Annotated in this window: 61 protein-coding genes (3 of these 61 cut by a window edge); 38 read left to right on the top strand and 23 right to left on the bottom strand. The window is 61.6% G+C overall.

The genetic code is table 11. The features are described 5' to 3' along the window. Positions 1–2: a 2-nt sliver of a dUTP diphosphatase gene (gene dut / locus ABIE40_RS01445; RefSeq protein WP_130279250.1), read on the top strand. Its footprint begins 469 nt before the window's first position; a 2-nt sliver of its 471-nt coding sequence is all that appears in the window; its start codon lies off the left edge, out of view; the stop codon is cut by the window's left edge — 2 of its three bases fall inside, at positions 1–2. Beyond that, positions 1–886 carry the 3' portion of a GNAT family N-acetyltransferase gene (locus tag ABIE40_RS01440; protein WP_199626011.1) on the top strand. It extends 2 nt beyond the left edge of the window, so the window shows 886 of its 888 coding nt (coding positions 3–888); the start codon is cut by the window's left edge — 1 of its three bases falls inside, at position 1; the stop codon is at positions 884–886. The genes dut and ABIE40_RS01440 overlap by 4 nt, the downstream gene beginning before the upstream one ends. Here the strand turns inward: ABIE40_RS01440 and ABIE40_RS01435 are convergent, their stop codons facing one another. Continuing rightward, positions 887–1,336, bottom strand: coding sequence for an Lrp/AsnC family transcriptional regulator (locus ABIE40_RS01435; protein WP_112713840.1), 450 nt, complete (start codon positions 1,334–1,336; stop codon positions 887–889). It lies immediately after the preceding gene. A gap of 112 nt (positions 1,337–1,448) precedes the next feature. Between ABIE40_RS01435 and ABIE40_RS01430 the strand changes: the two genes are divergently transcribed. Further along, entirely contained in the window at positions 1,449–2,345 is an 897-nt protein-coding gene (locus tag ABIE40_RS01430; RefSeq protein ID WP_199626010.1) for a DMT family transporter, read from the top strand. Here ABIE40_RS01430 and ABIE40_RS01425 read toward each other — a convergent pair. Continuing rightward, on the bottom strand, positions 2,335–2,892 hold the full coding sequence (locus tag ABIE40_RS01425) for a cysteine hydrolase family protein (RefSeq protein WP_199626009.1): 558 nt from the start codon (positions 2,890–2,892) through the stop codon (positions 2,335–2,337). The genes ABIE40_RS01430 and ABIE40_RS01425 overlap by 11 nt on opposite strands. An 83-nt stretch (positions 2,893–2,975) precedes the next feature. Here ABIE40_RS01425 and ABIE40_RS01420 point away from each other — a divergent pair, with 83 nt between their 5' ends. Together ABIE40_RS01420 and cysK are read left to right on the top strand one after the other, a co-directional pair. Then, positions 2,976–3,593 carry a LysE family translocator gene (locus tag ABIE40_RS01420; RefSeq protein WP_199626008.1) on the top strand — a complete coding sequence of 206 codons (618 nt, stop codon included), beginning with the start codon at positions 2,976–2,978 and terminating at the stop codon, positions 3,591–3,593. Between the two features lie 132 nt (positions 3,594–3,725). Beyond that, positions 3,726–4,688: a cysteine synthase A gene (gene cysK / locus ABIE40_RS01415; RefSeq protein WP_199626007.1), complete on the top strand. Its 963-nt coding sequence runs from the start codon at positions 3,726–3,728 to the stop codon at positions 4,686–4,688. 100 nt (positions 4,689–4,788) lie between these two features. Here cysK and ABIE40_RS01410 read toward each other — a convergent pair whose 3' ends face one another. The 10 genes from ABIE40_RS01410 to ABIE40_RS01365 all read right to left on the bottom strand — a co-directional run bounded on the left by ABIE40_RS01410 (position 4,789) and on the right by ABIE40_RS01365 (position 13,933). Next, complete coding sequence (locus ABIE40_RS01410) at positions 4,789–6,321, bottom strand: YifB family Mg chelatase-like AAA ATPase (RefSeq protein ID WP_199626006.1); 1,533 nt, start codon at positions 6,319–6,321, stop codon at positions 4,789–4,791. Between the two features lie 179 nt (positions 6,322–6,500). Beyond that, on the bottom strand, positions 6,501–7,448 hold the full coding sequence (gshB, locus tag ABIE40_RS01405; RefSeq protein ID WP_112713850.1) for a glutathione synthase: 948 nt from the start codon (positions 7,446–7,448) through the stop codon (positions 6,501–6,503). Positions 7,449–7,544: 96 nt separating this feature from the next. Continuing rightward, on the bottom strand, positions 7,545–8,048 hold the full coding sequence (locus ABIE40_RS01400; protein ID WP_130279257.1) for a cupin domain-containing protein: 504 nt from the start codon (positions 8,046–8,048) through the stop codon (positions 7,545–7,547). Positions 8,049–8,148: 100 nt separating this feature from the next. After that, on the bottom strand, positions 8,149–9,252 hold the full coding sequence (locus ABIE40_RS01395) for a sn-glycerol-3-phosphate import ATP-binding protein UgpC (protein ID WP_199626005.1): 1,104 nt from the start codon (positions 9,250–9,252) through the stop codon (positions 8,149–8,151). 2 nt (positions 9,253–9,254) lie between these two features. Next, complete coding sequence (ugpE, locus tag ABIE40_RS01390) at positions 9,255–10,103, bottom strand: sn-glycerol-3-phosphate ABC transporter permease UgpE (protein WP_199626004.1); 849 nt, start codon at positions 10,101–10,103, stop codon at positions 9,255–9,257. 10 nt (positions 10,104–10,113) lie between these two features. After that, positions 10,114–10,998 (bottom strand): sn-glycerol-3-phosphate ABC transporter permease UgpA, encoded by an 885-nt coding sequence (gene ugpA / locus ABIE40_RS01385; protein ID WP_112713858.1) that lies wholly within the window; start codon positions 10,996–10,998, stop codon positions 10,114–10,116. Between the two features lie 64 nt (positions 10,999–11,062). Then, positions 11,063–12,388 (bottom strand): sn-glycerol-3-phosphate ABC transporter substrate-binding protein UgpB, encoded by a 1,326-nt coding sequence (ugpB, locus tag ABIE40_RS01380; RefSeq protein ID WP_199626003.1) that lies wholly within the window; start codon positions 12,386–12,388, stop codon positions 11,063–11,065. A gap of 114 nt (positions 12,389–12,502) precedes the next feature. Then, a complete protein-coding gene (locus ABIE40_RS01375; RefSeq protein ID WP_199626002.1) occupies positions 12,503–12,871 on the bottom strand; it encodes a YraN family protein in 369 nt (122 codons plus the stop codon). Next, positions 12,871–13,782 carry a 16S rRNA (cytidine(1402)-2'-O)-methyltransferase gene (gene rsmI, locus ABIE40_RS01370; RefSeq protein WP_199626758.1) on the bottom strand — a complete coding sequence of 304 codons (912 nt, stop codon included), beginning with the start codon at positions 13,780–13,782 and terminating at the stop codon, positions 12,871–12,873. Before rsmI ends, ABIE40_RS01375 begins: the two co-directional genes overlap by 1 nt. After that, positions 13,772–13,933 carry a hypothetical protein gene (locus ABIE40_RS01365; RefSeq protein ID WP_199626001.1) on the bottom strand — a complete coding sequence of 54 codons (162 nt, stop codon included), beginning with the start codon at positions 13,931–13,933 and terminating at the stop codon, positions 13,772–13,774. Before ABIE40_RS01365 ends, rsmI begins: the two co-directional genes overlap by 11 nt. 94 nt (positions 13,934–14,027) lie before the next feature. On the opposite strand from ABIE40_RS01365, the gene dnaN reads away from it, so the two are divergent. The 4 genes from dnaN to pyrF all read left to right on the top strand — a co-directional run bounded on the left by dnaN (position 14,028) and on the right by pyrF (position 17,139). After that, a complete protein-coding gene (gene dnaN / locus ABIE40_RS01360) occupies positions 14,028–15,146 on the top strand; it encodes a DNA polymerase III subunit beta (RefSeq protein ID WP_112713866.1) in 1,119 nt (372 codons plus the stop codon). A 114-nt stretch (positions 15,147–15,260) separates the two neighbouring features. Next, the gene (gene pmtA / locus ABIE40_RS01355; RefSeq protein ID WP_112713868.1) at positions 15,261–15,854 is read left to right on the top strand and encodes a phospholipid N-methyltransferase PmtA; all 594 of its coding nucleotides are present in this window, start codon (positions 15,261–15,263) and stop codon (positions 15,852–15,854) included. Next, positions 15,854–16,444 carry a histidine phosphatase family protein gene (locus tag ABIE40_RS01350; RefSeq protein ID WP_199626000.1) on the top strand — a complete coding sequence of 197 codons (591 nt, stop codon included), beginning with the start codon at positions 15,854–15,856 and terminating at the stop codon, positions 16,442–16,444. The genes pmtA and ABIE40_RS01350 overlap by 1 nt, the downstream gene beginning before the upstream one ends. Beyond that, on the top strand, positions 16,441–17,139 hold the full coding sequence (pyrF, locus tag ABIE40_RS01345; protein WP_199625999.1) for an orotidine-5'-phosphate decarboxylase: 699 nt from the start codon (positions 16,441–16,443) through the stop codon (positions 17,137–17,139). The genes ABIE40_RS01350 and pyrF overlap by 4 nt, the downstream gene beginning before the upstream one ends. Here pyrF and ABIE40_RS01340 read toward each other — a convergent pair. Next, positions 17,136–18,185 carry a NosD domain-containing protein gene (locus ABIE40_RS01340; RefSeq protein WP_199625998.1) on the bottom strand — a complete coding sequence of 350 codons (1,050 nt, stop codon included), beginning with the start codon at positions 18,183–18,185 and terminating at the stop codon, positions 17,136–17,138. The genes pyrF and ABIE40_RS01340 overlap by 4 nt on opposite strands. Positions 18,186–18,276: 91 nt before the next feature. Here ABIE40_RS01340 and ABIE40_RS01335 point away from each other — a divergent pair, with 91 nt between their 5' ends. From ABIE40_RS01335 to ABIE40_RS01325, 3 genes are all read left to right on the top strand, one after another. Continuing rightward, positions 18,277–18,564: a DUF1330 domain-containing protein gene (locus tag ABIE40_RS01335; protein WP_112514160.1), complete on the top strand. Its 288-nt coding sequence runs from the start codon at positions 18,277–18,279 to the stop codon at positions 18,562–18,564. Positions 18,565–18,677: 113 nt separating this feature from the next. Further along, positions 18,678–19,658, top strand: a complete 981-nt coding sequence (locus ABIE40_RS01330; RefSeq protein ID WP_199625997.1) for a complex I NDUFA9 subunit family protein — start codon at positions 18,678–18,680, stop codon at positions 19,656–19,658. Positions 19,659–19,798: 140 nt separating this feature from the next. Further along, positions 19,799–20,095 carry a hypothetical protein gene (locus ABIE40_RS01325; RefSeq protein ID WP_130279267.1) on the top strand — a complete coding sequence of 99 codons (297 nt, stop codon included), beginning with the start codon at positions 19,799–19,801 and terminating at the stop codon, positions 20,093–20,095. A gap of 117 nt (positions 20,096–20,212) precedes the next feature. Here the strand turns inward: ABIE40_RS01325 and ABIE40_RS01320 are convergent, their stop codons facing one another. After that, a complete protein-coding gene (locus ABIE40_RS01320) occupies positions 20,213–21,010 on the bottom strand; it encodes an undecaprenyl-diphosphate phosphatase (RefSeq protein ID WP_112713881.1) in 798 nt (265 codons plus the stop codon). A 267-nt stretch (positions 21,011–21,277) separates the two neighbouring features. On the opposite strand from ABIE40_RS01320, the gene ABIE40_RS01315 reads away from it, so the two are divergent. From ABIE40_RS01315 to guaA, 13 genes are all read left to right on the top strand, one after another. Next, a complete protein-coding gene (locus tag ABIE40_RS01315; RefSeq protein WP_130279268.1) occupies positions 21,278–21,970 on the top strand; it encodes a glutathione S-transferase family protein in 693 nt (230 codons plus the stop codon). 12 nt (positions 21,971–21,982) lie between these two features. Then, positions 21,983–23,143: a tRNA epoxyqueuosine(34) reductase QueG gene (gene queG, locus ABIE40_RS01310; RefSeq protein WP_199625996.1), complete on the top strand. Its 1,161-nt coding sequence runs from the start codon at positions 21,983–21,985 to the stop codon at positions 23,141–23,143. Continuing rightward, a complete protein-coding gene (locus ABIE40_RS01305) occupies positions 23,140–24,033 on the top strand; it encodes an SDR family oxidoreductase (RefSeq protein ID WP_199625995.1) in 894 nt (297 codons plus the stop codon). Before queG ends, ABIE40_RS01305 begins: the two co-directional genes overlap by 4 nt. Before the next feature lie 377 nt (positions 24,034–24,410). Then, on the top strand, positions 24,411–24,779 hold the full coding sequence (locus tag ABIE40_RS01300; RefSeq protein WP_162708644.1) for a septal ring lytic transglycosylase RlpA family protein: 369 nt from the start codon (positions 24,411–24,413) through the stop codon (positions 24,777–24,779). Between the two features lie 144 nt (positions 24,780–24,923). Then, positions 24,924–26,213: an RsmB/NOP family class I SAM-dependent RNA methyltransferase gene (locus ABIE40_RS01295; protein WP_199625994.1), complete on the top strand. Its 1,290-nt coding sequence runs from the start codon at positions 24,924–24,926 to the stop codon at positions 26,211–26,213. A 166-nt stretch (positions 26,214–26,379) separates the two neighbouring features. Further along, positions 26,380–27,657: an imelysin family protein gene (locus tag ABIE40_RS01290; RefSeq protein ID WP_199625993.1), complete on the top strand. Its 1,278-nt coding sequence runs from the start codon at positions 26,380–26,382 to the stop codon at positions 27,655–27,657. 46 nt (positions 27,658–27,703) lie between these two features. Continuing rightward, positions 27,704–29,242 (top strand): di-heme oxidoreductase family protein, encoded by a 1,539-nt coding sequence (locus tag ABIE40_RS01285; RefSeq protein ID WP_199625992.1) that lies wholly within the window; start codon positions 27,704–27,706, stop codon positions 29,240–29,242. Next, the gene (locus ABIE40_RS01280; protein ID WP_199625991.1) at positions 29,242–30,336 is read left to right on the top strand and encodes an imelysin family protein; all 1,095 of its coding nucleotides are present in this window, start codon (positions 29,242–29,244) and stop codon (positions 30,334–30,336) included. Before ABIE40_RS01285 ends, ABIE40_RS01280 begins: the two co-directional genes overlap by 1 nt. A gap of 5 nt (positions 30,337–30,341) precedes the next feature. Next, positions 30,342–31,433 carry a DUF1513 domain-containing protein gene (locus ABIE40_RS01275; RefSeq protein WP_199625990.1) on the top strand — a complete coding sequence of 364 codons (1,092 nt, stop codon included), beginning with the start codon at positions 30,342–30,344 and terminating at the stop codon, positions 31,431–31,433. A gap of 40 nt (positions 31,434–31,473) precedes the next feature. Further along, positions 31,474–31,926, top strand: coding sequence for a TspO/MBR family protein (locus ABIE40_RS01270; RefSeq protein ID WP_199625989.1), 453 nt, complete (start codon positions 31,474–31,476; stop codon positions 31,924–31,926). Between the two features lie 68 nt (positions 31,927–31,994). Continuing rightward, a complete protein-coding gene (locus tag ABIE40_RS01265) occupies positions 31,995–32,444 on the top strand; it encodes a PaaI family thioesterase (RefSeq protein WP_112713905.1) in 450 nt (149 codons plus the stop codon). Beyond that, positions 32,441–33,079: a 5'-methylthioadenosine/S-adenosylhomocysteine nucleosidase gene (locus tag ABIE40_RS01260; protein WP_130279276.1), complete on the top strand. Its 639-nt coding sequence runs from the start codon at positions 32,441–32,443 to the stop codon at positions 33,077–33,079. Before ABIE40_RS01265 ends, ABIE40_RS01260 begins: the two co-directional genes overlap by 4 nt. Positions 33,080–33,173: 94 nt before the next feature. After that, positions 33,174–34,736 carry a glutamine-hydrolyzing GMP synthase gene (guaA, locus tag ABIE40_RS01255; protein ID WP_199625988.1) on the top strand — a complete coding sequence of 521 codons (1,563 nt, stop codon included), beginning with the start codon at positions 33,174–33,176 and terminating at the stop codon, positions 34,734–34,736. A 16-nt stretch (positions 34,737–34,752) separates the two neighbouring features. On the opposite strand, the gene ABIE40_RS01250 is transcribed toward guaA, so the two are convergent. Next, positions 34,753–35,316 (bottom strand): methylated-DNA--[protein]-cysteine S-methyltransferase, encoded by a 564-nt coding sequence (locus ABIE40_RS01250; protein ID WP_199625987.1) that lies wholly within the window; start codon positions 35,314–35,316, stop codon positions 34,753–34,755. Between the two features lie 236 nt (positions 35,317–35,552). Here ABIE40_RS01250 and ABIE40_RS01245 point away from each other — a divergent pair, with 236 nt between their 5' ends. From ABIE40_RS01245 to ybaK, 4 genes are all read left to right on the top strand, one after another. Continuing rightward, a complete protein-coding gene (locus tag ABIE40_RS01245; protein ID WP_199625986.1) occupies positions 35,553–36,122 on the top strand; it encodes a 2'-5' RNA ligase family protein in 570 nt (189 codons plus the stop codon). A gap of 74 nt (positions 36,123–36,196) precedes the next feature. Further along, the gene (locus tag ABIE40_RS01240) at positions 36,197–37,258 is read left to right on the top strand and encodes a M14 family metallopeptidase (RefSeq protein WP_199625985.1); all 1,062 of its coding nucleotides are present in this window, start codon (positions 36,197–36,199) and stop codon (positions 37,256–37,258) included. A gap of 2 nt (positions 37,259–37,260) precedes the next feature. Then, positions 37,261–37,611: an ArsC family reductase gene (locus tag ABIE40_RS01235; RefSeq protein WP_199625984.1), complete on the top strand. Its 351-nt coding sequence runs from the start codon at positions 37,261–37,263 to the stop codon at positions 37,609–37,611. Positions 37,612–37,613: 2 nt separating this feature from the next. Next, on the top strand, positions 37,614–38,087 hold the full coding sequence (gene ybaK, locus ABIE40_RS01230) for a Cys-tRNA(Pro) deacylase (protein WP_199625983.1): 474 nt from the start codon (positions 37,614–37,616) through the stop codon (positions 38,085–38,087). On the opposite strand, the gene ABIE40_RS01225 is transcribed toward ybaK, so the two are convergent. Then, on the bottom strand, positions 38,084–38,524 hold the full coding sequence (locus tag ABIE40_RS01225) for a MarR family winged helix-turn-helix transcriptional regulator (protein WP_354540949.1): 441 nt from the start codon (positions 38,522–38,524) through the stop codon (positions 38,084–38,086). The genes ybaK and ABIE40_RS01225 overlap by 4 nt on opposite strands. 74 nt (positions 38,525–38,598) lie before the next feature. Here ABIE40_RS01225 and ABIE40_RS01220 point away from each other — a divergent pair, with 74 nt between their 5' ends. Together ABIE40_RS01220 and ABIE40_RS01215 are read left to right on the top strand one after the other, a co-directional pair. After that, positions 38,599–39,276 carry a glutathione S-transferase family protein gene (locus tag ABIE40_RS01220; RefSeq protein WP_199625981.1) on the top strand — a complete coding sequence of 226 codons (678 nt, stop codon included), beginning with the start codon at positions 38,599–38,601 and terminating at the stop codon, positions 39,274–39,276. Between the two features lie 99 nt (positions 39,277–39,375). Beyond that, positions 39,376–40,626, top strand: coding sequence for an aminopeptidase (locus ABIE40_RS01215; protein ID WP_130279285.1), 1,251 nt, complete (start codon positions 39,376–39,378; stop codon positions 40,624–40,626). A gap of 10 nt (positions 40,627–40,636) precedes the next feature. Here ABIE40_RS01215 and ABIE40_RS01210 read toward each other — a convergent pair whose 3' ends face one another. From ABIE40_RS01210 to ABIE40_RS01200, 3 genes are all read right to left on the bottom strand, one after another. Beyond that, positions 40,637–41,227: an NAD(P)H-dependent oxidoreductase gene (locus tag ABIE40_RS01210; RefSeq protein WP_199625980.1), complete on the bottom strand. Its 591-nt coding sequence runs from the start codon at positions 41,225–41,227 to the stop codon at positions 40,637–40,639. Positions 41,228–41,236: 9 nt separating this feature from the next. Beyond that, a complete protein-coding gene (gene xseA, locus ABIE40_RS01205) occupies positions 41,237–42,823 on the bottom strand; it encodes an exodeoxyribonuclease VII large subunit (RefSeq protein ID WP_199625979.1) in 1,587 nt (528 codons plus the stop codon). Positions 42,824–42,891: 68 nt separating this feature from the next. Beyond that, positions 42,892–44,712: a hypothetical protein gene (locus ABIE40_RS01200; RefSeq protein ID WP_354541060.1), complete on the bottom strand. Its 1,821-nt coding sequence runs from the start codon at positions 44,710–44,712 to the stop codon at positions 42,892–42,894. A gap of 171 nt (positions 44,713–44,883) precedes the next feature. Here ABIE40_RS01200 and ABIE40_RS01195 point away from each other — a divergent pair, with 171 nt between their 5' ends. The 4 genes from ABIE40_RS01195 to ABIE40_RS01180 are packed head-to-tail and all read left to right on the top strand — an operon-like array spanning position 44,884 to position 47,376. After that, complete coding sequence (locus tag ABIE40_RS01195; protein WP_199625977.1) at positions 44,884–45,885, top strand: glycosyltransferase; 1,002 nt, start codon at positions 44,884–44,886, stop codon at positions 45,883–45,885. A gap of 27 nt (positions 45,886–45,912) precedes the next feature. Then, positions 45,913–46,617: a class I SAM-dependent methyltransferase gene (locus tag ABIE40_RS01190; RefSeq protein WP_199625976.1), complete on the top strand. Its 705-nt coding sequence runs from the start codon at positions 45,913–45,915 to the stop codon at positions 46,615–46,617. Continuing rightward, entirely contained in the window at positions 46,614–46,991 is a 378-nt protein-coding gene (locus tag ABIE40_RS01185) for a DMT family transporter (RefSeq protein ID WP_354540948.1), read from the top strand. Before ABIE40_RS01190 ends, ABIE40_RS01185 begins: the two co-directional genes overlap by 4 nt. After that, entirely contained in the window at positions 46,984–47,376 is a 393-nt protein-coding gene (locus ABIE40_RS01180) for a GtrA family protein (RefSeq protein ID WP_354540947.1), read from the top strand. The genes ABIE40_RS01185 and ABIE40_RS01180 overlap by 8 nt, the downstream gene beginning before the upstream one ends. Here the strand turns inward: ABIE40_RS01180 and ABIE40_RS01175 are convergent, their stop codons facing one another. Further along, positions 47,377–48,363 (bottom strand): Gfo/Idh/MocA family protein, encoded by a 987-nt coding sequence (locus ABIE40_RS01175; RefSeq protein ID WP_199625975.1) that lies wholly within the window; start codon positions 48,361–48,363, stop codon positions 47,377–47,379. A 181-nt stretch (positions 48,364–48,544) separates the two neighbouring features. Here ABIE40_RS01175 and ABIE40_RS01170 point away from each other — a divergent pair, with 181 nt between their 5' ends. Continuing rightward, positions 48,545–49,492, top strand: coding sequence for an aldo/keto reductase (locus ABIE40_RS01170; protein WP_199625974.1), 948 nt, complete (start codon positions 48,545–48,547; stop codon positions 49,490–49,492). A gap of 11 nt (positions 49,493–49,503) precedes the next feature. Then, positions 49,504–49,947 carry a GNAT family N-acetyltransferase gene (locus ABIE40_RS01165; RefSeq protein WP_199625973.1) on the top strand — a complete coding sequence of 148 codons (444 nt, stop codon included), beginning with the start codon at positions 49,504–49,506 and terminating at the stop codon, positions 49,945–49,947. On the opposite strand, the gene ABIE40_RS01160 is transcribed toward ABIE40_RS01165, so the two are convergent. Continuing rightward, the gene (locus ABIE40_RS01160; RefSeq protein WP_199625972.1) at positions 49,937–50,554 is read right to left on the bottom strand and encodes a hypothetical protein; all 618 of its coding nucleotides are present in this window, start codon (positions 50,552–50,554) and stop codon (positions 49,937–49,939) included. The genes ABIE40_RS01165 and ABIE40_RS01160 overlap by 11 nt on opposite strands. A gap of 266 nt (positions 50,555–50,820) precedes the next feature. Between ABIE40_RS01160 and ABIE40_RS01155 the strand changes: the two genes are divergently transcribed. Continuing rightward, a complete protein-coding gene (locus tag ABIE40_RS01155; protein WP_199625971.1) occupies positions 50,821–51,114 on the top strand; it encodes a hypothetical protein in 294 nt (97 codons plus the stop codon). Positions 51,115–51,161: 47 nt separating this feature from the next. Here the strand turns inward: ABIE40_RS01155 and pheT are convergent, their stop codons facing one another. Then, entirely contained in the window at positions 51,162–53,597 is a 2,436-nt protein-coding gene (gene pheT / locus ABIE40_RS01150; protein WP_199625970.1) for a phenylalanine--tRNA ligase subunit beta, read from the bottom strand. 15 nt (positions 53,598–53,612) lie between these two features. Next, positions 53,613–54,582, bottom strand: the 3' portion of a protein-coding gene (gene pheS / locus ABIE40_RS01145; protein WP_199625969.1) for a phenylalanine--tRNA ligase subunit alpha. The gene runs 113 nt beyond the window's last position; 970 of the gene's 1,083 nt are visible here — the last part of the coding sequence; its start codon lies beyond the right edge, outside the window; it ends in the stop codon at positions 53,613–53,615.

Here is a 54,582-nt window from a genome sequence, read left to right as displayed (position 1 = left end):
GAGCGCGGCAGCGGACACGACGGGCCTCACTTTCCGGCAGGATTATTTTGCCGACCACGCCGCCTGGCGCACACTGGTCTCGCTTCTCCATGACACGTTCGGCATCGACATCGGGCCGCTGATGCAACTCGGCGGACCGGATGCGACAAGTATGCCGTTCGGCTGGTTTGCCGGGGACGGGACGCTGGCCGCCAATCTCTCGGCCTTCGCCATGCCTCTCGTGATCAACGGCCGCCGGATCAATGCGGCCGGTCTGCAATCCGGCGCGGTGCGGCCGCCTTGGCGCGGGCGCGGCCTTTATCGCGATGTGACGACGAAGGCGCTCGACTGGTGCGCAGCGCAAGGCTTCGAGGCCATCGTGCTCTATACCGACAAGCCGGCGCTCTATGAGCCCTATGGTTTCCGGACGTTGCCGATGCACAGCTTCAGCGGCGATGCGGTTTTCGCAACGCAGGGCCGGTCGATCGATCCGCACAACACGGATGATCTCGCTTTGCTGCAGGACTTGCTGGTACGGCGCGAAGCGGTCTCCGATACGCTTGCCGTGGTCTCAAGCCCTGCGATGTTCCTGATCAATACGCAGCTCGACCCCGATGTGAGGCTCACCTTCATAGAGCAGCTTTCGGCCGTTATCGCCTGGAAGCTCGATGGCGGGACATTGATCCTGCTCGACGTGCTCGCCGCCTCGATTCCGCCGCTGGCCGCCATTCTGGGCGGGCTCGGTGTTCGGCCTGACCGGGTGGAGGTACTCTTCCGCCCCGACAAGCTTGGCTGGAATGGCGAGCCTGCACCGGCCTCTGCGCATGGGACGCATTTCATGATCCGCGGCCTGGACGGCCTGACGCTGGATGCGCCGGCCATGCTTTCGCCGATGGCGGATTTCTGATCAGACCGGCGGCAGGCGGCGCTTGACCGGCGATGACTTGATCATCGACGTGTTGGTCTCCGCGCGTTCGGCGATCTTGTCGAGGATGCCGTCCAGCTCCCCCATCGAGCGCACGACCAGCCGGGCGATAAAGCAGTCGTCGCCCGTCACCTTGTCGCATTCGATGAATTCGGGGATCTCCTGGATGAGCTTCTCGACGATGTGCAGCTGGCCTGGAAGCGGGCGGACGCGGACGATCGCCTGCAGGGGATAGCCGAGTGCGGCCGGATCGATGTCGATGGTGAAGGCCCGGATGATGCCGCGCTCCTCCAGGCGGCGCAGGCGCTCGGCCGCGCTCGGCGAGGACATGCCGGCCGCCTGGGCGAGCTCTTTCAGCGACAGGCGGGAATTGACGGCGAGCGCATCCAGCAGCTTCTGGTCCGTTTCGTCTATTCTATCAGAATTAGCCACATCGCCTCCTTCGCCTAAATTTATTAGGCCAGATCCTTCCCTTTTACGTCACACGATATAGAGACGGCTCTGGTTGCGCAATAATCTGCGTTTCCATCAAGGGAGAGTTGCGATGCAGAGCGAGATCAGGCGCGGAAGCGCGGAAATGACGGCGGCAATGCTGATTTCGGGCAGCATCGGCTGGTTCGTCGTGATGTCGGGCCAGCCGGTCGGCAATGTCGTGTTCTGGCGCTGCCTGTTCGGGGCAATCACCCTGCTCGTGATCTGTGCTGTCCTCGGGCTTCTCAACCCGCGGCTTCTGTCGCTGAAAAGCTTCGGTATCGCCGTCTTCGGCGGCGTCGCCATCGTGCTGAACTGGCTGCTGCTGTTTGCCTCCTATTCGCATGCGTCGCTTTCGATCGCCACGACGGTCTACAATACCCAGCCTTTCATGCTGCTGGCGCTAGGCGCGGTCTTTCTCGGCGAGAAGATCACCGGCACCAAGCTTTTCTGGCTGGGGCTTGCCTTCGCGGGCATGATGGCGATCGTCGAGGCGAAGCCGGATAGCGGTGTTGTCACGGGCAGCTACGGCCTGGGGATCGCGCTGGCGCTCGGGGCCGCCTTCTTCTATGCGCTGGCAGCGCTGGCGGCCAAATGGCTGAAGGGCACGCCGCCGCATCTGATCGCGCTTATCCAGGTTTCGACCGGCATTCTGATGCTGGCGCCTTTCGCCGATTTCTCCGCCATGCCGGCGACATCAGCAACATGGTCGCTGCTGGTCACGATGGGCCTCGTTCATACGGGGCTGATGTATGTGCTGCTCTACGGCGCGATCCAGAAGCTGCCGACGCATCTGACGGGGGCGCTGTCCTTCATCTATCCGATCGCGGCGATCGCTGTCGACCGCATTGCCTTCGGCCACGCGCTGCAGCCGCTGCAGATGATCGGTGCCGCGATCATTCTGCTGGCAGCCGCCGGCATGAATCTCGGCTGGATGCCGGGGCGGTTTCTGCGTGCGGTCAGAAGCTGATATCGGCGGCTTTCGACAGCCTGACGCCATGCGGGCCCGCGCCGAAGCCGCCGAGTACGGCATTGTGATGCGCGATGATCTGTTCGAAGCCGAGCACGCCGTTATCGCCGCTCATGTGGCCGTCGGATATCAGCGTGACATCGAAGCCGAGCGAGACGGCGCGGCGCACCGATGTATCGATGCAGAAGGGCGTGACGCAGCCGCCGATGACGAGATGGGTGATGCCACGGCTGCGCAGTTCCGCCTCAAGCGGCGTTTCGAAGAAGGCGTCGCAGGCCTCCTTGTTGATCAGCAATTCTCCCGGCAAGGGCGCCACTTCCGCCCTGATTTCCCAGCCCTTGCTGCCCCTGGCGATCGGGTCACCCTCAGCCTCGTCATGCTGGACGATAATGACGGGGGCGGCTTCCGACCGGGCTTGGCTGAGCACCGCTGCCAGCAGCTTGGTCACGCCGTCATAGGCCTCCTGGATCACCGGCACGCGGTCGTCGGCACCCATACCCTCGAGCACGGCATTCTGCACATCGATCAGCAGCAAGGCCTTGGTCATGTCATCCCCCATGAGTTCATTTTCGAAGTTGCTTGAAAGCGATTTCGCACAGTCGTAAATAGGCGGCAACGAGGGAGAGACAAATGACGATCGCAGCGCTCATTGCCTATAGCGGCGCATTGTTCATCGCAGCCGCCATTCCGGGGCCGGGTATCACGGCGATCGTCGCGCGGGCACTCGGCTCGAATTTTCGCGAGACCTTCTTCATGGGTCTCGGCCTGGTGCTGGGCGACATGACCTATCTGACGGCGGTCATTCTCGGCCTCGCATTCGTGGCGCAGACCTTCACCGAGATCTTTCTCGTCATCAAGTTCGCGGGCGTGATCTATCTCTGCTACATCGCCTACAAGCTTTGGACATCGGGGCTGCTGCCGCAGGATATCGCGGCGCGCAAATCGAGCAGCGTCGGCATGTCGTTTCTTTCGGGCCTGCTGGTAACGCTCGGGAATCCGAAGACAATGCTGTTCTACGTGGCGCTGGTGCCGACGCTGATCGACATCCATGCGATCGGCCTGCGCGAATATGGATTGCTGCTAACCTCCACCTTTGTCGTGCTCCTGAGTGTGCTGATCCCCTATATGCTGCTTGCAACCCGCGCCCGCAGCATGCTGAAGCAGCCGCGCGCATTGCAGGCGCTGAACCGGACGGCGGCCGGCATCCTGGCGGGCACGGCAGCCTTTATTGCCACTCGCGCAGCCTGAAAAATTCGTTCGTCAAACGGCGGTTTTAAAAGGATTTTTTCTCCTTGATGCCGCCGTGGCGGAGGGCTCAGTCTGGCGTCCATCCGCCTTTGACCCTATTCTCTCGGCAACACACTTAAAGGGAGAGCACGCATGTCGAAGAAACCGGGCCGCGGCCGCATCTATTCGTCCATCACCGAGACCATCGGCGATACGCCGATCGTGCGCCTCGACAAGCTCGCCAAGGAAAAGGGCGTCAAGGCCAACCTGCTGGCCAAGCTTGAGTTCTTCAACCCGATCGCCTCCGTCAAGGACCGTATCGGCGTGGCGATGATCGAGACCCTGGAAGCGCAGGGCAAGATTTCGCCCGGCAAGACGACGCTGGTTGAGCCGACCTCCGGCAATACCGGTATCGCGCTTGCCTTCGCGGCAGCCGCCAAGGGCTACAAGCTGATCCTGACCATGCCGGAAACCATGTCGGTCGAACGCCGCAAAATGCTGGCGCTGCTCGGCGCCGAGCTGGTGCTGACCGAGGGGCCGAAGGGCATGAAGGGCGCGATCGCCAAGGCCGAAGAACTGGCCGCGACGCTGCCTGACGCGATCATTCCGCAGCAGTTCGAAAATCCTGCCAACCCCGAGATCCATCGCAAGACGACAGCCGAGGAAATCTGGAACGATACCGACGGCAGCGTCGACATTCTCGTTTCCGGCATCGGCACCGGTGGCACGATCACCGGCGCAGGCCAGGTGCTGAAGTCGAAGAAGGCCAGCATCAAGGTGATCGCCGTCGAGCCGGAGGAATCCCCGGTTCTCTCCGGCGGCCAGCCCGGCCCGCACAAGATCCAGGGCATCGGCGCGGGCTTTGCGCCCGCCATCCTCGACACCAAGATCTACGACGAGGTCGTCACCATCAACAGCGGAACGGCGATGGAAACCGCCCGTCTGGTTGCCAAGCTCGAAGGCGTGCCGGTCGGCATCTCCTCGGGTGCAGCACTTGCCGCAGCCATCAAGGTGGGCAGCCGCGAAGAAAATGCCGGCAAGAACATCGTGGTGATCATCCCGTCCTTTGCCGAGCGCTATCTCTCGACGGCGCTGTTCGATGGGCTTGGGGGCTGAATAGCGAATAGCGAATAGCGAATAGCGAAGCTTGCTCGGCGTCACCGTCTGGCAAGCTTTTCTTTTTCTATTCGCTATTCGCTACAAACTATTCGCTCTTTCACGCTGCCGCGGTCAGCCGTTCTCCTGCGATGCGATAGGAAATCGCTTCGGCGAGATGGATGCGGCCGACAGTTGCCTTGCCGTCGAGATCGGCGAGTGTGCGCGCGACTTTCAGGACCCGATGATAGCCGCGGGCGGAGAAGCGCATCTTCTCGGCGGCATCGCGCAACAGCTGAAGACCTCCGGCATCCGGCTCGGCATATTTCTCGATCAGCGCTGTCGAGCAGCGGGCGTTGGTGGTGATGGTATTGAGACCTGCAGCGATGAAACGGTCGGCCTGCAGTTCGCGGGCGCGGGCGACGCGGGCGGCGATCGTGCTGCTTGCCTCGGCCGGCATCGGGCGGATCAGGTCCGCTGCAGAAACGGCCGGGACGTCGATGCGGATATCGATGCGGTCCATCAGCGGGCCCGAGATGCGCGCCTGATAGTCGGCCTGGCAACGGGGACCACGGGCGCAGCTATGGCCGGGTTCGCCCGCCATGCCACAGCGGCAGGGGTTCATGGCGGCGACCAGCTGGATATTGGCAGGATAAGAGACCCGGTGATTGGCGCGGGCGATGATGCATTCGCCGGTTTCCAGCGGCTGGCGCAGGGCATCGAGTGCCTGCGGCGAGAATTCCGGAAATTCGTCGAGAAAGAGAATGCCGTGATGGGCGAGCGACGCCTCGCCGGGACGGGCGCGGAGCCCGCCGCCGACCATGGCGGCCATCGTTGCCGAATGGTGCGGGGTGCGGAACGGGCGCCGGTCGGAAAGCTTGCCGCCTGAGAGCTGACCGGCGATCGAATGAATCATCGACACTTCGAGCAGCTCAGCGGCCGACAGCGGCGGCAGGATGGACGGCAGACGGGCGGCGAGCATCGACTTTCCGGACCCGGGCGGGCCAACCATCAGCAGGTTATGGCCGCCGGCAGCCGCCACCTCCAGCGCGCGCTTGGCGCTTTCCTGTCCCTTGATGTCGGCGAGATCGGGAAGGTTTGCGGCATTGGCGCGGATCGATGGCTCCGGCCGCGACAGAACCTGCGTGCCGCGGAAATGGTTGGCGAGTGCAATGAGGCTCCGCGGCGCGAGGATATCGAGCTGCGTTCCGGCCCAGGCGGCTTCCGGGCCGCCTTCGGCCGGGCAGATAAGCCCCTTGCCGAGGGCATTGGCGCCGATCGCCGCAGGCAGCGCACCGGCAACGGGTGCGATCGTGCCATCGAGATTGAGCTCACCCAGGACGACATAATCCGAGAGCGCATCCGCCGGGATGGCGCCGAGAGCAGCCATCAGGCCGAGCGCGATCGGAAGGTCGAAATGCGAGCCTTCCTTTGGAAGATCGGCGGGCGCGAGATTGACGGTGACCCTTTTTGCCGGAAGCGCCAGCCCCGACGCGTGGAGCGCTGCCTGCACCCGCTCGCGGCTTTCCGCAACCGCCTTGTCGGGAAGCCCGACGATCTGCATGCCGATCTTGCCGGGAGCGACCATCACCTGCACCTCGACCGGAACGCCTTCAATGCCGTGGAATGCAACCGTACTGACCCGTGCGACCATGCCCCTGCCCCCGCAACCAACTACATCGCGTATTGCGACCCTTCATGGCCGCGGATTGCAATCTGGCATAGCAAGTAGAATAAAACAAGAACAATAAATGAACAGATTCACGTCCCCGCTGCACTCAGGTTGCAGCGGGTTGTATCAGACCCTCAAATGAGAACAAAGGTCCTGAAAAATCAGGCGCGCTTGCGCTCGATCGCATCCCAGAGAAGGCTGGCGATATCGGCGCCGCCGAACTTCTTGACCTCTCGGATGCCGGTCGGAGACGTGACATTGATCTCGGTCATGTAATCGCCGATGACATCGATGCCGACGAGCAGGAAGCCGCGCTCGCGCAGGGCCGGGCCGATGCGCTTGCAGATTTCCTGCTCGCGTGCGGTCAGTTCGGTCGCCTCGGCGCGGCCGCCGACATGCATGTTGGAGCGGCTGTCGTGCTCGGCCGGAACACGGTTGATGGCGCCAACGGGTTCGCCATCGACGAGGATAATGCGCTTGTCGCCCTTGCGCACGTCAGGCAGGTACTGCTGGGCGATGAAGGGCTCGCGGAAGAGCTGGCCGAACATTTCGAGCAGCGAGGAAAGGTTGCGGTCGTCCTTGGTCGAATGGAAGACGCCGGCGCCGCCATTACCGTAGAGCGGCTTCAGAATGATGTCGCCCATCTCGTCGCGGAAGCGGCGGATTTCGGCGGCGTCCTTGGTGATCAGCGTCTTCGGCATCAGGTCGGCGAATTCGGTGACGAAGATCTTCTCCGGCGAATTGCGGACCCAGGCCGGATCGTTGACGACGAGCGTCTTCGGATGAATGCGCTCGAGAAGATGGGTCGAGGTGATGTAGGACATGTCGAAGGGCGGATCCTGGCGGAGCAGGACGACATCCATGGTCGAGAGATCGACACGCTCGGGCGCGCCGAGCTCGAAATGATCGCCCTTGACGTCGCGCAAGATCATCGGCTCGACGGAGGCGAAGACCTGGCCGTCGCGGAAGCTCAGGCGATCGGGCGTATAGTGGAAGAGCTTGTAGCCCCGGGTCTGCGCCTCAAGGCTCATGGCGAAGGTGGAATCGCCTGCGATGTTGATGCCCGAAACATGGTCCATCTGGACCGCTACGTTCTTGATCTTGGCCATTTCCGTCCCTCACTGAATGCCGGACAGATGTAGGTCGCAAGAGGGTCGAACGCAACGGCCAATCAAGGACTTCGCAGCATCGCGATCAAGGATTTTTCAAGCGGCGAGGCCCTGCTGGCCGCTATTGCGCAGCATGTTGCGAAGACGATAGGCGAGCGCCACGGGCTTCGGGAAGGGCTTGCGCAGGAAGGCGACCTTGCGGACGTAGGTGTCGACACGCCAGCTGGCCCAGGTGCCACCGGCGAAGAAGGCGACGTCGCCGGCGCGAAGTGTGCGCTCGGTGCCGTCTTCAGCGGTGATATGCACTTCGCCTTCGAGGATCATCACCGTTTCGTCCCAGCCGAAGAACCAGCGGAATTCGCCTGCCGTGCAGTCCCAGATCGCCGTCAGCGAGGCTTCGTCATGGCCGCGCGAATGCTCGGCAGTACGCGCCTGCGGGTCGCCGCTGACGATCCAGTCCGGATTGATGGGCGTCGATTTCATCGGCAGGTGATCGCTCGAATGCGCGATGAAGGATTTGCCGCGCGGCATCGCCACGGCATACGGCACCGTGCGCGCAGCCATCGCGACCGCACTTGCAAGCATAAGCTTCCAGGCCATGAAACACCCCGTTTACTACCCCAATGTTCCGGCAATAACAGAGGAGTCGTAAGAGAGGCGTTCAAGCGGCCGCTAAAATTTTAACAGATCCTGCCGATGCCTATTGAACGGCTTCGGCGGTAACAGCCGCGTTCGCCGACTGCGCAACACCATTGCCGATCCGCTTGCCGGTATCTGCGGCAAAGAAATGCAGCTTCTCGGGCGCGATGACGAAGCGCATTTCTGCGGTCATCGGCGTTTCCGGCGAGACGACCGCGGTCAGCTGCTGGTCGCCGAGCAGGCCATGGACAAGACGCTGCGAACCGAGCTCCTCGACATATTCGACGGTGAGCGGCATGGCGTATTCATCCGGCTTGGCTAGGCGCAGATCTTCGGCGCGCATGCCGATGGTGACCGGGCCGGATGCCGGCGCATTGCCTGCGAGATCGATCAGGCTCGGGCCGATCGCCAGCTTGTCGCCATGCAGCTCGCCCTTCAGCAGGTTCATGGCGGGAGAGCCGATGAAGCTGGCGACAAAGGTCGAGGCCGGCGTGTGATAGACTTCGAGCGGCGCGCCGATCTGCTCGATATGGCCGCCGTTCAGGACGACGAGGCGGTCCGCCAGCGTCATTGCTTCCAGCTGGTCGTGGGTGACATAGATCGACGTCGTGCCGAGACGGCGCTGCAGGCGCTTGATCTCGCCGCGCATGGAGACGCGCAGCTTCGCATCGAGGTTCGACAGCGGTTCATCGAACAGGAAGACGGCGGGCTTGCGGACGATGGCGCGGCCCATGGCAACACGCTGGCGCTGTCCGCCGGAGAGAGCCTTCGGCTTGCGCTCGAGATACTGCTCGATCTGCAGCATGCGCGCGGCTTCGGCGACGCGGGCATCGATCTCCGCCCGCGGCGTCCCGCGGTTCTTCAGGCCGTATTCGAGGTTCTGGCGCACCGACATATGCGGATAGAGCGCATAGTTCTGGAACACCATGGCGATGTCGCGGTCAGCCGGCTCGACATTATTGACGACGCGGCTGCCGATCTTCACCTGTCCTTCGGAGATGCTCTCGAGACCGGCGATCATGCGCAGCAGCGTGGACTTGCCACAGCCGGACGGTCCGACGAGGACGATGAACTCGCCATCGCGGATGTTGATGCCGACATCCGAGACGGCCTTGACGCCGCCCTGATAGATCTTGCCGACGCCTTCTACATCGATAGAGGCCATTGTCACTTCTCCGTTTCGACCAGGCCTTTGACGAAAAGGCGCTGCATGACGATGATGATGAGGACCGGCGGCAGGGCGGCGAGAATGACGCCTGCCATGACGAGGTTCCATTGGGTGTCGCCGTCCAGTACCGAGGCCAGACGCTTGATGCCCATGACCGCGGTGTAATAGCCGGGATCGGTGGTGATCAGCATCGGCCAGAGATACTGGTTCCAGCCGTAGATGAAGAGGATGATGAACAGCGCAGCGATATTGGTGCGCGACAGCGGCAGCAGGATATCCTTGAAGAATTTCATGGCGCCTGCGCCATCGACGCGGGCCGCTTCCATCAGCTCTTCCGGGATCGTCAGGAAGAATTGACGAAACAGGAAGGTTGCTGTCGCCGAGGCGATCAGCGGGATGACGAGGCCCGGATAGGAATTCAACATGCCGAGATCGGCTACAACCTTGTAGGTCGCCAGGATGCGGACTTCGACCGGCAGCATCAGCGTCAGGAAGATGATCCAGAAGGCGACCATGCGCAGCGGGAAGCGGAAGTAGACGATCGCGAAAGCGGAGATGATCGAGATGGCGATCTTGCCGACGGCGATCAGCACGGCCATCAGCAGGCTGTTTGCCAGCATCAGCGCGAAAGGCGGCGCACCGGCCACCGAATTGCCAGCGCTCAGCAGCTGGTCGAAATTGGCAACCAGCTGGTCGCCCGGAAGCAGCGGCGTGAGGCCACTCATGAAGTCGGTCGGACCATGGGTGGCTGCGATGAAGGCGAGGTAGACGGGGAAGACCACCGTGACGACGCCGACGATCAGGATGAAGTGCGTGAGGACGTTCAGAAAGGGGCGGTTCTCGATCATCGCTCGGGCCTCAATACTGTACTTTTTTCTCGATCCAGCGGAACTGGACGACGGTGAGGACGACGACGATCAGCATCAGCACGACGGACTGCGCGGCCGAAGGGCCAAGGTTCAGCCCAACGAAGCCATCGGCATAGACCTTGTAAACAAGCGTGTTCGTCGATTGCGACGGGCCGCCAGAGGTCGTGGAGTCGACGATCGGGAAGGTGTCGAATAGCGCGTAGGTGACGTTGATGACGGCCAGGAAGAAGGTCGTCGGCGAAATCAGCGGGAAGACCACCGTCCAGAAGCGCTTGAACGGACCGGCGCCATCGATCGACGCGGCCTCGATCACCGACTGCGGTACAGACTGCAGGCCGGCGACGAAGAACAGGAAATTGTAGGAGATCTGCTTCCAGGCCGAGGCGATGACGATGAGGATCATTGCGTCATTGCCATCGAGGCGGTGGTTCCAGTCATAGCCGAACTGGCGAAGGATGTAAGGCAGGATGCCGATGCTGGGGTTGAACATGAACCACCAGAGGAGACCGGCGGCCGCAGGCGCCACCGCGTAGGGCCAGACGAGCAGCGTCGTATAGATGCGTCCGCTCTTCAGAACACGATTGACGCAGACGGCGAAGAGCAGCGACACGCCCATCGACAGAACGGTGACTGAGACCGAGAAGATCAGCGTCACCCAGAGCGCGTTCATGTAATCGCTGCTGCCGAACAGCTTCGTGTAGTTGGCGAACCAGACGAAGGTGGTCTTCATGCCGAAGGGATCTTCGCGCAGGAAGGACTGGCGAAAGGCCTGGAAAGCCGGCCAGATGAAGAAGACCAACGTGACTGCGAGCTGCGGCGCCAGAAGGAAATATGGCAGGACGCGGTTCGAGAAGATTGTGCGCTTTGTCTGCATGGCTCGCCCCGATATGGAAAGGCCCTCCCCGGAGCGGGGAGGGCTTGGCTTCAGCCTCGAAAGCTTAGTTCGAGTTTGCTTCTTCGAATTCGCGCAGGATGGCGTTGCCTTCCTTGACGGCTTCGTCGAGCGCCTGCTGGGCGGTCTGCTTGCCGGAGAGCACGGTTTCGAACTGCTGGTCGATGACGTCACGGATCTGCGTCAGGTTGCCGAAACGAACGCCCTTGGAGTTGTCGGACGGCGTGCCGCGCAGGATCTGCTTCAGGCCAACGTCGGAGCCCGGGTTCTTTTCGTAGTAACCCTGCGACTTGCCGAGGTCGTAAGCAGCAGTGGTGATCGGCAGGTAGCCAGAGAACTGGTGCCAATCAGCCTGAACTTCCGGCTGGCTGAGGTAGGTGTAGAACTTGGCAACGCCCTTGTAGACTTCCGGCTTCTGGCCGTTCAGCGTCCAGAGCGTCGCGCCGCCGATGATCGAGTTCTTCGGATCCTTGGTGACGTCGTCGTAGTAAGGCAGCGTCGAGAAACCTACCTGGAAGGCCTTGGCGTTGTTGATGACGCCAGCGCGCGAACCCGAGGAGCCCATATAGATGGCGCATTCCTGCGAGTAGAACTTCGGAGCTGCATCGGGGCCGCCGCCCGGGCCGCCGTACTGGAAGTAACCGGCATCCTGCCACTTCTTCAGGTCGGTCCAGAGACGAGCCTGGTTCGGGCCGTTGAAGCTGAGCTCAGCCTTGGTGCCGCCGAAGCCATTTTGCAGCGTGCCGTAGGGCAGGTCATGGATGGCCGAGAAGTTTTCGAGGCCGAGCCAGGTTGCAGCGTAGGTGATGGTGAAGCCGCACTTGGCAGCGCCGGAATCGACGATCTTCTTCGAGAATTCTGCCAGTTCGGCATAGGTCTTCGGAGCGACTTCCGGATCAAGGCCAGCCTTCTTGAAGACGTCCTTGTTGTAATAGAGGATCGGCGTCGAGGAGTTGAACGGGAAGGAGAGGATGTTGCCTTCCGGGTCGGAGTAGTAGCCGACGACGGGAGCGATGAACTTCGACGGATCCCACGGCTCGCCTTCATCGGCCATCAGCTTGTAGACCGGATAAACGGCGCCCTTGGCGGCCATCATCGTGCCGGTGCCGACTTCGAAGACCTGAACGATAGCCGGCTGCTGACCTGCGCGGAAAGCGGCGATAGCGGCAGTCAGGGTCTCAGGATAGGTGCCCTTGAAAACCGGGGTCACGTGATATTCGGTCTGGCTGTCGTTGAACTTCTGAACGATCTGCTCGAGCTTCTGGCCGAGCTCGCCGCCCATGGCGTGCCACCAGGTGATTTCGGTTGCGGCAAAGGACGCCGACGAAGACAATACGACCGCAGCGGCGGCCAGAGAAAACGTCTTGAACATGGATAAACCCTCTCCACCAGTTATTGGGGTGAGGAAGCCAATAGAGGCCTTCCGTGACGTCTCCTTTACATTTGTATGACAGAAAAATTACAAATGCACGCCTATGCAATATGCCTAAAAGGCATTGTGGAAATGCCGGGGCAACCGGCCTGGAAGCACTGCAACGATGTCGTAGCGTTGTGATAGCAGGTGGCTGTTCGTCTGGCGAGCAAGCCAGAGATCGCTCGCATCCCGGATGCGTTTCTGAGCCGCATAAGAAACGGCATCGACCGCGACCCGCTCTTCACGCCGGGCTTTAACCTCGACGAAAACGGCAAGATCGCCCTTGCGGGCGATGATATCGATCTCGCCAAGCTTGGTGCGATAGCGGAAAGCGGCGATGCGGTAGCCCTTCATCAGCAGGTAGAGCGCCGCCACATATTCGGAGAAATGTCCGCGGCGGAGCGCCTTCTGTCTGCTGACGCTCGTGCCGCTATCGCTCATCAGGCGCCCTTCATGTCGAGGAGGCGCTGATAGAGTTCCTTGCGCGGCAGACCGGTGAGCCGCGCCGCCTCGGCCGCCGCTTTTGCCGTCGGCATGGTGCCGGAGAGATCGGCAAGGATCGCATCGACGTCAGCGGCGTCGGCCGGTTTTTCCTCCGGCGGCGCGACGACAAGGACGATCTCGCCTTTCACATTATCGTTCTCGGCATAATAGGCGGCGAGATCTGCAAGCGTGCCGCGGCGAAACTCCTCGTAGGTCTTCGTCAGCTCGCGGCAGACGGAGGCCATGCGATCGCCGCCAAGGACGTCGGCGGCCGCAGAAAGCGTCGCGCCGATGCGGTGGGGAGACTCAAAGAGGAGTAGCGTGGCGGGGGTCGCCGCGAATTCACCGAGCCGGTCGCGCCGCGCCTTGTCCTTGACGGGAAGAAACCCGGCAAAGAGGAAGGCATCGTTCGGAAGACCTGAACCGACGAGTGCGGCGAGCGGCGCCGAGGCGCCGGGTATTGGGATGACGCGGTATCCGCTGTCGATCGTCGTCTGCGCCAGGCGGTAACCGGGATCGGAAACCAGCGGCGTTCCGGCATCGGAAACGAGTGCGACGGACTTTCCGGCCTCCAGTGCCTGCAGCAGGCGCGGCCCGGCCTCGTCGGCATTATGTTCGTGATAGGCGAAAGGGCGGTTCTGAATGCCGTAGCGGTCGAGCAGCACGCGAGTGACGCGCGTATCCTCGCAGGCGAGCACATCGGCACCGGCAAGCGTTTCGAGCGCGCGAAGCGTGATATCGCCGAGATTGCCGATCGGCGTCGCGACCAGATAGAGCGCGGCCTCGAGCGGGCGCGCAGGTATGCTGACATTATGCAGGCGGTAGGTGCGGTGTTTACCGCCCTCGCCCGCCGTCTCTTCATTGCTCAATTTCAAAGGCCCTCTCTGGCGTCGGCCCTTTATGCGCGCAGGCTTCGTTCGCGGCAAGGGTTCGGATTTCTGTGAGCATCATCGTGTAAAACCACCTTTGCAGCCGCGCAAAGCCTTGCACCCCTTGCAATGCCCGGCAAAGTTCTGCCATTTTGCCCGTCCACTCCTCCGGCCATGGAGCCGGAAAGGCATTTTCTGGCGCGCCTGCGCGCCCGGACAGTCACGGTCGAAAGCGGTAGCATCCCATGCGTATTACTATTGAGCGTTCCAATCTCCTGAAGTCGCTGAACCACGTTCACCGCGTCGTCGAACGCCGGAACACGATCCCGATCCTGTCCAACATCCTGCTGCGTGCCGATGGCCAGAACCTCGACATGAAGGCGACCGACCTCGATCTCGAAGTCACGGAAGCGACGCCCGCCAATGTCGAACAGGCAGGCGCGACCACCGTTCCGGCCCATCTTCTTTACGACATCGTCCGCAAGCTGCCCGACGGCTCGGAAGTTCTGCTTGCGACATCGACGGATGGCGGCTCGATGACCGTGCAGTCCGGCCGCTCGAAATTCTCGCTGCAGTGCCTGCCGCAATCCGACTTCCCGGATCTGACCGCCGGCACCTTCACGCATTCCTTCAAGCTGAAGGCAACGGATCTCAAGATGCTGATCGATCGCACCCAGTTTGCGATCTCGACCGAAGAGACCCGCTATTACCTGAACGGCATCTTCTTCCACACGATCGAAAGCGAAGGCGACCTGAAGCTGCGCGCCGTTGCGACCGACGGTCACCGTCTCGCCCGTGCCGACGTCAAGGCGCCGTCCGGCTCCGAGGGCATGCCGGGCATCATCATTCCGCGCAAGACCGTTGGCGAGTTGCAGAAGCTGGTCGACAATCCCGAGGCGATGGTCACCGTCGAGGTTTCCGACGCCAAGATCCGCCTGAGCATCGGCTCGATCGTCATGACCTCGAAGCTGATCGATGGCACGTTCCCCGATTATCAGCGTGTCATCCCGACCGGCAACGACAAGGAAATGCGCGTCGATTGCACGACCTTCGCGCAGGCTGTCGACCGCGTCTCGACCATCTCTTCCGAGCGCGGCCGCGCCGTGAAGCTGGCGCTTTCCGAAGGACAGCTGCTGCTCACCGTCAACAACCCGGACTCTGGCAGCGCGACGGAAGAAGTCGCAGTCGGATACGACACGGACGCGATGGAAATCGGCTTCAACGCCAAATATCTGCTCGACATCACTGCACAGCTTTCCGGCGATCAGGCCGTGTTTCTGCTGGCCGATGCCGGTTCGCCGACGCTCATTCGCGACACGGCCGGCGATGATGCACTCTACGTTCTGATGCCGATGCGCGTGTAAACGCGCGTCGCATTTGGCGGGCAAAGTTTTCAGATTGCGACGTTTGGTCTTGTTTTACTGCTGGATGATTGCAATTAGATAGCCAGCGGTTTGTTGCTTGACGAGGAGGATGGCATGGCGTTGCGGCTGAAAGAACGGCTCGGCAAAAAGTTCGATGAGGAAATTCGCTTCTTCAAGGGCATGATGCAGGGGCCGAAAACCGTCGGCTCCATCGTCCCTACCTCCTCCATTACCGCCAAGAAGATGGCGAGCGTCATAAACCTCAATTCCGGACTGCCGGTGCTTGAGCTTGGGCCGGGAACCGGCGCCATCACCAAGGCCATTCTCGGTCGCGGCGTGAAGCCGGAGCGGCTGGTCGCTGTCGAGTATTCGACAGACTTCTACAATCACCTGGTTCGCCTCTACCCCGGCGTCCACTTCATCAACGGCGACGCCTTCGATCTCGATACGACGCTTGGGGCGCTGAAGGGACAGACCTTCGATTCCGTCGTTTCGGCCGTGCCGCTTCTGAACTTTCCGATGCAGGCGCGCATCGCGCTGCTCGAAAGCCTGCTCGACCGCATGCCGGCCGGCCGGCCGGTGGTGCAGATCTCCTACGGTCCGGTTTCGCCGATCATTGCCCGGCCGGAGCGCTATCACATCCAGCATTTCGATTTCATCGTCCGCAACATCCCACCAGCCCAGCTGTGGATCTATCGCCGCGGCTGATGTTCGCGCTCTATATTACCCACCCGCAGGTAAGGATCGATCCGGATGTCCCCGTTCCGCAATGGGGGCTGTCGGAAACCGGTGCTGCGCGTGCTCGGCAGGCGGCGGCACTCCCTTGGGCGCGGCAGCTGCAGCGGATCGTCTCCAGTGACGAGACGAAGGCGATCGAGACCGCCGAGATACTCGCGGCCTCGGCCGGGATCGGTATCGAGATCGTCCACGGCATGCATGAAAACGACAGGTCGGCGACCGGCTTCCTGCCGCCTCCAGAGTTCGAGCAGGCGGCCGACTGGTTTTTCGCCCACCCCGACGAGAGCTTCAAGGGATGGGAACGGGCGCGCGATGCGCAGGCGCGTATCGTCTCGGCCGTCGATCGGATCCTCGCGACCCATGACCAGAGCAAACCGATCGCCTTTGTCGGCCATGGCGGCGTCGGGACATTACTGAAGTGCCACCTCGAGGGCCGGCCGATCGGGCGCGACCGGGACCAGCCTGGCGGTGGCGGCAATCTCTATGCTTTCGCTCTTGCGGACGGGCGCCTATCGTGCGACTGGACGCCCATCGAAAGCTGGCAGGGGTGGATGAAATGAACGCACGCGAACGGTTGATCGTCGGGCTCGATGTTCCGACACTTGGCGAAGCGGAAAAGATCGTTTCGACACTCGGCGACGACGTCCTCTTCTACAAGATCGGCTATCAGCTGGTGTTTGCCGGCGGGCTGGAATTTGCCCGCGAGCTTGCCCAGAGCGGCAAGAAGATCTTCCTCGACATGAAGCTCCTCGATATCGACAACACCATCGCATCCGGCGTCGAGAACATCGTCAAGATGGGCATGTCGATGCTGACGCTGCACGCCTATCCGAAGGCGATGAAGGCTGCCGTCGAAGCCGCCAGGGGTTCCGACCTCTGCCTGCTCGGCGTGACGGTACTGACCTCGATGGATGAGCAGGACCTGATCGCAGCCGGTTATGAATACGACCCGCATACGCTGGTGCTGCGCCGCGCCGAACAGGCGCTCGCGGCCGGCATGGGCGGCATCGTTTGCTCTGCCGAAGAATCCTCCGCCGTCCGTAAGATCGTCGGCCCCAACATGGCCGTCGTCACCCCGGGCATCCGCCCGGCCGGCAGCGAAAAGGGCGACCAAAAGCGCGTCATGACGCCGGCTGATGCCCTGAAGGCAGGCTCCAGCCACCTCGTCGTCGCCCGCCCGATCGTCAAGGCTGCCGATCCGCGCAAGGCCGCGCGGGCGATCCTGTCGGAAATGGATGCGGCACTCTCCGCCTAACGGTTGCCGCTGACCTGATTGTCGGCATCATTATTGACGATCAGCGACGGGCTACCTCCAGGCAGCAGGTTTTGCGTCACCGAATTATGCTCCGCAAAGTCCCGGGAATTCAGGCTGCTGCCGAATGGGTAAGCGGCATCGTTGAAGCAATAGCGGCTGTTGCCCTGTCTGCTGCCGATCCAGACCGCGGGCTTGGCGCCCGATGCGCTCTTGTAGCGAAACTTGTTGCCGATTATGACGTTTCGCTGCGGTGCCTGATGGCGGATCGTTCCGCCCTCCCCACAATTGCGATAGAGGAAGATGCCGCCGTTCACAGGATCGGTGAAGGTATTGCCGGCGATCCTGTTGTCGGCCGAGCCATCGAGCGCGATCTGCTCGCGGCTTTTTGTTCTGATGTCGAAGACATTGTTCTCGACGGTGTTGCCGGTGGACTCGGCATCGAAATAGATGACGACGCTGTTCGTGCTGCCGATGAACTGGGACCCGGATACATCGAGCCCCGTCGTTCCCGGCCCGGCATAGAGCGGTATCCGGCCATTGGCGATGAAGATCACGTTGCTGACGGTGATCTTGGCAGGAGCAGCCGCCTGCGCGCGGGCGGTATGCCCCTCCGAGATCGACGACTGCTTGAGCCAGGTGCCCTGACCATTCTCGGCCATACCAATGATCCTGAGGTCGCCTTTGATCGTGCAGTTTCGAACCGTGACGTTGTGGGGCACATCCCAGCTGCCATCCGTCTGGCGGATCGACCGGATCGCCAGCGTGTGTGCCTTGTAGCCGGTGCCATCCAGCGTCCCGCCGCCGCAATCGATGGTGACGTTGGAGGCCTTGCTTCCCGATAGTTCGATCGGCGCCCTGACGACATCTCCGGCATCGAGCCGCAGATCGCAGGAAATCGCGACAGCCTTCGCTGCGGCATCTGCGGCTTTCAAATCGGAAACGGTCTTCACCGGACAGGCTTTCGCATTTGCGGGCGAGCCCGGCAGGACGAGCAGCGGCGCAGCAAGGAAGGCGGCGTAAAGTCCGATGGCGGCCTCGCGTTTCATCTTGCTCCCTCCGGCCCCGTGCTATCACCCGCCATTGACCCTTGCGCCAATTTGTCTGAAGACAGACGCCAACGTCAATCGGAGGAAAATCATGGCCAAGGGATACTGGATTGCGCGCGTCGATGTTCGCGATGCCGAGCGCTACAAGGATTACGTCGCGGCAGCGAAGCCTGCCTTCGAGAAGTACGGCGCCAATTTCCTGGCGCGTGGCGGGGCGATTACCGAGCTCGAGGGCAAGGCGCGGGCGCGCAATGTGGTGATCGAGTTCCCGTCGATGCAGGCTGCGGTCGATTGCTACAACTCGCCGGAATACCAGATCGCCGCCAAGATCCGCCAGGAAGTGGCGGATGCCGAAATGGTGGTTGTCGAAGGCATCTGAAAGCGCTTTCGCAGATGCGAAACTCGGCTGCGATGGGCCTTTCCGTCGCCGCCGGATTCGGCTAATACGGGAGCCAACAAACACTCCTTCCCAAGCCTTTCAAGGAAACTGCCATGACCCTTGCCAACCTGCCGCCGCTCGTTACCGTGTTCGGAGGCTCCGGCTTCGTCGGCAGGCATGTGGTTCGTGCGCTTGCCAAGCGCGGCTATCGCATCCGCGTCGCCGTCCGCCGCCCGGATCTCGCCGGCTTCCTGCAGCCGCTCGGCAATGTCGGCCAGATTTCCTTCGTCCAGGCAAACCTGCGCTACCGTCAGTCGGTCGAGCGCGCCGTCGAGGGTTCCGACTGCGTCGTCAACTGCGTCGGCATCCTGCTGGAGACCGGCCGCAACACTTTCGACGCCGTCCAGGATTTCGGCGCCCGCGCCGTGGCTGAAGCCGCCAAGAATGCCAAGGCCCGCCTGGTCCACGTTTCGGCAATCGGCGCCGACGAGAAGTCGGAATCGCACTATGCCCGCAGCAAGGGCCGCGCCGAAGCTGCCGTACTCTCAATCAAGAAGGACGCCGTGATCTTCCGTCCGTCGATCGTGTTCGGCCCCGAAGACAGCTTCTTCAACAAGTTCGCCGACATGGCCCGCCTCTCGCCGGTTCTGCCGGTCATCGGTGGCGGCACGACCAAGCTGCAGCCGGTTTACGTCGAAGACGTTGCTGAAGCCGTTGCCCGCGCTGTCGACGGCAAGGCCGTTGCCGGCAAGATCTACGAACTCGGCGGCCCCGAAGTCCTCAGCTTCCGCGAATGTCTGCAGACGATGCTGAAGGTAACGGCGCGCAAGAACCCGCTGGTTTCGATGCCGGCCGGCATCGCCTCGTTGATCGGCAGCATCGCCTCGCTGATCCCCTTCGTGAAGCCGCCGATCACGCCTGATCAGGTTCGCCTGCTGAAATACGACAACGTCGTCTCGTCGAAGGCCGAGAAGGACGAGCGCACGCTGAAGGGCCTCGGCATCACGCCGACGATGGCAACGTCTGTTCTGCCGTCCTACCTCGTGCATTATCGCCCGCACGGCCAGTACACGGGAACCGGCAAAGCCGCCTGATTCGTCCGTTAGGATTAACTGAAACGCCGCCTGAGGATTTCCACAGGCGGCGTTTCTGTTTTGGGCGAAGTGTCAAATCTGGCGCAAGTTTCGCGTGTTTTTCTGCGCCCCGAACCGGATTGGCGTTGCATAAAAGACGCATGAAAAAATTAGTGAAATTAACGTCACATTTAGCAGGAACATTTATTGCTATTTGCCATTCCACTGACTACACACCCGGCGCGCAGGTAGCGGCTCACGAGGCTTGGCAGGCGCGTTCAATCGATTTGAAAGGCTTTATACCGATGGGCAAGTCAATCGCGCTTCTCTTTGCGTGTGCGGCACTGGTTATCCTGGCTGGCTCCTTCATCGCGCCCGGTTCGGTCGCGGCTGTTAAGGAAGGCTGTGCGCCGGCTTACGGCGTCGATCCCTGCTCGACGGCAAGCATCCCCAACTAAGCGGGATGATTCCCGCGCGGCGCGCATGAGCGCCGCTTTCACGGGATCAGCTTTTTCCATTTCCAGATTGGTATCCAGCCCTCTGCCCGCAGGCAAAGGGCTGTTTTTCGTTCAGGCTCAGGCGATCATGCCGGCATAGGCCATGCCGAGCAGGATTGCGCCGAGGATGATGCGGTAGATCGCAAAGAGGGTGAAGCGGTTGCTCTGGATATAGGAGAGCAGCCATTTGACGGCGATGAAGGCAACGATCGTCGAGACGACGAAGGCAATGCCGAGGGCAGTCCAGTCTTCGTTGGCGGCACCGCCATCCTTGACCGTTTTCAGCAGCTGGTAGGCGCTTGCCGCATACATGGTCGGGATGCCGACGAGGAAGGCGAATTCGGTCGCGGCGGCGCGATTGGCGGTTCCGGCCAGCATGGCAACGAAGATCGTTGCGCCGGAGCGCGAGGTGCCCGGGAAGATACCAGCCACGACCTGGGCGATGCCGACCAGAATGGCGACCATCCAGGTGATGTCCTTATAGGGAGGCTTCTTGGCGGCTGCCCATTCGGCAAAGATCATCCAGAAGCCGCCGATAATCAGCGCCCAGGCGATCGGCGTGGCGTTTTCAGGCAGTTCGAAGCCCAACTTCTTGACGATCAGGCCGAGGACGGCGGTGATCAGGAAGGCGACGATCAGCCTCGAGGCATAACGGCGGTTCTTCGGTTCGCGCCAGCCGATCACGAGATCGACGAGGCGGCGCCAGTAGATGATCGTGACTGCCAGAATGGCGCCTGCCTGAATGACAATATTAAACGTGTCGGACCGGGCTCCGAGCCACTGCTCGGCAATGATGAGGTGGCCGGTGCTGGAGATCGGCAAAAATTCCGTAATCCCCTCGATAATACCCAGGATGATCGCGTTTATATATTCCATCTATGGTCTCCGGTTAAAACTCCAGGCCGCCGAATCAGGATCCGCGCGGGTTTCGGCAGCGGGCACTCATTCGTCATCAGGATGGCGGAAAAAGGCCGGATCCTCCAAAGGTCATGAAAAATCCATCATTGGCCGCGCTTAGAGGTGCTTCAAACCTGCTTCACGGTTGAAGCCGCCATCCAATCCTATATCTTTCTTAAACTGTAATTGTTAGGAGTTTGAGAAGGACACAATGTCGCCGAAACGCGGGCGGACCGAAAACTCATAATGCCAGTACTTTATCATCACCCCATGTCGACATCCTCCCGGTTCATCCGGCTGGTGCTTGCAGAATACGGCTATCAGGTCGATCTCGTTGAAGAGCAGACCTGGGACAAGCGCCGTGACTTTCTGGCGCTCAACCCCGCCGGGACGCTGCCTGTCTACGTGGACGACAGCATGCGGGCGCTCTGCGGCGCGACTGTCATTTCCGAATATCTCGACGAAACCCATGGCGTGCTGAAGCGCGACCGGCGGCTGCTTGCCGAAGACCCGTTCCAGCGTGCGGAAATCCGCCGTCTTGTCGAATGGTTCATGCAGAAGATGGAAACCGACGTGACGCGGCCGCTGGCCCGCGAGCGGGTCTACAAGCTGCAGATGACCGCCGAACAGGGTGGCGGCGCACCTGATTCCAAGATGCTGCGCACGGCGCGCAACAACATTCGCCAGCATATGAAATATGTGACCTGGCTTGCCGGTTCGCGCCAGTGGCTGGCAGGCGAGCGGATGAGTTATGCGGATCTCGCCGCGGCGGCCTCGATCTCGATCCTCGACTATCTCGGCGAGATCGAATGGACGGAAGCGCCGATCGTCAAGGACTGGTACCAGCGCATCAAGTCGCGCCCGTCTTTCCGACCGCTGCTCAACGAGCGCGTTCGCGGCCTGACGCCCGTTTCTCATTACGCCGACCTGGATTTCTGACGGGGGCCCTCGATGCCCGTACGATCAGAGGAAGACAAAGAGCGAAAGAAGCGCGAAAGCCTGACGGCTTTCGTGCGTGCCGAAGCGGCTGCCCTCGGCTTCGAGCTCTGTCGCATCACCCGGCCGGATTCCATTCCCGAAGCGAAGGCTCGGCTTGGTGAATTCGTCGATGCCGGACGTCACGGCACGATGGAATGGATGGCCGAGACGCTGGAGAGGCGCGGCGATCCGCGCACGCTCTGGAGCGATGCGCGCTCGATCGTGGTTTTCGGGCTGAACTACGGCCCGGACGAGGATCCCCGCGGCATCCTTGCCAAGCCGGACAAGGCTGCGATCTCCGTCTACGCACGCAACCGCGATTATCACGACGTCATCAAGGGCCGCCTCAAGGAGATCGCGACGCGCTTTGCGGCACGGTCAGGTGCCGATGTGAAAGTCTTCGTCGATACCGCGCCGGTGATGGAGAAGCCGCTCGCCGCCGCTGCCGGGCTTGGCTGGCAGGGCAAGCATACGAACCTCGTCAGCCGCACGCATGGATCCTGGCTGTTTCTCGGCTCGATGTTCACCACCGCCGACCTCGATATCGATGCGGCGGAGAGCGATCACTGTGGCTCCTGCCGAGCCTGTCTCGATGCCTGTCCGACCGATGCCTTTCCGGCGCCCTATCAGATCGATGCGCGGCGCTGCATTTCCTATCTGACGATCGAGCACAAAGGGCCGATCGCTGCCGAATTCCGGCCACTGATCGGCAACCGCATCTATGGCTGCGACGATTGCCTGGCCGCCTGTCCGTGGAACAAGTTTGCCGCCTCGGCATCGGAGATGAAGCTCCAGGCGCGGGAAGACCTGAAGGAACCGTCGATCGCTTTCCTGCTGACGCTGGATGATCCCAGCTTTCGCACATTCTTCAGCGGCTCGCCGGTCAAGCGGATCGGGCGGGACCGCTTCATCCGCAATGTGCTGATCGCCGCCGGCAATTCCGGTAACCGCGAATTCATCGGCGCCTGCCGTGATCTCAGCGCCGATCCCGCACCCGCCGTTCGCGGCATGGTGATATGGGCGCTGTCGCGGCTGATGAGCGCTGGCGAATTTTCTTCATTTGCGGCAGAAAGGCCCAATGAGGAGGACGCCGATGTCCTCGACGAATGGCGCATGGCGGGAGCAATGGCATGAAACTGGTGATCTTCGGCTGCGGTTACTCCGGAATGGCGATCGCCAAGGCTTTTGCTGCGGCAGGCACGCATGTCTGCGGAACCACGCGCAGCGCCGAGAAGCTCGGCCAGCTCAATGCAGCGGGTGTCGAAGGCTTCATCTTCGATGGTGAGACGCTGAGCCCCGAGCTGGCAGCGGCCATGCGCGGCGCAACCCATCTCGTGCAATCGATCGCGCCCCGCGAGAGCGGCGATCCGCTCATCAATATCGCCGGTTCCGAGCTCGCCACGATGATGCCGGAACTGCAGTGGATCGGCTATCTCTCGACGGTCGGAGTCTATGGCGATCACAAGGGTGCCTGGGTTGGCGAGGATACGGTCTGCGTTCCGGTTTCCGGGCGCTCGAAGGAGCGGCTGGAGGCAGAGCAGGCCTGGGCCGATACCGGCGCGGCACTCGGGATCCCGGCAGCGATCCTGCGTCTCTCCGGCATTTACGGGCCGGGACGCAACGCTTTCGTCAATCTGGAGCGCGGCACAGCGCGGCGGCTGATCAAGAAGGATCAGGTCTTCAACCGGATCCGTGTCGAAGATATCGGCGGTTCCGCCCTGTTCCTGTCCAAGGGGAAGCTCGGCGGTATCTATAATGTCACCGACGATCTTCCGGGTCCGCCGCAGGATGTGATCGTCGAGGCGGCCCGCCTGATGGGCGTCGAGCCGCCGCCTCAGCAGGCCTTCGAGACTGCCGAACTGACGCCGATGGCACGCTCGTTCTATGGAGAAAACAAGCGGGTCTCCAACGCCAAACTGAGGGCCGCCGGCTTCGCTTTCGCCTTCCCCAACTATCCGATGTCCCTCGCCCAGATGTGGCAGGACCGGCGCTGGAAAACTAACACTTCCGAATTAGCAAAATAACCCTTCAAAGAGCAGAAAATTCCTACTTCCGAATTTTCTCAATCAAAATTTCGCGCCGATTTATGGTTAACGGCCTCTAAATTTGCGCAAATACGGCAACAAATATGGCGGTCCGGCAAAATTATTTTTGTGATCACCGTAACATTCCGTGAGCAGACTCTGGTCGCGGAAAAATTGTTCTAATTTTACCTGATTCTATTATCTTTTTTCCATGATTGCGGCAGCAAGACTTTATTGACCTTAACGCCGGCGGAATCACGAATATTACAATCTGTAACATTCCGTGATCGGCAGTGGCACTTTTTCGCCACTTTTGGACGGATTCAAGCCCTCACCGCCCCCAAGGCGCAAGTTCAATAGTTGAGGGATACTCCGTTTTGAGGAAAACCAGCCGTTCTCTAATCACTGCCGCGGCAATTGCAGCCTGTTCTTTCATCCTTCCTGCCGAAGGATTTGCTGCAGCTGGATGTGGTGGTGCTTCGTGGTACGCACTGCACTCCAAAACTGCTTCCGGCGAACGTATGAACCCCGCCACCCTGACTGCCGCACACCGCTCTCTGAAATTCGGCACCAAGCTCAAGGTCACCAACCGCAACAATGGCCGTAGCGTCATCGTTCGCGTCAACGATCGCGGTCCGTTCATCCGCGGGCGGGTTCTCGACCTGTCGCGCGCTGCCGCTCAGAACATCGGCATGGTCAGCACCGGCACCGCCAAGGTGTGCTACGAAGTCGTCGCCTCCCGCTAAGGCGTCCCATATGCTTGCGCCGTTGAGCGCTTGCTCTTGCCGTCAATCGCGTTTACCACGCGCTTGAGACTTGTGAATTATCCGCTGCATCTGTCTTCCTTCCCGCGGATCGTTCACAAGCCGTTGGCAACAGGAGACTTGTGAATGCGTTTGGGCGGCCGCCTCGAAGGGGCGATTTCGGTTCTTGCTGACATCGAGCAGCGAAAGAGACCTGTCGCCGACGCGCTCAAGGACTGGGGCCTTGCCCATCGCTTTGCCGGATCCGGCGACCGCGCCGCAATCGGCAACATCGTCTACGACGCCCTGCGCATGCGCCTGTCGCACGCTTTCCTGATGGATGACGACAGCCCGCTGACGCTCGCCTATGCCGTCATGCTGCGCCAATGGGGCTTCACCGTGGAAAGCCTGGCCGCCGAACTTTCCGGCGACAAATTTGCGCCGCCAGAACTGCCCGCCAATGCCGCCGCAGCCTTTGCCGAGCGCGATCTCGCAGACGCACTTCCGTACATTCAGGGCGATATCCCGGAATGGGTACAGCCGTCCTTCGAAACTGCCTTTGGCGACAGCTGGCTTGCGGAGGCGCAGGCGCTTGCCACGCGGCCGACGCTCGACCTGCGCGCCAACATCCTCAAGGCCAGCCGCGAGAAGGCCGTGAAGGCGCTGGAGCGCTCGGGAGCGCATGAGGCGAAGATCGCGCGATACGGCATGCGCATACCGGCCGGCGAAGGCGCCTCACGACTTCCAAACGTCACGGCCGAGCTTTCGTTTCAGAAAGGCTGGTTTGAAGTTCAGGACGAAGGATCGCAGATCGTTGCCGATCTGGTGCTGCCGAAGGACGGTGAGCAGGTTCTCGACTATTGCGCCGGTGGCGGCGGCAAGACGCTCGCCATGGCGGCCGCGATGCACAACAAGGGCCAGGTTCACGCCTATGACGCCGACCGCAAGCGGCTGGCGCCGATCATCGAGCGCCTCAAGCGTGCAGGAACGCGCAACGTCCAGGTTCACGACGATGCCAAGGCGCTTGCCGCGCTGACGGAGCGCTGCGACAAGGTGCTAGTCGATGCGCCCTGCACCGGCACCGGCACCTGGCGCAGACGCCCGGATACCAAGTGGCGGCTGACGGCCAAGAACCTCGACGAGCGCACCAGCCAGCAGCAGGATGCGCTGACGCAGGCAAGCGCCTTCGTGCGTCCCGGCGGCGAACTGATCTACGTGACATGCTCGGTCCTGCCGCAAGAAAACGAGGAACAGGTCCGCAAGTTCACGGCCGATCATCCGGAATTTGCGATCGTCAGCGCCCTGCCCGCCTGGAACGGCCTGTTCGGCGCCGGCGCGCCGCAGCCGCGTTCCTCCGACCAGGCAACGATCACGCTGACCCCGGCCTCGACCGACACCGACGGCTTCTTTTTCTGCCGGATGCAGCGCAAGGTTTGAGGCTTTTTTGCCGCCCATCGCTGGGGTCGATCCGCTTTTTGGAAACGTCAGCGTTTTGGCGTTTCCGGTCCTTAAAACCATTCCAAACTAGAGTGTTTGACACAAGTTTGCTTTTGGGCGATGAGACTCCGGCATTTCAGACGGAGATCCGTCACAGGAGAGGACCATGAAGCTCAACAAGAATGTCTGCGTAGCATTGGCGCTGGCGGTAGCCCCCCTATCCGCCGCACCGGCTTTCGCAGCCGCCCCGAAGGCAGCCGAAGTCGTCAAGTATTATGCCGAAGTCGGGCATGCGAAATACGAAGACGCGCTGACGACGGCCAAGACGCTCGACGCCGCGATCGACGCCTTCCTGAAGGCGCCGACGGACGAGACCCTGAAGGCTGCCCGCGACGCCTGGATCAAGGCCCGCGTTCCCTACCAGCAGACCGAAGTCTACCGCTTCGGCAACCCGATCGTCGATGACTGGGAAGGCAAGGTCAACGCCTGGCCGCTCGACGAAGGCCTGATCGATTATGTCGACGCCTCCTACGGCACCGAGAGCGACGAGAACTCTCTCTATGTCGCCAACGTCATCGCCAACAAGACGATCAAGATCGACGGCAAGGATGTCGACGCTTCCAAGCTGACGCCCGAGTTTCTCTCCGGCACGCTGGCTGAAGCAGGCGGCGTCGAAGCCAACGTCGCGACCGGCTACCACGCCATCGAGTTCCTGCTCTGGGGCCAGGATCTGAATGGCACCGGCCCGGGTGCGGGCAATCGCCCGGCAACCGACTACGACCTGAAGAATTGCACGCACGGCAATTGCGACCGCCGCGCCGAATATCTGAAGTCGGCCTCCACGCTCCTGGTTTCCGACCTGCAGGAAATGACCGACAACTGGGCTCCCGGTGGCGCTGCTACCAAGCATGTCGAGGAAAATGCCAAGGCTGGCCTAACCGCCATCCTGACCGGCATGGGCTCGCTCTCCTACGGCGAGCTGGCCGGCGAGCGCATGAAGCTCGGTTTGCTGCTGCACGATCCGGAAGAAGAACATGATTGCTTCTCCGACAACACCTACAACTCGCATCTCAACGATGCGATCGGCATTGCTGCTGCCTACACGGGCGAATACACCCGCGTCGACGGCAAGAAGATGACCGGCCCGTCCCTGCACGACCTCGTCGCAGCCAAGGACAAGAAGCTCGACAAGGAAGTCGAAGGCAAGCTGAAGACCACGCTCGACGCCATGCACGCCATGGCCAAGCGCGGCGAGACGGTCGAGAAGTACGACCAGATGATCGGCGAAGGCAACAAGGAAGGCAACGCTGTCGTCCAGGCCGCCATCGACGGCCTCGTCGACCAGACCAAGTCGATCCAGCGCGTTATTGCCGCACTCGACCTCGGCAAGGTTGAGCTTGAAGGTTCGGACAGCCTGGATAATCCTAACGCTGTCTTCAAATAAGCAATAAAGGCGGGCCGTCCTGCAGAAGGGCGGCCCGAACTCCGAAATGCCAGATCAACGGGCTCGCCGTCTCTATTTCAGCGTCGCGCTTCTCGCCACGCTTGCCGGCCTTCCCGTCGCGCTCGCCGCCAATTTCGATCTGCCGCTGAAGCGCACCGATCTTTCCGACTCCGACCTGAAGCGGGTCGCCGATGTGACGCGGCCGACGACGGACTTCTCGAAAGCCGAGCCCTACGAGGCGATGCAGGCGGGTGCCGCGACCTCGATCGACCCTGTCACCGAAGACAGTTTCTCGCATATCTCCGCCAATATTCCCTTTGAGGAAGAGCAGAATTTCAAGCTCGGCAACGCGCTGTTCAAGAAGCTCTGGGTGTCCGCGCCCTCCTCCACACAAGCTTCCGACGGCCTCGGGCCGCTGTTCAATGCGCGCTCCTGCATGAGCTGCCACGTCAATGACGGCCGCGGCAAGCCGCCGGAAGGCGGCGTCAGTACCACATCGATGTTCCTGCGGCTGGCCCGCATGCCGAAGACGCCGGACGAGGAAAAGGCGATCGCCGACGCCGAGACCGTGAATTTCCCCGACCCCGTCTACGGTCACCAGCTGCAGGACCTCGCGGTGCCCGGGCTTGCAGCCGAGGGACGGATGAAGATCGGCTATACCGAAAAACCGGTGACGCTTGCCGGCGGCGAAGTCGTGTCGCTACGCGCGCCCAGCTATTCCGTGACCGATCTCGCCTATGGCCCGCTCGACCCGGCGACGACGATCTCTCCGCGCGTCGCACCTGCGATGATCGGCCTAGGACTCATTGAGGCGATCCCGGCTGCCGATATCCTGGCGCATGCCGATCCCGACGATCGCGATGGCGACGGCATATCGGGCAAGGCTGCAATCGTGCGCGATCACCTGACCGGGCAGATTGCGCTCGGCCGCTTCGGCTGGAAAGCGCAGAACGCCACCGTGCGCGATCAAAGCGCCGATGCCTTCTCGAACGATATCGGCATCTCCACCCCCGACCGGCCGGACGCCCACGGCGACTGCACCGATGCCGAGACCAAATGCCGCAAGATGCCGACCGGCGTGCAGAAGCGTCTCGGGAATGAGGAGGCGCCGGGGCCGGTTCTCGATCTCGTGACCTTCTACTCCGCCAATCTGGCGGTGCCCGCCCGGCGCAAGGCGAGCTTTGCCGATACGCTGCGCGGCAAGCAGCTTTTCTACCAGTCGGGATGCGTCTCCTGCCACGTGCCAAAATTCGTGACGCGCCGCGACACGGCTGAAAAAGCTCAATCTTTTCAGCTTATCTGGCCCTATTCCGATTTCCTGCTGCATGACATGGGAGACGGGCTTGCCGACGGGCAACAGGTCGGTCTTGCAAGTGGACGTGAATGGCGCACGCCGCCGCTATGGGGTATAGGACTGACCCGGACTGTCAGCGGACACAGCTTTTTCCTGCATGACGGCCGCGCCAGGAACCTCACCGAAGCAATCCTCTGGCATGGCGGCGAAGCAGAAAAAGCCCGCGATGCATTCTCCTCTCTGCCGAAAGACGATAGAGAGGCCCTGATCAGATTCCTGGAGTCCCTGTAATGCGCCTTTGGCAACCTCTCGTTCTCTCGCTTGCCCTTGCCGGTCAGGCTGCCGCCCAGACGGCGCCGGCGCCCTCGGGCCTCAACGAAGACGCGGTGCCGCAGGTGATGGCGCGCGCCGTCGACGAGGTGATCCGTCCGGGTTACCGCAACATGCAGCAGTCCGCCGCCCGCCTGACGACGGCGATGAAGGACCTTTGCGCCGACGGCACGCAGCAGACGCTCGACAAGGCGAAATCGACCTTCGACGACACGATCCGCTACTGGTCGAATATCGAGATCGTCCAGACCGGACCGGTCATTCACGACAACCTCTTCGAACACATCCTGTTCTTCCCGGATCGCAAGGGCGTTGGCCTGAAGCAGGTTCAGGCGCTGATCGCCAAGGCCGATCCGCAGGACGCCACGGTCGACGCGATCGCCGGCAAGAGCGTCGCGCTGCAGGGCCTGACGGCGCTGGAATATGTGCTCTACGGCAATGGTTCCGACGACCTCACGAAGCAGAAGAACGGCTTCCGCTGCCAGTATGGCGCGGCTGTTGCCGGAAACATCCAGCGCGAGGCCGGCGAAGTCGTCGCCGCCTGGGAAAAGCCCGATGGCGTCCAGGCGAGCTGGAAGCATCCCGGCCCGGACAGCGAAGACTTCATGGACAACAAGGAAGCCGTGGCGGCTCTGCTTGGTATCCTCGTCCATGGTGCCGAGACGGTTCGCGACCAGCGCTTGGAACAGTTCTACAAGGGCAAGGATGCGGCTCCGCGTCCGCGCATGGCGATATACTGGCGTTCGAAGAACACCTGGAAGTCGATGGCGGCCAATATCGAAGGACTGCGCACGCTCTGGCAGAAGGCCGGCATGGCTGAACTGCTGCCCGCCGACAAGAAGCCGATCGCCGATGCGATCGAGGCTAACTTCAAGACGCTGCTCGATACCGTGCCGAAGCTCAATCCCGATATCGATGTCGCGACCAGCGATGCCGAAAGGGCCAAGCTCGATGCGTTTCTGGCGACCAGCCGCGACCTGATCACCAAGATCAGCGACGATTACGGCGGCGCGATCGGTCTGTCGGCCGGCTTCTCCTTCTCCGACGGGGACTGAGCCAGATGTGGCGCAGCGCGGCGATCGACCGGCGTGGCTTCGTCAAGGCCGCAGGCGTGACCTTCCTGGCCGCGCTGCAGCCGCGCAGCCTTTTCGCGCTCGAGCGCGCCGACGCCGTCTATGCCTCTGGCATCCGTGCGGCGGATGGCTCCTTTGCCGTTGCGACCGTCACCGAACGCGGCGAGATCATCGATCAAGTCGAGCTGCCCGCCCGTGCCCATGGCATGGCATTCAGCAAGGCGACCGGCAAGACCGTCGCGTTTGCCCGCCGCCCGGGCACATATGCGATGATCTTCGACCCCTGGAACAAGGGCGAGCCCATCGTCATCACCTCGATCGAGGGGCGGCATTTCTACGGGCATGGGAGTTTCTCGCCCGATGGCCGCATCCTCTATGCCAGCGAGAACGATTTCAACGGCAATCGCGGCATGATCGGCCTCTACGACGCCACCAATCGCTTCGCCCGGATCGGTGAATACGAGACTTTCGGCGTCGGGCCGCATGACATGACCGTTTCCGATGACGGACGGATGCTGATCGTTGCCAATGGCGGCATCGAGACCCATCCGGATTTCGGCCGCACGAAGCTCAATCTCGATGCGATGCAGCCATCCCTGGCGCTGATCGATGCAGCGACCGGCGCGCTGATCGAGAAACGGACGCTGCCGCCGCAATGGGCGCAGGTCTCCACCCGCCATGTCGATCTCGATGCCGATGGCCGCGTCTGGTTTGCCTGCCAGTATGAGGGTTCGCGGCGCGACCTGCCGCCGCTCGTCGGGCATTTTTCCAAGGGCGAGGATCTGACCCTTATCGACCTGCCCGAGGAGACGACGCGCCGCCTCGGCAGCTATGTCGGCGCCATCGCCGTCAACCGCGCCGACCGGCTGATCGGCATCACCTCGCCGAAGGGGCTCTCGGTGACGATCGATGCCCGCACCGGCCGGATGGTATCCGAGGATTCGTTGCCCGAAGCCGCCGGGATCGCACCGGCCACACATGGTTTTGCCGTCTCCTCCTATGACGGCGAATTCCTCTCCGCCCATAGCGATGTGGCATGGGATCAACACATCGTGCGAATTGCGCGCCAGCGCGCCTAAGGGCGCTGGACCCCGGAATATGCCGCCCTAGCTCCGCGGCATGAGCAAAGCCCTCACCTACCTCGTCTTCATTACCGTCTCGCTCGGAGGCGGGCTGCTGATCGGCACCAACAATCTTCCCGGCGAATGGTACCAGTCGCTGGCCAAGCCGGCCTTCAATCCGCCCAACTGGGTTTTCGGACCGGTCTGGTCGATCCTCTACATCCTGATTGGCATTGCCGGTGCACGAACCTGGATGCGTGGCCATCTTTCGGCGGCGATGCTGATCTGGGCGGTGCAGATGGTTTTCAACTTTCTCTGGTCACCCTTCTTCTTCGGCGCCGAAATGCCGCGGGCGGCCCTTTTTATCATCATCGTCCTACTGGCATTGGTCATCGCCTTCATCGCTAATCGATGGCAGGCGGACCGTCTCTCGGCCGCGCTTTTCCTGCCCTATGCCGTCTGGGTCGGCTTTGCGACAGTTCTCAACGCCTCGATCGCCTACCTGAACTGAATTGCCTTCCGCCATCCTTGTCGAATCCAGCGCGCCATGCCACTTTCGCCGCTCGAAGGGGACAAGGTATGAGCGTCGGCAATAGCGGAGACTTCCGCGAACGGATCAGGCAGAGCTTCTCGCGCCAGGCGGCGATGGAGACGATCGGGGCGGAACTGACGCGTGTCGAACACGGCGTCGTCGAGATCGAGCTGCCGTTCGACGTGAAGCTGACGCAGCAGCACGGCATCCTGCATGCAGGCATCATCTCCGCCGCGCTCGACAGCGCCTGCGGTTTTGCCGCCTACACGATGATCGACGCGGATGCCTCGATCCTCACAATCGAATTCAAGGTCAACCTGATGTCTCCCGGCCGGGGCGATCGCTTCCTGTTCCGGGGAGAGATCACCAAGCCCGGCAGCAACATCATTGTCGCGGACGGCCGCGGCTACGCGATCGGCGACGGCCCCGCGAAACTGATTGCATCGATGACGGGCACGATGATGGTCGTGCGAGGAAGAGAGGGAATTACCGGATGAAGTTCGAGCTGAAATCCGTTGCCGGAAAATCGATCCTGTTCGTGATGGCAGCGGAGGCTGAATACGGCCCGTTCCTCAAGTCCCGCTTCGAACCACTGATGACCGGTATCGGCCCGGTCGAGGCCGCGATCGCGATGACGAAGACGCTGGCTAGGCTCGACGCGACCGACGATCTGCCGCAGCTCGTCGTCTCCCTCGGCTCGGCCGGTTCGGCAAAGCTCGAGCAGACCGAAGTCTATCAGGTCTCGTCCGTCTCCTACCGCGATATGGATGCCTCGCCGCTCGGTTTCGAGAAGGGCAAGACGCCGTTCCTCGACCTGCCGGCGACGCTCGATCTGCCGCTGCGTATTCCCGGCATTCCCGAGGCGACGCTTTCGACCGGCGGCAACGTGATCTCCGGCGCTGCCTATGCCGAGATCGCCGCCGACATGGTCGACATGGAAACCTTTGCGATCCTGCGCGCCTGCCAGGGATATAATCTGCCGCTGATCGGCCTGCGCGGCATTTCCGACGGCGTCGAGGAGCTGCAGCATATTTCCGGCTGGACCGAGTATCTTCATGTCGTCGACCGCAAGCTTTCCTATGCCGTGGACAGCCTGTTTACGGCGCTGGAAGACGGCGTATTCTGGTTCTGAAAGCCTTGATAGCAGGGACAATCGGGACAATAAAATCCGCCACGCCCCGATTTCCCGCATTGCAAGAACGGGTGCTTTTCATTAAAGGCTCGCCATGACCCAGACAGCACATCCCGACAGCGTTCTCATCGTCGATTTCGGCAGCCAGGTAACCCAGCTGATCGCGCGCCGCGTGCGCGAAGCGGGGGTCTACTGCGAGATCGTTCCCTTCCAATCCGCCGAAGAGGGCTTCAAGCGCCTCCAGCCGAAAGCCGTGATCCTGTCCGGCAGCCCGGCCTCGACGGTCGATGAGGGATCGCCCCGCGCGCCGCAGATCATCTTCGACAGCGGCCTGCCGGTCTTCGGTATCTGCTACGGTCAACAGACGATGTGCATGCAGCTCGGCGGCAAGGTCGAGAGCGGCCATCACCGCGAATTCGGCCGCGCCTTCCTCGAAGTCGACGAAGACAGCAAGCTGTTCGAAGGCCTCTGGTCGAAGGGTTCGCGCCATCAGGTCTGGATGAGCCACGGCGACCGCGTCACGGCGCTGCCAGCAGGCTTCAAGGTCGTGGCGACCTCGCCGAACGCACCTTACGCCTTCATCGCCGATGAGAAGCGCAAGTATTACGGCGTGCAGTTCCACCCTGAGGTCGTGCACACGCCCGATGGTGCCAAGCTGATCGGCAACTTCATTCACAACATCGCCGGCATCAAGGGCGACTGGTCTATGTCGGCATACCGCCAGAAGGCGGTCGACGAGATCCGCAAGCAGGTCGGCGACAAGCGCGTCCTTTGCGCGCTCTCCGGCGGCGTCGACAGCTCGGTCGCAGCTCTGCTGATCCACGAGGCGATCGGCGACAAGCTCACCTGCGTGCTCGTCGATCACGGCCTGATGCGCAAGGACGAGGCGGCGAATGTCGTCGCCATGTTCCGCGAACACTACAATCTGCACCTGATCCACGTCGATGCGTCCGACAAGTTCATCGGTGAACTCGAAGGCGTTTCCGACCCCGAGACCAAGCGCAAGATCATCGGCCGCCTGTTCATCGAGACCTTCGAGGATGAGGCCAAGAAGCTCGGCGGCGCCGACTTCCTCGGCCAGGGCACGCTTTACCCCGATGTCATCGAAAGCGTTTCCTTCACCGGCGGCCCGTCGGTGACGATCAAGTCGCACCACAATGTCGGCGGCCTGCCGGAGCGCATGAACATGCAGCTCGTCGAGCCGCTGCGCGAACTCTTCAAGGACGAGGTACGCGTACTCGGCAAGGAGCTCGGCCTGCCCGACAGCTTCATCGGCCGCCACCCCTTCCCGGGTCCGGGTCTCGCGATCCGTTGCCCGGGCGGCATCACCCGCGAAAAGCTGGAGATCCTGCGCGAAGCCGATGCCATCTATCTCGACGAGATCCGCAAGGCCGGCCTCTACGACGCGATCTGGCAGGCATTCGCCGTGCTGCTGCCGGTCCAGACCGTCGGCGTGATGGGCGACGGCCGCACCTACGAATTCGTCTGCGCGCTGCGCGCCGTGACCTCGGTCGACGGCATGACGGCGGATTTCTATCATTACGACATGGAATTCCTCGGCCGCGCCGCCACCCGCATCATCAACGAAGTGCGCGGCATCAACCGCGTGGTCTACGACGTGACGAGCAAGCCGCCCGGCACGATCGAGTGGGAGTGATTCTCACTCCCACGGCCTAGAAGCCAAGCGACTGCTGGGCCGGCTCGGGCGGGCCCAGATTGACGCCTTCGAGCTCCAGCATCCTTACCTTCGAATTCGACCCGCCAGGGGCCGAAAAGCCGCCAATCTTGCCGCCGGCGGCGAGGACGCGGTGGCAGGGGATGATCAGTGCGACCGGGTTCTTGGCCATGGCCTGGCCGACGTCGCGGGCCGCTTCCGGGCCGCGGCCGAGTTCCTTGGCGAGCGTGCCATAGGTCGTCGTCCGGCCCCAGCCGATGCGGCGGGCGGCGGCATAGATTTCCCGGAAGAACTCGTCCTGATTGGACAGGTCCACCACCACATCCGAGAAGTCCACGGTCTCTCCGGCGAAGTAGCGTTTGACGGACTCGATCGTCGCTGCGACCGCGGCCGGCGGATCGGCGCTCACGCCTGACGACAGGCGTCTTAGCAAGAGCTGCTCAGTCGAGCTTTCAGTCTTTGTCGGCAGCTGGAAGCGGGTGATTCCGGCCGCATTCCAGGCGATGCCGCAATAGCCGCCAGCGGTCTTGAATATGCCGTAGTGATGCGTTGCCTCGCTCATGACGCAACCTCCATGATTGACTGTTCTCAAGATCGTATGCGCACGCCGCAGCTTCAACCCGTTTCTTGCCTGATGCACAGGGGCAGCGTTGGAGTGATTATTTGTTCTCTTTTTGTTCTTGTCAACCACGGTCCAGCTTGCTAGCCTTTTGACCTTCACGAGGAGGCGGCGAAGGCCGATTGACGATGGGCGCACAAAACCAGAGCGAATTCGCATTCGGGCCGCAGGCGGATGGAATGCCGCCAAGCCGTGGCGGTGGACCGGTGCACAAGCCCTGCAATGTCTATTTCGCGCTGCGCCCAGACGAGCGCGCCGCCGAACAGGCAAGGCGGCTGGCAGGCGAGCTGCGGCGCCGCTTCGGTCTGCGGGAGAGAGCGCGGCCGAAGCGGCTTCTCCATGTCTCGCTCTGCCATCTCGGCGAATGGGACGAGATTCCGCCGAGCATGCTTTTTGACGGGCTGGCGGCGGCAGCGGCCGTTCGGATGCGGCCTTTCAGGCTGACCTTTCGCCGTGCGGTCAGCTTCCGTCAGGGCAAACCGGCGCTCGTGCTGCGGGCTGATGAAGGGCGGCAGGAGATCCTGGCACTTCATGCGCAGCTGGCGCTGGCGCTGATGAACCGCGGTGTCAGCGTTCGGGTTCAGCCGAAACTCGAGCCGCATATGACGCTGCTTTACGACTATCGCAGCGTGCCGGAAACGATCCTGGCCGAGCCGATCGCCTGGACAGCCAAGTCCTTCGTGCTGATCAACAGCCTCACCGGCGAGGGCCGGCATGTAGACATCGAGGAATGGCCGCTGCTGGGCTAGCCTCCATTGGCGCTTGCGCCGCGCCGGTGGAGTTGCTTAAAGCTCCTGCACAGAGAATTTGGGAGTGCTGAACAGTGGATATTCGCGAAATCATCATTCCCGGCGATACGCCGGGTATCGAGTGGCGCCTGCCGGTGCTGCATTTCAAGGGCAACGATCCGCAGGCACCGAAGATCTATCTGCAGGCAGCACTCCATTCCAACGAACTGCCGGGAACGGCCGTGCTGCATTTTCTCTGCGGCAAGCTGCGCAAGGCCGAGAGCGAGGGACGGATCGCCAGCGACATCACCGTCGTGCCGCAGGCCAATCCGATCGGCGCCGCGCAGTCACATTTCGGCGAGATGCAGGGCCGCTTCGACTTGGGCACGCGCACCAATTTCAATCGTGATTTCCCGCTGATTTCGCTGCGGGATCGCGCCGGCCTGATCGAGAACCTCGACCGCTATCGCGCCGCCGACCGCCTGAAGCGCGAGCTGATCCACATGGCGCTCGGCGCCGATCTGGTGCTCGACCTGCATTGCGATGACGAGTCCCTTCAATATGCCTATATCGACGAGGCCTTCTGGCCGGAGGCGAGCGATCTCGCGAGTGCGCTGTCGATGGATGCCGTGCTGCTGTCGGATGGCGAAAGCTCGGCCTTCGAGGAGGCCGTCGGCTTTGCCTGGAAATACGAAGTTCCCGGTGAGAAGCGCGGCCGCCTGCCGGGCAAACTTTCGACTACGCTGGAACTGCGCGGCCGCCGCGACGTCTATCCCGGCATGGCAAGCGCCGATGCGGATGGGCTCTATGCCTTCCTCGCCGCACGCGGCGCGGTGACGGGCGAAACTGAGCCGCTCGCACCCTTTAGCGGCCCGGCGGCACCGCTGGACAATATCGAGATGATCCGTACGCCGGTGGCCGGCACCGTGCTCTTCCACCGCAATATCGGCGAGACGGTTGCGACCGGCGACCTGCTGGCGACCATCGTGACAAAGCCTGGCATGGCGGATGGCGAAGTCGAAATCCGTGCGCCGCAGGCGGGCCTGATCGTCACACGCATCTCCGATCGCCTGGTGCGCCGCCGCGGCGACCTGATGAAGATTGCCTGCGACGCCCCGAGCACGGCGCTGCGCAAGGCCGGAACGCTGGAAGACTGATCATGGCAACGACAATTTACGGCATCAAGAACTGCGACACGATGAAGAAGGCCCGCACCTGGCTCGACGAGCACGATGCAGCCTACGACTTCCACGACTACAAGGCCTCCGGCATCGACCGGGCGCATCTGGAAGCCTGGATTGACAAGGCAGGTTGGGAAACGGTGCTCAACCGCGCCGGAACGACCTTCCGCAAACTGCCGGATGCCGAGCGCGAAAACCTGACGCGCGAGAAGGCGATTGCTCTGATGCTGGCGCAGCCGTCGATGATCAAGCGCCCAGTACTAGAGCATGACGGCAAGCTGCTGATCGGCTTCAAACCTGAGGCCTATGCCGCGGAATTCGGACAGTAATCATGTCTAAGACGACGCGCGCCACTCAGGTTCTGGCAAAGTCCGGCGTCCAATTCACCGTGCATACCTATGACTACGACCCGAATGCCGAGCGCGTCGGCCTGCAGGCCGCAGAGGCGCTCGGCGAAGAGCCGCACCGCGTGCTGAAGACGTTGATGGCCGAAGTCGACGGCAAGCCGGTCTGCGTCGTCGTGCCGTCGGACCGCGAAGTCAGCATGAAGAAGCTTGCTGCCGCATTTGGCGGCAAGGCTGCCAACATGCTGAAGCCGGCCGATGCCGAGCGCCTGACCGGCTATCACGTCGGCGGCATCAGCCCTTTCGGCCAGAAGAAGCTTGTCCCCACCGCCTTCGAGGAAGCGGCGCTTGCCGAGCCGCTGGTTTACATTAATGGCGGACAGCGCGGGTTGCAGGTGAGGCTTGCGCCGGCGGACGCCGTGAAGGCGCTCAACGCCAAAGCAGCTTCGCTGATCGCTTAGCCAAACCTCTTCAGAAGCCCCGAGATCGCGCCCGCAGAGGCATCGTCGAGCTTCGAGCCGACATGCCTGTCGATCGCCTTCCCATAGATGGTCCACATCCGCTCGCGAAGGGCGCGACCGCTGTCCGTCACGGCAACCCATCTGCCGCGGCCATCGTCCGCAAATGTCTCGCGGGTCACCAGGCCCTCGCGCTCGAGACGATCGATCAGACGGGACAGATTATATTGCGCCAGCAGCGTCCGCTCTTCGATTTCGAAGGGGCGCAAGCGGCCATCCTGCGCACGAACGAGCTCCCACAGAACATCATACCACCCAAGCGGCGGCATCCCCGCCTTCTTCAGGTCGGCCTCGATTGCCTGCAGCAGTTTCTGCTGGGCGCGCATGATGCCGATCCAGGCTTGGGTGACGGCATCTGGTGGGATCGTTTCTCCGGACATGAATGTAATTACATCTATCTTGACCGGTGCCGCAATCCTATTTATATGCATCTGCATCTATTGTGGAGAACCCCATGCAGAAGCTTACCCTGATCTCCCATCATCTCTGCCCCTATGTGCAACGCGCGGCGATCGCGCTCGGCGAGAAAGGCGTGCCCTTCGAGCAGATACTGATCGACCTCGCCAACAAGCCGGACTGGTTCCTGAAGATCTCGCCGCTCAGTAAGGTTCCGCTGCTGGTCGTAGAGGAGGACGGAGAAAAAGCGGTGCTCTTCGAGAGCGCAGCGATCTGCGAATATCTGGACGAGACGCAACCCGGTCCAAAGCTGCATCCCGCCGATGCACTGTCGCGCGCCCGGCATCGTGGCTGGATGGAATTCGGCTCTTCCATACTCGCCGATCTCTGGACCTATGAGACCACGAGCGATGCGGCGCAGCTTGAGGACAAGCGCAAGATCATTGCCGGAAAGTTCCAGACGATCGAGGCAGAGCTTTCGGCGGGGTCATTCTTCGCGGGAGAAGACTTCAGCCTCGTCGATGCGGTCTTTGCGCCGATCTTCCGCTATTTCGACGTCTTCGACACGCTGGCGGAAAGCCACATCTTCGACGGGTTGCCGAAGGTCCAGGCGTGGCGGCGCGAACTTGCGCAGCGGCCGAGCGTGCGTGCGGCCGCCTCCACGGATTATCCGGAACGGCTGATGACCTTTCTCGAAAAGCATCAATCCGTGCTGCTCCGACGGAATGCGGCCTGAGCATCTGTTCCGGCGCGGCGAATCCGAAGCGTCGAGCTTCAATTTCGCCGCAAACGGGTCTAAGTCTGCTGCCTGCAATTCTATCAGGAGGTAGCGACCATGAACTTCATGCCACAGGGCCATTCCGTCGATCCGGTGAAGCTGGACAAGCTTGCGGAGGTGGCGGTGAAGGTGGGTCTGCAGCTGCAGAAGGGCCAGGACCTGGTGATCACCGCGCCGGTGGTTGCCATACCGCTCGTCCGCCTGATCACCAAGCATGCCTATCAGGCGGGCGCGGGCCTGGTGAACTCCTTCTATTCCGACGAGGAATCGACGCTGGCGCGCTATCAATATGGCAGCGACGAGAGCTTCGACCGGGCATCCGGCTGGCTCTACGACGGCATGGCGAAGGCCTATGCCAACAATGCCGCGCGCCTGGCGATCGCCGGCGACAATCCCATGCTGCTGTCGGAGCAGGATCCGGGCAAGGTGAGCCGCGCCAACCGCGCCAATTCGACCGCCTACAAGCCGGCGCTCGAGAAGATTTCGAATTTCGACATCAACTGGAACATCGTTTCCTACCCAAACCCTTCCTGGGCCAAGCTGGTCTTCCCGAACGATCCGGAAGCGATTGCGGTCGCGAAGCTTGCCAAGGCAATCTTCGCCGCATCGCGCGTCGATCTGGACGATCCGATTGCCGCCTGGGCCGAGCACAACGCCAATCTGCGCAAGCGTTCGGCCTGGCTGAACGGCCAGCGCTTCTCGGCGCTGCATTTCCAGGGACCGGGCACCGACCTGACCGTCGGCCTCGCTGACGGCCACGAGTGGCATGGCGGCGCTTCGACGGCGAAGAACGGCATCACCTGCAACCCGAACATCCCGACCGAGGAAGTGTTCACCACGCCGCATGCGCTGCGCGTCGAGGGCCATGTGTCGAGCACCAAGCCGCTGTCTCACCAGGGCACGCTGATCGACAACATCCAGGTGCATTTCGAGGGCGGCCGCATCGTCGAGGCGAAGGCAACGCGCGGCGCAGAAGTGCTGAACAAGGTGCTCGATACCGACGAAGGCGCACGCCGCCTCGGCGAAGTGGCGCTGGTGCCGCATTCATCGCCGATTTCGGCGAGCGGCATCCTGTTCTACAACACGCTGTTCGACGAAAACGCCTCGTGCCACATCGCGCTCGGCCAGTGCTATTCGAAGTGCTTCCTCGATGGCGCCAACCTGACCCAGGATCAGATCAAGGCGCAGGGTGGCAATTCCAGCCTGATCCATATCGACTGGATGATCGGCTCCGACAAGGTCGATATCGACGGCATCAACCCGGATGGATCGCGCGTGCCTGTCATGCGCAAGGGCGAGTGGGCCTGAGCGCCCGGCGTCATACCTCCGATAATGCCTTGCGGACGCGCTCCAGGTGGGCGCGCCGCTTCTCTGCTGTTGCACGGTCCATATCGTGCAGGCTGAGCATCCGGAAATCGAGCCGACTCGAGCAGAAATTGGCGATGCCGCGCTTCAGCAGCCGGCGCACCGGATTGCCCATATAGAAATGCACCAGCCACCAAGGCGACCCTGTCGTCGTCAGCGCCCAGAGCAGCTTGATATTGGTCAGTTGCGGAACGATCCGCCCGCCGGCAGGATCATGCGTGAACGCGACGCCGGGCACGAAGACGCGATCGAAGAAGCCCTTGAGGACCGCCGGAAAATTGAACCACCATTGCGGAAAGACGAGGATCAGGCCATCTGCCGCTTTCAGCCTTTCGACCAGGCCCGCGACGGCTGATGTATCATAGGGATCGTCGAAATATCCGCCGCGCTCACTACGGCTGAGCCGCGGATCGAAATCCTCCTCATAGAGATCGAGAAGATCGACCGTATGTCCGCCACCGGCGAGCGTCGCCTGCGCTTCCGCTGCGACCGATGCGGCGAAGCTGTCTCTGAGCGGATGGGCAAGAACGAGCAGGATGCGCATCGAGGCTCCCTAGAACAGGCTGCCCTGTTTCGGCGGCGTTGCCGGCTCGTCCGGCTTAGCCGGGCGTTTCTTCGCTGGCTGCGGCGGGCCTCCATCGGTCGTCACAGCGCCGATACGGCCGTCCGCGAACTCGATCGAAATCCCGGCACCGGCCGACAGCATCGCGGCCTGCGAGACCGGCCGGTTTTCATCGTCCCGGATCACGGCATAGCCACGCTTCAGGACGTTCTTGTAGGACAGCGACTGCAGCACGCGGTCCTGAGCTGCAAGCTCTCCCCTCGCCCGTGTCAGCTGGTGACGCACCGCTGTATCGCCGTGGCGGGAGAGATTTGCCAGGTGATCGCGCATGCGGGCCGTCTGGGTGGTCAGGCGCGCGGGGACCGAAGAGAGCGTGACGCCGAAGCGCTCGACGCGGCCTTTCAGAGCATCGAGGCGGCGCTCGACAATCCGTTCGGCGCGGGTCATCCGCTCGGCGAGTATCTGCCGCCGCTCGGTAATGCGATTGGAGAGCACATCCGGACGCAGATGCGATGCCGCCCGCTCGAAGCTGCGGCGCTTGTTTATGGTGTTAAGTTCCAGACCACGGCCGAGACCCGATGCCGCTTCATCGAACCGGCGGCGCGGCAGGGCAAGCAGTTGATCCAGCGACGGCAGGGCACGCATGAGCGCACGCACCGACTGGCGGCGATGATCCATCTGGCGGCTGACGCAGCCCTGAAGACGGGCCGAGAGACCAGCAAGCTGCGCCTCAAGCTCGGCCCGAACAGGCACGGCCATTTCTGCAGCACCCGTCGGCGTCGGCGCACGCACGTCGGCGGCATAGTCGATCAGCGTCCAGTCGGTTTCGTGGCCGACGGCCGATATCAGCGGGATGGTGCTTTCAGCGGCGGCGCGCACGACGATTTCGTCGTTGAAGCTCCAGAGATCCTCAAGGCTGCCGCCACCGCGCGCAACGATCAGCACATCCGGCCGTGGGATTTCGCCGCCGGGTTCGAAGGCATTGAAACCGCGGATGGCATTTGCCACCTCTTCGCCCGAGCCATCGCCCTGTACCTTCACCGGCCAGACGAGAACGTGGACGGGGAAGCGATCGGAAATGCGGTGCAGGATATCGCGGATGACGGCGCCGGTCGGCGAGGTCACGACGCCGATCACCTTCGGCATAAAGGGCAGGCGCCGCTTGCGGGCCTGATCGAACAGGCCTTCGGCGCCGAGCTTGCGCTTGCGCTCCTCGATCAGCGCCATCAGCGCCCCAGCACCGGCAGGCTCCAGCGTTTCGATGACGATCTGATATTTCGACGAGCCCGGGAAGGTGGTGACCTTGCCGGTGGCGATGACTTCCATGCCCTCTTCCGGGCGGAAGCGCAGACGCGAGAACACGCCCTTCCAGATGACGGCATCGATACGCGCCCGGTCATCCTTCAGCGAGAAATAGGCATGCCCCGAGGAATGCGGCCCGCGATAACCGGAAATCTCGCCGCGCACCCGCACCTGATCGAAGGCGGTCTCGACCGTGCGCTTGATCGAGCCGGAAAGCTCCGAGACCGAATATTCGGCGAGATTGGTGGGCGAATCGCTGTCGAAGACATTGCTCATGCCTTCGTTCTATCCGAAGTGCCGAAAAAGATCAGCCCGAAGATCGCGCCTCGACGCGTTCCCCGGCGTCAATCCACCGGCTTGAAGAGGAAATACTGGACCCCACTCGCGGTCGCATAGGGCTGCAGGTAATTGGGGATGTTACCCTTGGCGAGCTGGGCGTAGAGGCCGTCGGGTTTCAGGCGCTGGAGTTGCTGCGTTGCGACGTCCGTCGGACAAAAAGCTAATGCCGTCGCACCTGCGCCGCGCATAAAGGCCTCTGCCTCCTTCGGCTCAGCAAGACCAATGTGAAGCTCAGTCAGCATGCCCCGCTGATTGCGATGGTAGGGAGCTGTCAGAACATGCTGGTCCGTAAAGCGAAGAATTGGAACACCTATTTCGGAAGACGCCACCACCATGCCCACGGGTAGCTTTTTCAATGGCGCCATCGCTTCCTCTGTTCTGCAGATTTCCTGCGTGCCTTCAACGTCAGCCGCCTGCTTCCGCTCTTCCGGTGACTCGCGCTGAAGTTCGACCAGGCTGCCAGCCACCGCCCAAGCTGCCGGTACGCTCGCCAAAACTACCAGGATATAGCAAAGCGCAGCGGCAATGTTCTCGCGATCCCCGTTGGAGACGCGGCGCGCATCGATGATCATAAGGCTCAGCGGCAAGATCGCGATCATATTTGAGAAGGCGGCCCCGCGGACTTGAAAGGCCGCAATGGCCCAACTGACTCCGAGCAAGAACATTATAATCAAATGGATCTCGACGCGATCACGCTGGATGATACGAAACAAGCAGACAGCAAGGCCGAAGAAGCCGACGGCATAGAACGCGCCGATGGTAAAGGCTTCGGTTTTGGCGAGAGCGGCGATAGAGCGCGCTTCGGAAATTCCATTCAACCAAAGCTCGACGAGCATTGGATCAAGGTCGTTGAGAGGATTGTGAAGGCATTGCGGTGCGATGAGCACCGCCGAGATGCCGATAGCAGCGCCTACGCCAGCCAGCACCGCGAAGCGGACCGCGCGGCTGGAACGGCTTGCCAGAACCGTTGCTCCAGCAAGCAGCGCGCCACCGATTGCCGAAAGGCTGTAAAAACCGAGAGAAAGATTGTCGCAAGTAACTGCCGAATAGAGGCGCGGCGGGATCGTCCCGAAAAAAAACACGCTGACTGCGATCGCCAAGGAGAGACCAAATGTTCTTGCGGCGGGGGCGTAGATCTCACCATGCCAAGCCCATGAGATGGCGACAACGATGCATATAGAAGCTACAGCGGGACTCGTCTCTACACCGACCGCTATGGCGATAGCCGCACAGAGACCCGCTATTGCGAAGTTCCAAGCGCGGTATCTCGGGTCCAGGAGCATTGCCACCATCGTGGCAACGAGGCCCTGCTGCGCATTGTGGTGATCAATAGCGCCTGGGACGAACCGGCCGCTCGTCATCACCATCAGCACTGTCATGCCAAGCGAAATATGCATCCCCGCGACGCCGCCAATTCGGCGCCCGGCAATCGCCATGGCCAGCATCAGCGGAAGGATAAGCGACAGCGGCCATATGGCCAGTGCAACTGCCTCCGCGTGTTCACTGGCGAGGAAAAGCCCGAAAAACTTGATTAAGGTCGCAATCGGCAGGTCGATCAGCCGCGACCAGTGCATCGAAGTGCCGTCGACTCCGAGCCGGTACTGCATGAGATCGAACCAGCTCTGACCATTCAGCAGATCGCGAACCTCGATCAGCCGCATTCCATCATCGTTATCCGGACCGACATAATCCTTGGCTTCAGGAATTTTCATGATCGCGATTACCGTGATCAGGATCGTACAATAGGCGATAACGGTGGGCCAAAGCCGCGTCATCAAGCCTAGAAATTTCTCAAGTCTGCGTGTCGAAATGGCGAGGATGGTCATTCCTGCAGCGTTCGTCATAGGTTCGTTCCACTTGCTCGAGCAGACACTATCTCTCGCCGATCAAGAAACAGTAAAACGTGCCATTGCAGGGCAAGGAGCACCCTGCGTCATAGCGTCTTATTAACACTGCCGGATTTATACTGCGCCCCGTTCAAACCCGATGAGAAGATCATGAACAGATCGCAGAACGATACTCCGACCATTGCCGTCCTCCTTCCCTGCTATAACGAGGCATCGACAATCGGGGCTGTTGTCCGCGGGTTCAAGGCGGCGCTTCCCGAAGCGCAGATCTATGTTTACGACAACAATTCCACGGATGGCACGGCGCTGCATGCAATGCTGGCGGGCGCCAACGTTGTGCGTGAGCGGCGGCAGGGCAAAGGTCATGTCGTACGCCGCATGTTCGCCGATATCGATGCCGACATTTATCTGATGGCTGATGGAGACGGCACCTATGCCGCGGAGGACGGCGAGGATCTGATCCGCACCCTCCTGACCGAGCGTTCCGACATGGTCGTTGGCACGCGCCGCAATGTGCTCGCTGACGCGGGCCGGCAAGGTCATGCATTCGGCAACAAGATCTTCAACATGCTATATCGGACGATTTTCGGGACCGATTTTACCGACATCTTCTCCGGATACCGCGCCTTTTCACGCCGCTTCGTCAAAAGCTTTCCTGCAGTTTCCGCCGGTTTCGAAATCGAGACGGAAATGTCGGTTCACGCCTCGCGATTGAAGCTTCCTGTCAGCGAACTGGAACTGGACTACGGCCGGCGTCCGGAGGGCTCTCATTCAAAGCTCTCGACATTCAGGGACGGAGGGAAGATTCTTTGGATGTTTGCAATGCTGATGAAGGAAACGCGACCCTTTGCCTTCTTCGGAATCCTCAGTGCCCTGTTCATGACGGCCAGCCTCGGCTTCATGGCGCCTGTTCTTGCGGAATATTTCGCCACCGGGCTGGTGAACAGAATGCCGACCTGGGTCTTGTCGATGGCCTTGATGATGATCTCCTTCATGATCTTCACCGCCGGCCTGATCCTGGATTCCGTTGCGCGGTCGCGAGCTGAACAGCTGCGTATTCACTACCTCAACACCGATCGCCGAACTGTGAGCAAGCGGCCCGAAGTGAGCTTCGATACGCCGCAAAGCAACAAGACGGCTCGTATCGCGTGATTTTTCGGCTAAGGTGACGCTACCTCGATGAACAGAGAAACAACCAATCGAATCCGCTTCGTACTGGAAGACATTTTGCCGCCAATCGTTCGTGACTCCGGTGCTTTTCGCTGGGCAGCAAAACGCGTATGGGGCGAGCACATCACGCATCTGGCCAGGTTTCGAGAGCGGGCGCCCTTTCTTTCCGCTGACGAATATGCGGAGCTTTACCGCAACCATCCGCGCGTCCACGAAGGCACCGATAACTCCGAGGCCTGCATTTCGCGGATCCTGGCATCAGTCTCGGGTGAAAGTGTCTGCGACATCGGTTGCGGTACGGGAGCGTTGCTCAGCCGCATTCAATCGGCACATCCGAAGCTGAAACGCCTTACGGGCGTCGATTTCGTCATTGACGATGCGTCACGGCTTTCTGGGATCGAGTATGTCGCAGCCAAGGTGGAAACTCTGCCTTTCGCCGACAAAGAGTTCGACACGGTGATCTGCACGCACGTGATAGAACACATTCTGGACTATCGGCAGGCGATCGCTGAACTTCGCCGTACTGCCAAGCGCCGCGTGATCATCGTCGTGCCGCGTGAGCGTGAGTACCGCTACACGTTCAATCCGCATTTCAATTTCTTTCCGTATACACACTCCTTCCTTCGCGCGGTTCATCCTGTACCGTCCGTTTATGTTTGCGAGGATATAGGGCGCGACATTTTCTACTCGGAAGACAGAGATACTGCGGATTGAAAGGCACGGCGATGCTCTCGAATTTCTCCCTTGGCACATGGGTCGGGCTAATCGGTACGCCGCTGCTGATCGCCACGGGCCAGGTCCTTTTCAAGATGACGAGTGCGACTGCCGGCGAACCGAGCATTCGCAACGTATTCGCGTTGCTTCTCAATCCGGTGCTGTTGGCCGCGCTCGTCCTCTACGGTCTTGGGACGATTATCTGGATTTATGTTCTGAAGGCCGTGCCGCTTACGATTGCCTATTCCTTCATGGGACTGACCTTCTGCTTCGTCCCCTTGCTGGCGCAGGCGTTTCTCGGCGAGGCTCTGACGCTTCGCTACGCCATCGGCGCCATCTTCATTGTCGCAGGTATGCTGGCGATCAATGGCTGAGGTCGAAGGCTCCCGCGGTACTCTCCTCCTACGCTTTGCCGCGATGCTTTTCGTGGCATCAGCGATCGAGGCCATGGCTCTTCATCTGCTGCTTGGCGAAGTCGGACCACTCGCCGCAAGAGCACTCAGTATTTTCGCCGTTCAGGTCGCAACGATCGCACTTCTGCCCCGGCTGGACCTGACAGCTCGCGACAGTATTTCGGTCGGTCCGGTAGCCATTATCGCCCTGCTGCTTATCTCCGCACTCGTCAATTACGGCCTCTACGCCGCGCTGCTGCTGACGATCCCGGCGCTGCAGCCGCTCGCGGCGCTGGTGCTTGCCACCGCCGCGTCGATGTTCTTCAGCTTTTTCGGCTATTCCCGCTTCGTCTTCCGCAGTGAGTGATCAGACCGGCTCCCAGCCGTCCTTCTCGCTGGCGCGGTAGATCGCGTCGATCACCTTCTGGTTCAGCTTCGAATTTTCCAGCGTGACGATCTCTTCCTGCTCACCCTTGGCGGCGCGGGCGAAGGCTTCGGCTTGCTTGCGGTACTGGCGGCTGTCCTGGAAGCGGAAGATGGTGGACTGGTTGTGGCCGCGATTGCTGAGTTCGATCTCCTCTGGGCCCCAGCGGTCGGCGTTGAAGGGCGACTTCACCTCGATGAAGCCTTCGGTGCCATGGAAAACCATCAGCTGGCGATTGGCCATCTGCGTCGAGATGTAGAAGCTCAGTTCGAAGTCACCGAAGTCGGCCTTCACGCTCGAATAGATGTCGGTGCCGAATTCCGGGTCGCGCTCGGTGACTGCCTGGATGCGCAGCGGCTCCTTGCCGGTGGAGAAGCGGGTGCTGATCGTGGGGTAGACGCCAATGTCAGGCAGACCGCCACCGCCGAGTTCAGGGATGTTGCGCATGTTGCCGGGGTCGCGGTTGAAGTAAGTGAAGACGCCCTGAACGTGGCGCAGCTTGCCGATCGCGCCTTCGGCGATCAGCGAGCGCACCTTCCGCCAGACGGGAGCGTAGGTGACCATGAAGGCTTCCGAGATGATCACCTTGTTGCGATCGCGCGCGGCGATCAGGCCGTCGATTTCTCCCGCCTTCAGAGCGATCGGCTTTTCGCAGAGCACATGCTTGCCGGCATCGGCAGCCTTGATGGCCCATTCAATATGCTGCGAGGTCGGCAGCGGAATGTAGACGGCGTCGATCTTATCGGATGCCAGCATTTCCTCGTAGGAGCCGAAGGCATGCGGCGCGGAGAAGCGATCCGCCATCTCGCGGGCGCGCGCCAATTCGCGGCTGGCGACCGCGGCAACGACGCAGTTCTCGGCGTCCTGAATGGCCGGCACGACCGCGTCGCGGCCGATCTTTGCGGTAGAAATGATGCCAAAACGCAGCATGGATGAAGCCTCCCGAATGTTGATCGCGGGCACATTATTCACCCGGGGCCGGGCAGGCAATGGCGCGGCGAAAGATCACGAAAGTTTGGTTTCCTTCAGCCGGAAGCTGCACTAGTTTGTCTCACGGCGGCGTTCTGCCGCGTCCGCACTTTCAAATAAATCAGCACTTTAGGAGAGCGCCATGAATATGCGCCGGCTTGGAAAAACAGGTCTTTCCGTCTCCCCGATCGTCTTCGGCGGCAACGTTTTCGGCTGGACCGCAGACGAGAAGACGTCCTTCGACATTCTGGATGCCTTCTTCGATGCGGGTCTCAACACCATCGACACGGCGGATGTCTATTCGGCCTGGGTTCCCGGCAACAAGGGTGGCGATTCCGAAGAGATCATCGGCCGCTGGCTGAAGAAGGGCAAGGTTTCGCGCGACAAGGCCGTCATCATCACCAAGGTCGGCTCGGACATGGGCCAGGGCAAGACGCTGAAGGAACAGTACATCCTGAAGGCTGTGGAAGACTCCCTGCGCCGCCTGCAGACCGATTACATCGACGTCTATCTCTCGCATTGGCCGGACGCCGATACGCCGCATGAGGAAAGCCTCACCGCCTATGCCAAGCTGAAGCAGCAGGGCAAGATCCGCTCCTTCGGTTGTTCCAACTATGATGCCGCGCTGCTGCAGGCATCCTTCGATGCCGCAGAGAAAGCGGGGCTGCCGCGTTATGACGTATTGCAGCCGGAATATAACCTCTATGAACGCACCAGTTTCGAAGGGCCGCTTGCCGATCTTTGCGTCAAGGAAGATATCGGGGTCATCACCTATTTCAGCCTGGCGGCAGGCTTCCTGACCGGCAAATATCGCAGTAAGGCCGATACAGAGGGCCGGGCGCGGGAAGGCCGCGTGTCGCAATACCTCGATGCCAAGGGCATGAGTATTCTCGATGCGCTGGACAAGGTCTCCGCAGAAACCGGCGCCAAGCCGGCCGAAATCGCGCTTGCCTGGCTTCTGAACAAGAAGGGCGTGACGGCGCCGATCGCCAGTGCTACCAGCCTGTCGCAACTGGAAAGCCTTGCGAAGGCTGCCAAGCTCACGCTGTCAGGCGAAGCGATGGCGCTGCTCGACAAGGCCGGAGCCTGAGGAGAGCACCGATGACCGTGACCATCCGGGACGCGAGACCCGAAGACGAGACCCGCTGGCGGGCGCTCTGGAAGGATTATCTCGATTTCTACGACGTCACGGTCGACGAGAGCATCAGCGATTCCACCTGGCGCCGGGTTTTCGATCCGGCGTCGGCGATCTTCATGCGCGTCGCAGAGATCGACGGCAATGTCGTGGGCTTCACGCTGTCGTTGACCCATGAGGGAACGTGGATCCACGGCAAGGATTGCTATCTCGAAGATCTCTTCGTCGATGGCACCATCCGCGGCAAAGGCGTTGGCCGGGCGCTGCTCGACGATCTCGTTGCGCTCTGCAAGGCCAATGGCTGGTCGCGGCTCTACTGGCACACGAGCGAAAGCAACGCCCGGGCACGGGCGCTCTATGACAGCTATGTCGAGAATGACGGGCACATCCGCTACCGCATCAATTTCTGAGCGGCGGGAAATCCCGGTAGAATTCCGAGTGATCGCCATCCCAGTTCGCCATGCCCCGCTTGGTCAGGATGCCGCGCGGGCGGACATAGCTTTGGATGATACGGCGCGGGCGCTCATGCCACTGGATGTTGAAAGCCCATAGTTTCGGGAAGAAGCAGAGCGCCGCATAAGGCAAATGGTCGTGGATCCACCAGGCGAGCCGCTGCCAATCGCTTTCATCGCTGTAGCGGTCGACAAGCCAGGGAACGGCGACACAGGCGGTTGCGCCCATGCAGCCGTCGAAATCCCTGAGATCCCATATGTGGTCGGCGGCCGTTGCGGCATTCGAGGAGCAGTTGAGCTTGTTCTTGTTGCCAAACTTGTTGACCGCGGCGGTGCGGTAGCCGGAGCGGATGTGGAGCCGGCCGAAGGTCGCCTGCAGCGGCTCCAGCAGCTCTTCGCAGAGCCTCTTGCCTGCTTCGATCGCCAATTCAGGATCGTCAGGGATATTGGGTATGCGGTAGAAGTCGGCGATCTCGGAATGCAGAAAGTCGCGAAAGAAGAAATTCTTGGAGAGCCGGGCGCGGCCCATGTCTTCCAGCGCTTTCATCGATCCCGGTTTTTTCATCGGTTTCCTCCCTTGATATCGGAGAGCATCGATGGATTCGCCGGAGGACGCCACCCGATTTCTTGGAACGACCGGCTGACCCCACGCTTCGGAAGTCATCAAGCCCGGCGAAGATAGGATGGCTCGGATATAACTTTGGGCCGAACGACCCAAAGTAAATCACTCGCAACTTACAATGTAATTTTCGGTTTCATTTTCGCACAACCCGCCTTCTCATTATTTACATTAGCTCTAGTTAAACTTCCCAGTGAGAAGGGGAGTTGCCCATGCCTTTGGCAAGACGGGACGGGAAGAACAATACTGCGGCAAGCCTGGCCGAGATCGAAGGACGCATGCTGGTGCTCGAGGTCGTGGCGATGACGTCTCTGGCGATGGTGCTCGATACATCCGAGCCCGAGAAGGCCGATATCGGCCGGGGCGTGCTTTATCTGATCCGCGAGGCGGTCGAGAACAAATGCGCGGAGATGGACCTTTCCGAGGATGCCACGTCGACGGCGCGCGACTATGTCGATGAACTGCTGAACACGGCGATGCACTCGCTGTTTCCAGAGAGGCATTAAAAAAAACCCGCGGCGAGCGCGGGTTTTTCTTTTCCGTTCTGATGGTCTTAGCTGCGAAGCACGCCACCGGTGAACTTTGTCACGCTGGCGATGATCTTCTGCGTCAGCGCCTCGAAATCCTCGTCGGTCAGCGTACGCTCGACCGGCTGGATCTGAACTTCGATCGCCACAGACTTCTTGCCCTCACCCAGCGAGGCGCCTTCGAAGATGTCGAAGACGTTGACGCCGGTGATCAGCTTGCGGTCGACGCCGCTTGCGGCCTTCAGGATCGCGCCGGCTTCCACCGACTTGTCGACGACGAAAGCGAAATCGCGCTTCACCGCCTGGAAGGCCGAAAGCTCCAGCGCCGGCTTGGTGCGCGTCGCCTTCTTCTTCGGCTCGGGCATGGCATCGACATAGACTTCGAAGCCGCAGAGGGCGCCGGAGACATCAAGCGCTTCGAGCGTCGAGGGATGGAACTCGCCGAAATAGCCGAGAATGACCTTTGGACCCATCTTGATCGTGCCGGAACGGCCTGGGTGATACCATTCGGGACCGCCCTGCTCGATCTGGATATTGCCCATCGGCAGGCCGCAGGCTTCGATCACGGCGAGCGCATCGGCCTTGGCCTCGAAAACGTCGACCGGCTTGCCGCCACCCTTCGAAGCGTTCGACCACATGCGGCCGGCACCGGCCATCGTTGCCGTGCCGCGGCGGATACCGCCGGCAACACGGCGCTGGCCTTCCGGCCGGTCGTTTTCATAGGTGCCGGAGACTTCGAAGATCGCGACGTCGCCATAGCCCTTGTCGGCATTGCGCTGGGCAGCGGTCAGCAGGCCCGGCAGAAGCGATGGGCGCATGTCGGACATTTCGGCAGCGATCGGATTGGCGAGCTTCAGCGCCGGCGAACCGCCGCCGAAGAGCTTCGCCTGATCTTCGGAAATGAAGGACCAGGTGACGGCTTCCAGCATGCCGCGCGAGGCGAGCGCCCGCTTGGCAACGCGGGTGCGGATCTGCAGCGTCGTCAGGATGCGGCCGTTGACCGCCGCGTGGCTTTCCAGCGGCGCCGGCTTGATCTTGTCGACGCCGTGGATGCGCATGATTTCCTCGACGAGATCGGCCTTGCCATCGACGTCAGGACGCCATGAGGGAACGGCAACCGAAACGCGCTCGCCGGAACCCGAAACCTTGAAGCCAAGGCGGGTCAGGATAGCGTTGCTTTCCTCGGTCGAGACTTCCAGCCCGGTCAGGCGCTTGACTTCCGCATAGGGGAAATCGACCACCTTCGGCTGGTAACCCTTATAGCCCACGACTTCAGCCTTAGCCGGCTTACCACCGCAGAGTTCCAGCACCAGTTCGGTGGTGCGTTCGAGACCCGGGATCATGTATTCCGGATCGACGCCGCGCTCAAAGCGGTAACGGGCATCGGTAATGATGCCGAGGCCACGGCCGGACTTCGCGATGTTCATCGGATCCCAGAGCGCGGATTCGATCAGCACGTCGACGGTGTTCTCGTCGCAACCAGAATGTTCGCCGCCCATGATGCCGCCGATCGACTCGACGCCGTTTTCATCGGCGATAACGACGTTGTTGCTGCCGAGCTTGTATTCGCGCTGGTCGAGCGCCAGCACCGTCTCGCCATCCTTGGCGCGGCGGACCGTCAGGTTGCCCTTGACCTTGGCGGCGTCGAAGACGTGCATCGGACGGCCCTGGTCGAAGGTCATGTAGTTGGTGATATCGACGAGCGAATTGATCGGACGCAGGCCGATAGCAAGCAGCCGCTGCTGCATCCACTTCGGGCTCGGGCCGTTCTTCACGCCACGCACGATGCGCAGGCCGAAGCCCGGGCAGAGCTTTTCGTCATCGAGATCGAGCGTCAGCTTGACCGGCGTCTCACCTTCGACCGCGAAAGACGGCGCGGGGCGGGTCTTCAGCGTGCCGAGGCCGGAAGCGGCCAGATCGCGGGCGATACCGTAGATCGAGGTGCAGTCCGGACGGTTCGGCGTGAGATTGATCTCGATAACCGGGTCGTCGAGATGGGCGTAAGCGGCGAAGGAGGTTCCGACCGGCGCATCCGCAGGCAGATCAATGATGCCGTCGTGATCGTCGGACATGTTGAGCTCCTTTTCGGAGCACATCATGCCGTGGCTTTCGACGCCACGGATCTTGCCGACGCCGAGCGTCACGTCGATGCCGGGGACATAATCGCCCGGCCGTGCCAGCGCGCCGACGAGACCGGCGCGCGCATTCGGCGCACCGCAGACGATCTGCAGCGGCTTGCCGCCGTTGACGTCAGGGCCGGCATCGACCGACAGCACCTTCAGGCGATCGGCTTCCGGATGCTTTTCAGCCGACAGAACCCTGGCGATGACGAAGGGCTTGTAGGCCGCCTTGTCGTCGACATCCTCGACCTCGAGGCCGATTTCCGTCAGGCGGGTGCAGATTTCATCGAGCGTGGCATCCGTTTCCAGATGATCCTTGAGCCAGGAGAGCGTGAATTTCATAGGTCCAATCCTCCCTTACGCGCTCAGACCGCCGAACAGCGTCGGCATGTCGAGCGGGCGGAAGCCATAGTGGTTCATCCAGCGGACATCGGCGTTGAAGAAGTCGCGCAGGTCCGGCATGCCGTATTTCAGCATGGCGATGCGATCGAGGCCCATGCCCCAGGCAAAGCCCTGATACTCGTCCGGATCGAGGCCGCCATAGCGCAGCACGTTCGGGTGAACCATGCCGCAGCCGAGGATTTCCATCCAGTCGGTGCCTTCGCCGAACTTGACGATCGGGCCGGAGCGGTCGCACTGAATATCAACTTCGAAGGACGGTTCCGTGAACGGGAAGAAGGACGGGCGGAAACGCATCGTCACGCTGTCGACTTCGAAGAAGGCCTTGCAGAACTCTTCGAGCACCCAGCGGATGTTGGCGACATTCGCCTTCTTGTCGATGACCAGACCCTCGACCTGATGGAACATCGGCGAGTGCGTGGCGTCGGAGTCCTGGCGATAGGTCTTGCCCGGGATGATGATACGGATCGGCGGCTTCTGCGCTTCCATGGTACGCACCTGGACCGGCGAGGTATGCGTGCGCAGAACCTTGCGCTCGCCCTTCTCATCCGGATTGAAGAAGAAGGTGTCGTGCATCTCGCGGGCCGGATGGCCCTCGGGGAAGTTCAGGGCCGTGAAATTGTAATAGTCGGTTTCGACATCCGGGCCTTCGGCGATCGAGAAGCCCATGTCGCCGAAGATCGCGGTGATTTCATCAACGATCTGGCTGATCGGATGGATGCGGCCGCGCTCGGCCGGCGAGGAACGGACCGGCAGGCTGACATCGACCGTCTCGGCCTTCAGGCGGGCGTCGATCGCCACGCGCTTCAGGTCCGCCTTGCGGCTGGCGATCGCGTCGGTCACAACGGTCTTCAGCGCGTTGATGGCGGCGCCGCGCGTCTGGCGCTCTTCCGGCGACATGGTGCCGAGCGTCTTCAGGAGCTCGGAG

Origin of the sequence: Rhizobium sp. OAE497, assembly GCF_040546565.1 — a bacterium.
Lineage (GTDB): Bacteria > Pseudomonadota > Alphaproteobacteria > Rhizobiales > Rhizobiaceae > Rhizobium.
Note: the sequence above shows the minus strand (reverse complement) of the source record. Positions and strands in the feature narration are given on the sequence as shown.

Bases quoted from the DNA above. Each gene is read 5' to 3' on its own strand.
- pyrF (WP_199625999.1), top strand. From the start codon at position 16,441: ATGAACGCACGCGAACGGTTGATCGTCGGGCTCGATGTTCCGACACTT.
- ABIE40_RS01290 (WP_199625993.1), top strand. From the start codon at position 26,380: ATGAAGCTCAACAAGAATGTCTGCGTAGCATTGGCGCTGGCGGTAGCC.
- gshB (WP_112713850.1), bottom strand. From the start codon at position 7,448: ATGGCCAAGATCAAGAACGTAGCGGTCCAGATGGACCATGTTTCGGGC.
- ABIE40_RS01265 (WP_112713905.1), top strand. From the start codon at position 31,995: ATGAGCGTCGGCAATAGCGGAGACTTCCGCGAACGGATCAGGCAGAGC.
- ABIE40_RS01295 (WP_199625994.1), top strand. From the start codon at position 24,924: ATGCGTTTGGGCGGCCGCCTCGAAGGGGCGATTTCGGTTCTTGCTGAC.
- ugpE (WP_199626004.1), bottom strand. From the start codon at position 10,103: ATGATCGAGAACCGCCCCTTTCTGAACGTCCTCACGCACTTCATCCTG.
- ABIE40_RS01235 (WP_199625984.1), top strand. From the start codon at position 37,261: ATGGCAACGACAATTTACGGCATCAAGAACTGCGACACGATGAAGAAG.
- ABIE40_RS01180 (WP_354540947.1), top strand. From the start codon at position 46,984: ATGGCTGAGGTCGAAGGCTCCCGCGGTACTCTCCTCCTACGCTTTGCC.
- ABIE40_RS01190 (WP_199625976.1), top strand. From the start codon at position 45,913: ATGAACAGAGAAACAACCAATCGAATCCGCTTCGTACTGGAAGACATT.
- ABIE40_RS01340 (WP_199625998.1), bottom strand. From the start codon at position 18,185: ATGAAACGCGAGGCCGCCATCGGACTTTACGCCGCCTTCCTTGCTGCG.
- ABIE40_RS01375 (WP_199626002.1), bottom strand. From the start codon at position 12,871: ATGAGCGATAGCGGCACGAGCGTCAGCAGACAGAAGGCGCTCCGCCGC.
- ABIE40_RS01250 (WP_199625987.1), bottom strand. From the start codon at position 35,316: ATGAGCGAGGCAACGCATCACTACGGCATATTCAAGACCGCTGGCGGC.
- ABIE40_RS01260 (WP_130279276.1), top strand. From the start codon at position 32,441: ATGAAGTTCGAGCTGAAATCCGTTGCCGGAAAATCGATCCTGTTCGTG.
- ABIE40_RS01175 (WP_199625975.1), bottom strand. From the start codon at position 48,363: ATGCTGCGTTTTGGCATCATTTCTACCGCAAAGATCGGCCGCGACGCG.
- ABIE40_RS01395 (WP_199626005.1), bottom strand. From the start codon at position 9,252: ATGGCCTCTATCGATGTAGAAGGCGTCGGCAAGATCTATCAGGGCGGC.
- ABIE40_RS01160 (WP_199625972.1), bottom strand. From the start codon at position 50,554: ATGAAAAAACCGGGATCGATGAAAGCGCTGGAAGACATGGGCCGCGCC.
- ABIE40_RS01225 (WP_354540949.1), bottom strand. From the start codon at position 38,524: ATGTCCGGAGAAACGATCCCACCAGATGCCGTCACCCAAGCCTGGATC.
- pheT (WP_199625970.1), bottom strand. From the start codon at position 53,597: ATGAAATTCACGCTCTCCTGGCTCAAGGATCATCTGGAAACGGATGCC.
- ABIE40_RS01325 (WP_130279267.1), top strand. From the start codon at position 19,799: ATGAAAAAATTAGTGAAATTAACGTCACATTTAGCAGGAACATTTATT.
- ABIE40_RS01155 (WP_199625971.1), top strand. From the start codon at position 50,821: ATGCCTTTGGCAAGACGGGACGGGAAGAACAATACTGCGGCAAGCCTG.
- ABIE40_RS01425 (WP_199626009.1), bottom strand. From the start codon at position 2,892: ATGACCAAGGCCTTGCTGCTGATCGATGTGCAGAATGCCGTGCTCGAG.
- ABIE40_RS01275 (WP_199625990.1), top strand. From the start codon at position 30,342: ATGTGGCGCAGCGCGGCGATCGACCGGCGTGGCTTCGTCAAGGCCGCA.
- ABIE40_RS01210 (WP_199625980.1), bottom strand. From the start codon at position 41,227: ATGCGCATCCTGCTCGTTCTTGCCCATCCGCTCAGAGACAGCTTCGCC.
- ABIE40_RS01330 (WP_199625997.1), top strand. From the start codon at position 18,678: ATGACCCTTGCCAACCTGCCGCCGCTCGTTACCGTGTTCGGAGGCTCC.
- ABIE40_RS01400 (WP_130279257.1), bottom strand. From the start codon at position 8,048: ATGGCCTGGAAGCTTATGCTTGCAAGTGCGGTCGCGATGGCTGCGCGC.
- ybaK (WP_199625983.1), top strand. From the start codon at position 37,614: ATGTCTAAGACGACGCGCGCCACTCAGGTTCTGGCAAAGTCCGGCGTC.
- queG (WP_199625996.1), top strand. From the start codon at position 21,983: ATGCCCGTACGATCAGAGGAAGACAAAGAGCGAAAGAAGCGCGAAAGC.
- ABIE40_RS01350 (WP_199626000.1), top strand. From the start codon at position 15,854: ATGTTCGCGCTCTATATTACCCACCCGCAGGTAAGGATCGATCCGGAT.
- ABIE40_RS01285 (WP_199625992.1), top strand. From the start codon at position 27,704: ATGCCAGATCAACGGGCTCGCCGTCTCTATTTCAGCGTCGCGCTTCTC.
- ABIE40_RS01200 (WP_354541060.1), bottom strand. From the start codon at position 44,712: ATGACCATCCTCGCCATTTCGACACGCAGACTTGAGAAATTTCTAGGC.
- ABIE40_RS01220 (WP_199625981.1), top strand. From the start codon at position 38,599: ATGCAGAAGCTTACCCTGATCTCCCATCATCTCTGCCCCTATGTGCAA.
- ABIE40_RS01420 (WP_199626008.1), top strand. From the start codon at position 2,976: ATGACGATCGCAGCGCTCATTGCCTATAGCGGCGCATTGTTCATCGCA.
- ugpB (WP_199626003.1), bottom strand. From the start codon at position 12,388: ATGTTCAAGACGTTTTCTCTGGCCGCCGCTGCGGTCGTATTGTCTTCG.
- ABIE40_RS01335 (WP_112514160.1), top strand. From the start codon at position 18,277: ATGGCCAAGGGATACTGGATTGCGCGCGTCGATGTTCGCGATGCCGAG.
- ABIE40_RS01365 (WP_199626001.1), bottom strand. From the start codon at position 13,933: ATGGCAGAACTTTGCCGGGCATTGCAAGGGGTGCAAGGCTTTGCGCGG.
- ABIE40_RS01170 (WP_199625974.1), top strand. From the start codon at position 48,545: ATGAATATGCGCCGGCTTGGAAAAACAGGTCTTTCCGTCTCCCCGATC.
- ABIE40_RS01410 (WP_199626006.1), bottom strand. From the start codon at position 6,321: ATGGTCGCACGGGTCAGTACGGTTGCATTCCACGGCATTGAAGGCGTT.
- ABIE40_RS01280 (WP_199625991.1), top strand. From the start codon at position 29,242: ATGCGCCTTTGGCAACCTCTCGTTCTCTCGCTTGCCCTTGCCGGTCAG.
- ABIE40_RS01215 (WP_130279285.1), top strand. From the start codon at position 39,376: ATGAACTTCATGCCACAGGGCCATTCCGTCGATCCGGTGAAGCTGGAC.
- guaA (WP_199625988.1), top strand. From the start codon at position 33,174: ATGACCCAGACAGCACATCCCGACAGCGTTCTCATCGTCGATTTCGGC.
- ABIE40_RS01245 (WP_199625986.1), top strand. From the start codon at position 35,553: ATGCCGCCAAGCCGTGGCGGTGGACCGGTGCACAAGCCCTGCAATGTC.
- ABIE40_RS01315 (WP_130279268.1), top strand. From the start codon at position 21,278: ATGCCAGTACTTTATCATCACCCCATGTCGACATCCTCCCGGTTCATC.
- ABIE40_RS01270 (WP_199625989.1), top strand. From the start codon at position 31,474: ATGAGCAAAGCCCTCACCTACCTCGTCTTCATTACCGTCTCGCTCGGA.
- ABIE40_RS01430 (WP_199626010.1), top strand. From the start codon at position 1,449: ATGCAGAGCGAGATCAGGCGCGGAAGCGCGGAAATGACGGCGGCAATG.
- xseA (WP_199625979.1), bottom strand. From the start codon at position 42,823: ATGAGCAATGTCTTCGACAGCGATTCGCCCACCAATCTCGCCGAATAT.
- ugpA (WP_112713858.1), bottom strand. From the start codon at position 10,998: ATGCAGACAAAGCGCACAATCTTCTCGAACCGCGTCCTGCCATATTTC.
- ABIE40_RS01195 (WP_199625977.1), top strand. From the start codon at position 44,884: ATGAACAGATCGCAGAACGATACTCCGACCATTGCCGTCCTCCTTCCC.
- ABIE40_RS01165 (WP_199625973.1), top strand. From the start codon at position 49,504: ATGACCGTGACCATCCGGGACGCGAGACCCGAAGACGAGACCCGCTGG.
- dnaN (WP_112713866.1), top strand. From the start codon at position 14,028: ATGCGTATTACTATTGAGCGTTCCAATCTCCTGAAGTCGCTGAACCAC.
- pmtA (WP_112713868.1), top strand. From the start codon at position 15,261: ATGGCGTTGCGGCTGAAAGAACGGCTCGGCAAAAAGTTCGATGAGGAA.
- ABIE40_RS01320 (WP_112713881.1), bottom strand. From the start codon at position 21,010: ATGGAATATATAAACGCGATCATCCTGGGTATTATCGAGGGGATTACG.
- ABIE40_RS01305 (WP_199625995.1), top strand. From the start codon at position 23,140: ATGAAACTGGTGATCTTCGGCTGCGGTTACTCCGGAATGGCGATCGCC.
- cysK (WP_199626007.1), top strand. From the start codon at position 3,726: ATGTCGAAGAAACCGGGCCGCGGCCGCATCTATTCGTCCATCACCGAG.